This window comes from Sphingomonas sp. ABOLH (genome assembly GCF_003951715.1).
In the GTDB taxonomy this organism is placed as follows: Bacteria; Pseudomonadota; Alphaproteobacteria; order Sphingomonadales; family Sphingomonadaceae; genus Sphingomonas; species Sphingomonas hankookensis_A.
On sequence record NZ_QQWV01000008.1, the window covers coordinates 55,743 to 110,676 of the forward strand.

The window sequence follows — 54,934 nt, forward strand, 5'->3', positions numbered from 1 at the left end:
GGCGCGCGGGTGCTGATCGTCGACCGGCAGCGGCACGACCGGCTGGACGGCGACTATCGCGCGATGCCGGGGTTGGAGGCGGTGCTGGTCGCGCGGGCGCGGGTGCCGCTGAGCGGGATCTGCCGGCGGCTGGAGGATGCGATCGGCGATTGTAGCGGCTATGCGTCGCTGCCTGAGGTTGCGCTGCCGGCGGTCGAGATCCTGCCTGACGATGCGGCGACGATCTTCTATACCAGCGGCACGACCGGGCGGCCCAAGGGGGCGCTGGGCACGCATCGCAACCTGTCGACCAATATCCTGTCGGCGGCCTATGTTGCGGCAAGGTCCTATCTGCGGCGGGGCGAGATGCCACCCGAGCCGGAGCCGAAGGTCGGGTTGCTGGTCATCCCGTTCTTTCATGTGACGGCGTGCAGCGCGTCGCTGATGGGGGCGCTGGCCGGGGGCACGACATTGGTGCTGATGCGCAAATGGGATGCGGGCGAGGCGCTGGCGCTGATCGAGCGGGAGCGGGTGCAGGTGACCGGCGGCGTGCCGACGATCGCGTGGCAGTTGCTGGAGCATCCCGACCGCGAGAAATACGACCTGTCGTCGCTGGAGGTCGTGCAATATGGCGGCGCGCCGTCGGCGCCCGATCTGGTGAAGCGGATCTTCGACGTGTTCGGTGCGCTGCCCGGCAATGGCTGGGGCATGACCGAGACGATGGCGACGGTGACGCAGCATGTCGGCGAGGATTATCTGGCGCGGCCGACCAGTTGCGGTGCGCCGGTGCCGGTCGCCGACCTGAAGATCATGGCCGATGACGGCGTGACCGAACGGCCGGTCGGCGAGGTCGGCGAGCTGTGGGCGCGCGGGCCGATGATCGTGCGTGGGTACTGGAACGCGCCGGAGGAGACGGCCAAGACCTTCGTCGACGGATGGGTGCGCACCGGCGATCTGGCGCGGCTGGACGAGGAGGGCTTTTGCACCATCGTCGACCGCGCCAAGGACATCATCATCCGCGGTGGCGAAAATATCTATTCGATCGAGGTGGAGGACGTGTTGTACGCGCATCCTTCGGTCACCGATGCCGCGTTGGTCGGCGTGCCCGATCCGGCATTGGGCGAGGTGCCGGCGGCGGTCGTCCACCTGTGTCCGGGATGCGAGGCGAGCGAGGCGGAGCTGCAGGCCTTCGTCCGTGCGCGGCTGGCGGCGTTCAAGGTGCCGGTGGCGGTGCGGTTCTCGGACACGGTGCTGCCGCGCAATGCCAATGGGAAAATTTTGAAAAGCGAGCTGCGCCAGATGTTTGCCGCGCCGGGCAAGGCGTAGCGCAGCTACGTCGAGCCGCAGGAGGCGCGGCCGGTGGGCGGCGCGTGAGGCGCCGTCCGACGACGCGGGCTTTGCCCGTGGCGGGCCTCGGTACGGGCCCGGGTGCGACGGCCAAAGTTCACTAAGTTCACACTCGCCGCGCCGGGCCAGGCCTAGCGCAGCTAGGCCGCGTCCCCAAGGCGCGGCCGGCCGGCGGCGCGTGAGGCGCCGTCCGACGACGCGGGCTTTGCCCGTGGCGAGCCTCGGTACGGACCGTGTGAGAAGGTCAAAGTTCACTAAGTTCACACTCGCCGCGCCGGGCGAAGGGGTAGCGCAGCTAGGCCGAGCCTTCAGGCACGGCCGGCCGGCGGCGCGTGAGGCGCCGTCCGACGACGCGGGCTTTGCCCGCGGCGGGCCTCGGTACGGGCCCAGGTGCGACGGTCAAAGTTCACTAAGTTCACACTCGCCGCGCCGGGCGAAGGCGTAGCGCAGCTAGGCCGAGCCTCCAGGCGCGGCCGGCCGGCGGCGCTTGAAGCGCCGTCCGACGACACGGGCTTTGCCCGTGGCGGGCTTTAGGTACGGACCGTGTGAGGCGGTTAAAGTTCACTAAGTTCACACTCGCCACATAGTCAGCGAAACAATGCTATTCAGTTGCAATAACGGTTCATCCAGCATTCGCGGCGATTGTCCCGTGCCGTCACGGGGAGATCCCAGCCTTCGCTGGGATGACGTCTGGGGCGGTTGAATGCGCGCGGCTAGCGAAGCGCGCGCAGGCGATCGGACGTGTCAAAGAGCAGGCGCGTGGGGGCGGCCGGGGCGGATCATGCGCCGGTGATGGCGTGTAGGAAAGGCCGTTCCCGCCACCCTTCGCAAGTGCCGTGAAAACTGCTAACGGCCCGGCCATGCTCAATCTGAACGGTATCACGGTGCGCCTGGGCGGGCGGACGATCCTCGACAACGCCAGTGCGGCGCTGCCGCCGGGCAGCCGCGTCGGGCTGATCGGGCGCAATGGCGCGGGCAAGTCGACGCTGGTGCGGGTGATCGCCGGCCAGTTGGAGCCCGATAATGGCGTGGCGGAGATGCCGCGGGGCAGTCGGCTGGGCTATGTCGCGCAGGAAGCGCCGGCCGGACAGGCGACGCCGTTCGAAACCGTGCTGGAAGCCGATGTCGAGCGTGCGAAGCTGATGCACGATGCCGAGACGGTGACCGATCCCGACCGGCTAGGCGATATTCACGAAAGGCTGCTGGCGATCGACGCCTATGGTGCCCCGGCGCGCGCGGCGCGGATTCTGGTCGGGCTGGGCTTTGACGAGGAGATGCAGAACCGGCCGCTGGAGAGCTATTCGGGCGGCTGGCGGATGCGCGTGGCGCTGGCGGCGTTGCTGTTCAGCCAGCCGGACGTGCTGCTGCTCGACGAACCGTCGAACCACCTCGACCTTGAAGCGGTAATGTGGCTCGAGGATTTCCTGAAAGGGTACAAAGCGACGATCGTCGTCGTCAGCCACGAGCGCGATTTCCTGAACAACGTCGTCGACCATATCCTGCACCTGCATCAGGGCAAGATCACGCTGTATCCGGGTGGATATGACGCGTTCGAGAAGCAGCGCGCCGAGCGGCTGGCGCAGCTGGAGGCGGCGCGCGCCAACCAGGCGGCGCAGCGGGCCAAGCTGCAGGAATATGTCGCCAAGAACTCGGCACGCGCCTCGACCGCCAAGCAGGCACAGTCGCGGCTGAAGATTCTCGCCAAGATGAAGCCGATCGCGGCGATGGCCGAGGACCCCAGCCTGTCGTTCGACTTCCCCGATCCCGATGAGCTGCGTCCGCCGCTCATCACGCTCGACATGGCGAGTGTCGGCTATGGCGAGACGCCGATCCTCAAGCGGCTGAACCTGCGCATCGATCCCGAGGATCGCATCGCGCTGCTGGGCCGCAACGGCAACGGCAAGACGACGCTGGCGCGGCTGCTGGCGGCGCAACTGGCGCCGATGGACGGCGACATGAACGCCGCGGGCAAGATGAAGGTTGGCTACTTCACCCAGTATCAGGTGGAGGAACTGAGCACCGACGACACCCCGCTGGAGCATATGACGCGGCAGATGAAGGGCGCGTCGCCCGCCGCCGTCCGCGCGCAGTTGGGGCGGTTCGGCTTTTCGGGGGACAAGGCGACGACATTGGTCGGGAAGCTGTCGGGCGGCGAGCGGGCGCGCCTCGCGCTGGCGCTGATTACGCGGGATGCGCCGCACATGCTGATCCTCGACGAACCGACCAACCACTTGGACGTCGATGCGCGCGAGGCGCTGGTGCAGGCATTGAACGCCTATACCGGCTGCGTGCTGCTGGTCAGCCACGACCGGCATATGCTGGAGGCGACGGCGGATCGGCTGGTGCTGGTCGATGAGGGGACCGCGAAGGAGTTCGACGGGACCATCGACGACTATATCGCGCTGGTGCTGGGCAATTCGGCGAAGGAAAAGGCAGCCAAGGCCAACAAGAAGAACGACCGCAAGGCCGCCGCCGAAGCGCGCGAAAAGGCGCAGGTGTTGCGCAAGGGGGCGCAGGCGATCGAGCGCGATCTGGCGCGGCTGACCGAACAGCGCGATGCCCTGGATGCGGCGATGGCGGGGCAGGCGTCGCCTGCGCTGGCCAAGCTGACGATGGCGCAGTTGATGAAGCGCCGCGCGAGCCTCGATACCGAAATCGAGGTGGCGGAGACGAAGTGGATGGAGGCGAACGAGGCGTTGGAGGCGCTGGCGGCGTAGGGGGATTGGCGTCACCGCTATCCCGTCGAATTATGCGTCTTGGTGTATGTGCCGCCGGGCAATGCTAAAATTCGCTTGCGGACATTTGGTATGGCGAGCAAGCTGTAGTGATGGACGCTGATCAACCGTTCTTTCGCTTCAACCCAAATGCGTATGTGGACGAAATATCATTCAAACGTTCCCAAGACGTTTGCGAGCTGTGTCGGCGAGCAAGTGTCTGGGAATATACGGGTAACATCTACACGACTTCCCTACGACCGACCGTTTGTGCACGATGCATTGCCGAGGATCGTCTTTTAGGTTTTCTCCAAGATGATCTTGCTACACTGCATGATGTGGATATCTTTGGCGCAGAGATTTCGCTTGCAAAGGAAGTTCTAACACGAACACCTGGCGTACGTTGCTTTAATCCATTCGAGTGGCCAGTCATCAATGGAATTCCACTTGCATTTATGGGATATGGTGACAACGCCGCATTGATAAACCTCCCTGGAGTCGACGAAGCTATCGAGGAAGGTTTCGCTGGATATAGGCAGGAGTCCAGTCTTGTTCCTTACGCGCTCATCTTCAAGCAACTGGATGGCGACAGGTATCGCGTAGTCGTCGACCTCGATTGAGTGCCAAGACGATGTCCGCGGCACACGGTAGCGGACGACAGGCGACACCGCCGCCGCCAGCCGCTAAGACACCCCCAATGTCCGACTCCTTCCTCGCCCTCGATATCCCCGAACAGCCTGCAGCGGCGCAGCCGTACCGCGTGCTCGCGCGCAAATATCGGCCGCAGACGTTCAGCCAGCTTATCGGCCAGGATGCGATGGTCACGACGCTGGGCAATGCGATCAAGCGTGGGCGGCTGGCGCATGCGTTTTTGCTGACCGGGGTGCGCGGGGTCGGCAAGACGTCGACCGCGCGGCTGATCGCCAAGGCGCTGAACTGTATCGGGCCGGACGGGCAGGGCGGGCCGACGATCGATCCTTGCGGGGTGTGCGAGCCATGCCGGGCGATCGCCGAGGGGCGGCATATCGACGTGGTCGAGATCGACGCCGCGTCGAACAACGGCGTCGACAGCGTGCGCGAGATGACCGAGGCGGTGCGCTATGCCGCGGTGTCGGCGCGCTTCAAGATCTACATCATCGACGAAGTGCACATGATGTCGACGCCGGCGTTCAATGCGCTGCTGAAGACGCTGGAAGAGCCGCCCGCGCACGTCAAGTTCCTGCTGGCGACGACCGAGGTGCACAAGGTGCCGGTGACGGTGCTGTCGCGTTGCCAGCGGTTCGATTTGCGGCGGATTCCTGCCGATCTGCTGGCAGGGCATTTCGCGCATGTGGTCGAGGCGGAGGGCGTCGAGGCCGAACCGGAGGCGCTGCAACTGATCGCGCGGGCGGCGGAAGGATCGGCGCGCGACGGGCTGTCGATCCTCGACCAGGCGATCGCGCATGGCGGGCTGGACGGCGAGGGCGTGCGGGCCGATGCCGTGCGGCAGATGCTGGGCCTGTCGGATCGGGGGGCGATTCGGACGCTGTTCGACCTGCTGTTGAAGGCGGATGGGCCGGGGGCGCTGCGGGCGCTCAGGGCGCAATATGATCTGGGCGTCGATCCGGCGTCGGTGCTGCGGACGCTGCTCGAAACCGTGCATGCGGTGACGATCGTCAAGGTCGGCGGCGATCGCGGACCGGGCCAGTCGGCGGAGGAGCGCGCGGCGTTCGACGGGTGGAGCGCGCTGTCGTTCCCGATGCTGCACCGGCTGTGGCAGTTGCTGCTGAAGGGGCATGAGGAAGTGTCGCGCGCGGCGTTGCCGATCGAGGCGTGCGAGATGGCGTTGCTGCGCATCGTCCATGCATCGTCGCTGCCCGATCCGGGGACGCTGGCGAAGCAGTTGGCGGCGGGGCAGGTTCCGGCGATGGGCGCGCCTCCTGCGCCGGCGCCCGCGCCTGCCGCCGAACCGGTGGCGGTGGCCGATCCGGTGCCGGAGACGGCCGAACAGGTCGCCCAGCTGCTATCGAAGCATGGGCGGCATTCGCTGGAGGCGCAGTTTCGCAATTGCGCGCGGCTGATCCGGCTGGAGCCGCAGCTGATCGAACTGAGCGGCGCGCGGCCCTTGCCTGCCGACTTCACCCGTGATCTGGAAAATGCGCTGAAGGGGATCACCGGCAGCCATTGGCGCGTTCTGATCGGCGAGGGGACGGGCGAACCGACCTTGCGCGAACAGGAAACGGCCAAGGCGGAATCGGAGCGCGATCAGGTCCTCAACTCGCCGCTGGTACAGGCGGCACTGGCGGCGTTTCCGGACGCCACCCTCGATCATTGGCAACGCAGCGACGGGAGTATCGCGCGATGAAGAATCTCGACGACATCATGGCCATGGCGCAGAACGTGCAGAACGAACTGACCAAGGCGCAGGCGAACCTCGACACGATCGAGGTCGACGGACAATCGGGCGGGGGGCTGGTCAAGGTCCGTGCCTCGGCCAAGGGGCGCATCCTGGGCGTCGATATCGACGATTCGCTGCTGCAGCCGTCGGAAAAGCAGATGCTCGAAGACCTGATCGTCGCCGCGTTCAACGATGCGCGGGCAAAGGCGGATGCGGCGAGCTCGACCGAAATGTCGAAGCTGACCAACGGCCTGCCGCTGCCGCCGGGATTCAAGCTGCCGTTCTGAGCGGTTCGGAACGCTGCTGGAACAAGCGGCGGGCGTGACGGTTCTTGGGCTCATCCATCATTGAGGGAGAGAGGCCATGGAACCCGATCGGATCGAAACCAACCCCAATGGCGCGCCGCAGACGGTGATCGTCGAGCGGCGCGGGTCGGGCGGCGGGTTGTTGATCGGGCTGGCGATCCTGCTGGCGGTGATCGTCGGGGCCTATTTCCTGCTGAACAACGCGAACAACGACAACGCCCGGACCGGTGCGGTGACGTCGGCGGCGAAGAGCGTCGGCGATGCGGCGGACAAGGCCGGCGATGCGGTTGAGCGGGCGACGAAGTAACGTCGTTTTCTGACCGGAGACAAGCGTCACCCCAGCGGAGGCTGGGGTGACGTGCTTTGGCAGGTACTTCCTATGCCCTGCCTCGTCATTCCGGCGAAGGCCGGAATCCATGGATACGGGCCGGTTCGATGGAGCCGCTGACGTTTCGTAACCATGGATCCCGGCTTTCGCCGGGATGACGTTTGGGGCGGGGGCAGCTACTTGAGACAGCTGTCCAGCCCCTCGCGGCGGACGATGGCGATGCGGCGTTCGATCGTGCGGGCGTAGCGGCGGGTGAAGCCGGTCGGGGCGATGCCGGCGCGCTTCTTGGGCAATGGCAGGACGGCGGCGATCTGGGCGGCCTCGCGCGCGCCCAGCTTGTCGGCGCCGTGCTTGAAGTAGCGACGCGCGCCGGCTTCGACGCCATAGGTGCCGATGCCGGTTTCGGCGACGTTGAGATAGACTTCCATGATCCGCCGCTTGCCCCACATCGCCTCGATCAGAACGGTGAAATAGGCCTCCAAGCCTTTGCGGAAATAGCCGCCGCCCTGCCACAAGAAGACGTTCTTCGCGGTCTGCTGGCTGATGGTTGATCCGCCGCGGATGCGCCCGCCCTCGGCATTGCGACGGGCGGCGTTGGCGATGGCGATGTAGTCGAAGCCGTTATGGGCGCAGAAGCGGCTGTCCTCCGCCGCGATGACCGCGCGGGGCATGTCGGGGTCGATCTTGGACAGCGGGCGCCAGCTCTTGGTGACGCCGTGGCCGGTGGGCACGTCGCCGAGCATGGTGAGGGTGATCGGTGGCGGCACGAAGCGCAGGATCAGCACCCAGAGGACCGAGAGGATGACGAAGCCGAGGATCGCCTTGATCGCCCAGCCGGTCAGGCGGCGGGGCCAGCGGCGGTTCGCAGCGGGCTTTGGGCGGGATGCGGTGCGGGCGGCCATGAAGGCTCGCTAGCCGGAGCGAGCGGGCGAGGGCAAGGTGGCAACTGACGTTGGTGGAGGAGCCATGGGCGGCATGGGTTATGGATCCCGGCCTTCGCCGGGATGACGGTTGGGGCGGGGGTGGTCCGTCGCCACCCCCGCCCCCGGCCTTACACCGCGGCGAGCATCCGGCGGTCGCCGGCGAGGCGCATCATCGCCTTTTGCAGCTTTTCGAAGGCGCGGACCTCGATTTGGCGGACGCGTTCGCGGCTGACGCCGTAGACTTGGCTCAGCTCTTCCAGCGTCTTGGGGTCGTCCGTCAGGCGGCGTTCGGTCAGGATGTGCTTTTCGCGGTCGTTCAGGTCGTCCATCGCCTCGACCAGCATGCCGTGGCGGACATCGGCTTCCTGTGCCTCGGCCACGACCGAGTCCTGCAACGGGCTGTCATCGGCCAGCCAGTCCTGCCACTGGCTCTCGCCATCCTCGCGCATGGGGACGTTGAGCGACGTGTCGCCGCCCATCGCCATGCGGCGGTTCATCGAGGTGACTTCCTCTTCGGTCACGCCGAGGTCGGTCGCGATCTTCTGGAGGTGTTCGGGGCTGAGGTCGCCGTCCTCGAACGCGTCGAGCTTCGACTTCATCCGGCGCAGGTTGAAGAACAGCTTCTTCTGCGCGGCGGTGGTGCCCATCTTCACGAGGCTCCACGAGCGCAGGATGAATTCCTGGATCGAGGCGCGAATCCACCACATCGCATAGGTGGCGAGGCGGAAGCCGCGGTCGGGTTCGAATTTCTTCACGCCCTGCATCAGCCCGATATTCCCTTCGGAAATCAGTTCGCTGACCGGCAGGCCGTAGCCGCGATAGCCCATCGCGATCTTTGCGACGAGGCGCAGGTGCGAGGTGACGAGCTGCGCCGCCGCCTCCGGATCGCCATGTTCCTGAAACCGCTTGGCGAGCATATATTCCTGCTCGGGCGCGAGGATCGGGAACTTGCGGATTTCGGAGAGATAGCGGTTGAGGCTCGCCTCGCCGCCAAGCGCCGGGATCGTCGCCGGGACGTTGCTGCCAGTTGCCATCGCGTGAAACTCCCTTTGTCCTTGTGGCTACACCGCACCGCGGAATCGCCGAAACCTATACGTGAAGATGGTCCAACAGTTCCTGCATGTCTGCCGGAAGGTCACTATCGAACGACAAAGCGTTTTTTGTGACCGGATGGATGAACCCCAGATGTGCGGCGTGCAATGCCTGTCGCCGGAAATTCAGGGTTTCCAGCTGGGCCTTCAACGCCGGTCGCCGCCCGGCATAGACCGGATCGCCCAGCAGCGGATGGCCGATCGACGCCATGTGCACCCGCACCTGATGGGTGCGCCCCGTCTCCAGCCGACATTCGATCAGCGACGCGTCGCGAAGCTGCCGAAGTTTGCGAAAGTGAGTCACCGCATGTTTTGCGGTGGGGCTGTGGACGATGGCCATCTTCTTGCGATCATTGGGAGAACGCGCCAGCGGGGCGTCCACCGTTCCCGCCGAAGTTGCCACCCGCCCCGCCGCGATCGCCAGATAGCGGCGATCGATGCTGTGATCCTTGAACTGCCGCGCCAGCCCTTCATGCGCCACATCGTCCTTGGCGACGACCAGCAGGCCCGACGTATCCTTGTCGATGCGATGCACGATGCCCGGCCGCGCGACGCCGCCGATGCCCGACAGCTTGCCCGCGCAATGGTGGAGCAACGCGTTGACCAGCGTCCCGTCGAGATTGCCCGCCGCGGGATGCACCACCAGCCCGGCGGGCTTGTCGATGACGATCAGGTGATCGTCCTCATAGGCGATCATCAGCGGAATATCCTGCGCGACATTGTCGAGCGGCACGGCGGCGGGGAGGGTGATGGTGAAGACCTGCCCGGCCGACACCTTGCGCTTGCCGTCCGACACCGGTCCGTCCTCGCCCCGGACATGGCCGGCGGCCATCAGCGCCTTGATCCGTTCGCGCGACAGGTCGGCGACGACCTCGGCCAATGCCTTGTCGATCCGTTGCCCGTGCGCCGCATCGGTGATGCGCGCCTCGATCGTGGAAACCCCCCGGTCCATTGCGTATGGAGATGGGGATGGAACCGGAAATTTCAAGCGAACTGCTGGCCCGACTGTTACGGACGGCCAACGAAAGTGCTGTCGAAATCTGCGGAATCCTGCGGGGAAGCGACGGCCGGATCATTGCTGCCGAGCCGGCGCGCAACGTCGCGGTGGACCCGGCGCGGCACTTCGAGATCGATCCCGCCGCGCTGTTCGTGGCGCTGCGCGATGCGCGGCGGGGCGGGATGCCGGTGTTGGGCTGGTATCATTCGCATCCCTCGGGCAGCGCCGATCCGTCGGCGACCGATGCGGCGCAGGCGGCGGCGGACGGCATGATCTGGCTGATCCTGGGCGGCGGCACCGCGCGGCTGTGGCGGGCGATCGCGGACGGGGCACGCCATGGCCGGTTCGACCCGGTCGCCTTCACGGTAAAGGACGGCGGCCACGTTGAAAAAAACTGCGAAGCGGTGCACATGGACCGGGCCGGGCGGACGATGACGTTCGCCAAAGCACAAGGGTCGTCGCATTGAACATCAGCCCAGCCGATTTCGCCAGCCTGCTGTGTTCGCGACTGTGCCACGACCTGCTGAGCCCGGTCGGGGCGCTCAACAACGGCCTCGAACTGCTGGCCGACGAACATGATCCGGACATGCGCGCCCGCTGCCTCGAACTCCTCGCCGACAGCGCGCGGGCGTCGGCGAACAAGCTGAAATTCTTCCGTCTGGCGTTCGGCGCGTCGGGCGGGCTGGGCGATTCGATCGACACGCGCGAGGCGCGGGCGGCGCTCGAAGGGCTGTTCGGCGACAATCACCGGGTGAAGCTGGGCTGGATGGTCGATGCGCCTTCGCTGCCGAAGCCGGCGGTCAAGGTGCTGTTGAACCTGGCGCTGATCGCGGGCGACGCGCTGGTGCGCGGCGGGCAGCTGGATATCGGGGCGGAGCCGACCGCGAACGGCATCGACATCGCGGTGCGTGCCGACGGGTTGCGGATCGTGCTCGACGCCGAGCTGCGCGGTGCATTGCTGGGCGACGCGGCGATGATGACCCCGCGTGCGGCAGCGGCGTGCCTGGTGCGCGAACTGGTCGAACAGGGCGGCGGGACGCTGCAGGTTTCGCCGGTCGATTCGCCGGTGCTGTTGTTCGGGGCGTCGCTGGTTACGGGGTGATCGCTCCCCATCGCGTCATCCGGGCGAAGACCGGGATTTCCCGGTTATCGCGCGGGACAAGAGCCGCCCAAGACCCCGGCCTGCGCCGGGGTGACGTTTGCATGCAGAAGGTCAAGAGGAAGCGGGACGCCGGATCAAGTCCGGGGTAACGGAAGTGGAAGCGGTCGTGCGCGACATTGGCGCCTGCACTAACCCCGCCTTAACCTGATCCCGCCCATGGTCGCGCCACAACCGGGCGGGGCCGCATGGACGATCTGTTACAGGAATTCATTGCCGAGACCCGCGAGACGCTGGAAGCGTTGTCGACGGAGGTCGTCGCGTGGGAGGCGGCGCCCGAGGATCGGGCGCGGCTGGATGCGATCTTCCGCTTCGTCCACACGGTCAAGGGCAGCTGCGGATTCCTCGACCTGCCGCGCCTGTTGCGGCTGAGCCATGCCGCCGAGGATACGCTGTGCGAGGTCCGCGACGGGACGCGGCGGCCCGACCGCGCGCTGGTCGACGGGGTGCTGGCGATCGTCGACCGGATCGGCGAACTGGTCGAGGCGATCGACGCCGGCCTGCCGCTGACCGACGAGGGTGAGGACGAGCTGATCGCCGCGCTGGCACCGGGGGCGAGCATCGCGCAGGCGACGACGCCGGTCGCGGCGGCGGCGATCGCGCAGGGGCGCACGCCGCTGCGCAGCGTCCGGCTGAACGTCGACCTGCTCGACCGCATGATGAGCGGCATGTCGGACATGGTGCTGGTCCGCAACGAACTGTTCCGACGCCTGCGCGACCTCGACCTCGATCCGGCGGTCGAAGGGGCGCTGGAGCGGCTGTCGGCGTCGGTGGCCGATATGCGTGACGCGGTGACGCGGACGCGGATGCAGAAGATCGAGACGCTGTTCTCTCCGCTGCCGCGGATCGTGCGCGACACGGCGGCGGCGGTGGGCAAGGCGGTGACGCTGAGCGTCGACGGCAGCGATGTCGAGTTGGACCGCGAGATGATCGAGGTGATGCGCGATCCGCTGGTCCATGTCGTGCGCAACGCGATCGACCATGGCATCGAGTCGCCCGCCGAACGCCGCGCCGCCGGCAAGCGCGAGAGCGGGCGGCTGCACGTCGCGGCGCGCCAGTCGGGCAACCAGATCGTGATCGAGGTGATCGACGACGGGCGCGGCATCGATACCGAGCGGCTGATCGCCAAGATGGCGGGTTCGGGACAGCGCAGCGAGGCCGAGCTGCGGCGGATGACCCAGCGCCAGCAATGCGAACTGGTCTTTGCACCGGGCCTGTCGTCGCGCGACGTCGCGACCGAGATTTCGGGACGCGGTGTCGGCATGGACGTGGTGCGATCGGCGATCGACCAGATCGGCGGGCGGATCACGCTGGACAACAAGCCCGGCCGGGGGCTGCGGATTGCGGTGCAGGTGCCGCTGACGCTGTCGATCGTGTCGACCATCGTCGTGCGTGCGGGCGAGCATCGCTTCGCCATTTCGCGCCAGACCATCGGCGAGATCGTGCGCGAACGCGGCGCGCATATCCGGATCGACCGGCTGGGCGATATCCGCATCGCGCAGATCCGCGACCGGCGGATACCGATGGTCGACCTGTGCGAGGTGCTGGGCGTCGAATCGCGGCCCGAGGCGTGCGGCAAGATGCTGGTCGTGGTCGGCATCGCCGGCGGCGACCTGGCCGTGTCGGTCGACGAGGTGCTGGATACCGAGGAACTGGTGGTCAAGCCGGCCGCTCCGGCGGTGATGGCGACCGGGCTGTTCGCCGGGCAGACCCTGCCCGACACCGGGCAGCCGATGCTGATGCTCGACTGTGCTGGCGTCGCGAGTGCCGCCGGCCTGACCTTTGCCGACGCGATGGACCGCGAGCTGGCGACCGAGGCGGAGGAGGTGGCGGACCCGGGGATCGCCGCGCTGCTGTTCGACGATCTTGACGGGCGGCGGCGGGTCATCCCGCTGGCGGTGATCGACCGGATCGAACGGATTCGCGCGGGCAGCCTGCAACGCAGCGGCGGGCGTATCTGGCTGTCGATCGACGGACGGGTGCTGCCGGTGGCGGCGTGCGCAGTCGAAGGGATCGACCGCGTGACGACGGTCCTGCGCCTGACCGACGGCATGGTCGAGCTGGCCTATGCCATCGACGACGCGGTCGACATCGTGATGCTGCCCGAGCTGGCGGCGCCGGCGGGTGAGTTCGGGCCGAGCGGCGGGATCGTGCTGCTGAAGGGCGAGCAGGTCGAGCAGGTCGATCCGCTCTGGCTGTTCGAACGCCATGCGCGTGACGTGGCGCCGGGGGTGGGGGCCAGGGGTTCCGACGCGCGGCCGACCTGCCTGCTGGCCGATGGCGGCAGCGGATGGATGCGGACCTTCCTGCGGCCGATGCTGGAACAGGCCGGGTATCGCGCGGTCGAACGGTTGAAGGACGACGAACGCCCCGCGCTGGTGCTGGCGCAGGCGGAGGGCCCTGTGGCGGCGGCGGGAGCGACTCCGGTCGTGCGGCTGCGCGCGTCGGTGGCCGATACCGGCGACGGCAGCGTCTATCGCTATGACCGGGAGGGCGTGTTGCAGGCGGTGCGACAGGCGGTGGGGAGGTAACGATGCCGAAGCTGTTCCTTCTCGCCCAGGTCGCCGGGCAGGACGTCGCGATCCTGTCGGACCATGTCGAATCGGTGGTGGATATCGCCGCGATCGCGCCGGTGCCGCGCACCGCGCCTGCGGTATGCGGCCTGGCGGCGCTGCGCAGCCGGGTGGTGACGGTGATCGACACCGCGCTGGCGATCGACCCGGATGGCGAGCCGTCCCGGCGGAAGCGGGCGGTGGTGACGCAGGTCGACGGGCATCACTATGCGTTGCTGGTCGACATGCTCGACGATGCCTATCGCTGCGAGGTGCGGCCGCTGGCATCGGGGCTGATGCCGGGTGCGGCATGGGGGCCGGTGGTGTCCGGTGTCATCGATCATCTGGGCCGTGCGGTACTGGTGCTCGACCTGTCCGCCGTCGTCGCGCGGGCGGCGGGCACAGAACGTGCCGCTGCCTGAAGGCTTTAACGGGCTGCTTACGAAGTCGCGCTAGGCTGGATGCGTGCAGAGTTAGGATGTCGTGATGAAGAATTGCCTGGTCGTCGATGATTCGAAGGTGATCCGCAAGGTTGCGCGACACATTCTGGAAACGCTGCAGTTCGAGGTCCGCGAGGCGGGCGACGGACGCGAGGCGCTGGACCGCTGTGCCGAACGGCAGCCCGACGTGATCCTGCTCGACTGGAACATGCCGGTGATGAGCGGCATGGATTTCCTGCGCGCGCTGCGCCAGAGCGAAGGCGGCATGCACCCCAAGGTCGTGTTCTGCACGACCGAGAACGGCATGGCCTATATCCGTGCCGCGATCGAGGCCGGGGCCGACGAATATGTGATGAAGCCGTTCGATCGCGAGACGCTGGAAAGCAAGCTCCAGATCGTCGGCGTTTCGTAAAAGCACCCAGGGTGGCGGCGGCCTGTCCACGACCGGCGGCGTCGCCCTCGGGCACGCTGCGCGTGCTGATCGTCGATGATTCGGCGGTCACGCGCTGCGTCATCGCCCGGATCGTCGATGCGATCCCGCAGTATGAGGTGATCGCGGCGGTCGGCAGCATCGCCCAGGCCGAAGCGGTGCTGGGCAAGGGGGCGGCGGACCTGATCCTGCTCGACATCAACCTGCCCGGCCGGGACGGGTTGTCGGGATTGCCCGCCCTGTTCGCGGTCGCCCCCGACGCACGGGTCATCGTCCTGTCGGGCAGTTGCGCCGCCGGGTCGCCGACCGCGCTGCACGCGCTGTCGCTTGGCGCCGCGGCGACGCTGGCCAAGCCCGAATCCTCGCCGCTGGCCGGGGGTTTCGCCGCGCGGCTGACCGCGCTGGTCGGCGAGGTGATGGCCGCATCGCCCCATTCGATCGCCGCGACGATGGCGGCAGCGGGCGGCAGTCCGTTCGACGTGATCGCCATCGGGGCGTCGACCGGCGGCATCCACGCCATCGCCCCGCTGCTGCGCGCGCTGCCCGACGATCTCGATGTGCCGATCCTGATCACCCAGCATCTGCCGGCGTCGTTCACCGACTATTTCGCGCAGCAGCTGGCGGCGCTCGCCAGGCGCCCGGTCGATGTCGCGGCCGACAGCCTGCGCATCCAGCGCGGGCGGATGATCCTGGCGCCCGGCGACGCGCATATCCGCGTCGTCCCGACGATCGAAGGGGCGGCGACCCGGCTGGATCGCACCCCGGCGGTCAGCGGCTGCATGCCATCGGTGGACCCGATGTTCGAATCGGTCGCCGAAGTGTTCGGTGCGCGCGCGCTGGCGGTCGTGCTGTCGGGCATGGGGCGCGACGGATGCCGCGGCGCCGAACGCATCCGCGCGACCGGTGGCGTCGTCGCGGTACAGGACCAGGGCAGCTCGGTCGTGTGGGGCATGCCCGGCGCGATCGCGGTCAGCGGCCTTGCGTCCACCATAGGTACTCCCGAAGAACTGGGCGCGTTCATCGCCCGGAGAAAGCGTTCCGCATGACGCCGCCGCAGGTCCACCCGCCGCTCAGCAGCGCCGCGAACAAGATCGTCACCCTGCTGGAGCAGCGGACCGGGCAACAGCTCGACGCCGGGCGCGCATGGCGGATCGACAGCCAGTTGCAGCCGATGCTGCGCGAGCGCGGGCTGACCTCGCTCGACGAACTGGTGGCGCGCATCGCCGCGGGCGGGCGGTGCGAACAGGGGCTGGCCGACCTGGTCGTCGACGCGCTGCTCAATCAGGAAACCTCGTTTTTCCGCGATTCGTCGGTCCTCGATCAGGTCGTGGCGGCCGCCGCTGACATGGCGCAGTCGGTGCAGCGCCGGCTGCGCGTCTGGTCGGCAGCCTGCTCGACCGGGCAGGAGCCGCTGTCGCTGGCGATGCTGTTCGCCGAGGCGCAGGAGCGCGACGGGCTGACCATGCCCGAATTCCGCGCGACCGATATTTCGGCGCGGGCGCTGCAGCGTGCGCGGGCGGGGCGCTATACCCAGTTCGAAATCCAGCGCGGGCTGTCGATCCGGCGGATGATGCGCTGGTTCGATGTGCACGAGGAAGCGTGGGAGGCGAAGCCCGAGCTGCGTTTCCGCCTGTTGTACGGCCAGCAGAATTTGATGTCCGACCCGATGCCGGCGGGCAAGTTCGACATCGTGCTGTGCCGCAACGTGCTGATGTATCTGGCGCCGGCCACACGGCGGCAGGTGCTGGATCGGATCGCCGGCGTGTTGCGGCCCGGCGGGCTGCTGGTGCTGGGCGCGGGCGAGACGGTGATCGGGCATACCGAGGCGCTGGTGCCGTCGGAACGCTATCGCGGCATGTACCGGCCCGCCGCGCACTAGGCTTGCCTTTCGGTCCGTCCCGCCGCAATCGGGGAGGGTCGTGGACGAGGGGAGCGCCAGGGTGGACATGATCGAGACGCCGTCGCCGAACTTCGGCGAACGCATGCTGCCGATCACGATGATCGTCCTGCACTATACCGGCATGACCGATTCCGCGTCGGCGATCGCCCGGCTGACCGACCCCGCGGCGCAGGTGTCGGCGCATTATCTGGTCGACGAGGACGGCACGATCCACCGCATGGTGGCCGAGGACAAGCGCGCCTGGCATGCCGGGCGGTCGCATTGGCGCGGGATCACCGACGTCAACAGCGCTTCGATCGGCATCGAGCTGGTCAATCCCGGCCATGAATGGGGCTATCGCGCGTTTCCGGATGCGCAGATCGACGCGCTGATCCCGCTGGTCCATGCGATCAAGGACCGCCACCAGATCACGCGCGGCAATGTCGTCGGCCATTCGGACATCGCACCGGTGCGCAAGCAGGATCCGGGCGAACTGTTCCCGTGGAACCGGCTGGCGCGGCTGCGGCTGGCCTTGCCGCGCCCGACCCGCAACCTGATGGACCCGGGATGGAGCGATGCCGGTTTCCTGCTGGCGCTGGAGCGCTTCGGATACGATGTGGCGGATGCGACGGCGGCGGTGACGGCGTTCCAGCGGCGGTTTCGGCCGGAGATGGTCGATGGCGTGATCGACGGCGAATGCCGGATGCTGCTGCTCGCGCTGCTGTTGCCCAAGCCGCAAGGCGACGATTGAACCGGCGCGCGCGCTCGGCTAGGGGCGGGTGCGTCAGAGGGTCGGGCGGCCGCGTCACGTGTCGAACGTGCCGAGGAAAGTCCGGGCTCCACGGAAACGACGGTGCCGGGTAACGCCCGGCGGGCTTCGCAGGCTTCGGCATGCGGGGTTCAGGGACAGTGCCACAGAGAGCAGACGGCCTTTGGCTTCGGCCGGGTTACGGTGAAAGGGTGCGGTAAGAGCGCACCGCGCGGCCGGTAACGGCAGCGGCATGGCAAACCCCACCGGGAGCAAGACCGAATAGGGGCGGCATGGAGTGCGCAAGTGCTTCGGGGCATGTTCCGGCCCGCTGCCCGGGTTGGTTGCTGGAGACGGCGTGCAAGCGTCGTCCGAGAGGAATGGTCGCCTATCCCGCTTTCGGCGGGTGGACAGAACCCGGCTTACAGACCCTCTGACATTCGTACGCGACAATGGGTTGCGTGCAGGCTGCGGCGGCTTATTTCGGACCCAATGGCACGACAAACGCGATCGAACGACTGGGGCTTTCCCCGCTGGCGCGGCTATAGCGAGGGCCGCGAGGCGCAGACGGTCAAGCTGTGCGATCGCCACGGCTGCACCGAACCCGGCAAATGCCCCGCGCCCAAATCGCCCAACAACCCCGATCGCTGGTATTTCTGCGAAACCCATGCCGCCGAATACAATAAGGGCTGGAATTACTTCGAAGGGTTGAACGAGGAAGAGGCCCGCGCGAGGGAAGCCGAGGAACGCCGCACCGCCAATGGCTACGCGGCATCGGCGTCGAACGCCTGGGCCGGATCGGGCGACGGCACCCGGTCGCGCGACGAGATGCGCGCGCTCGAAGTGCTGGAATGCGACCCCGATGCCGATTTCGACACGATCCGGCTGGCATGGCGCAAGCTGGCCAAGGTGTTCCACCCCGACGTCCGGCCGGGTGATGCCGAGGCGGCGAAGAAATTCCACGCGATCCAGGCGGCCTATGATGTCCTTCGCGTGGCCGAGGAACGGCGGAGCTGGAAGCCGGCGTGAGGAGCGCCCAGTGAGAACCGGCGTCCGATCGCGCTGGGACAAGGCCGTGCTGGTCTGTGCCAAATGTTCGAAGAAGCTGGACGACGGGTTCGGCGACGGCGGCAAGCCGCTGGCCAAGGCGCTGCGCAAGCATCTGAAGCTGAAGAACGGACCGAAATCCGCCGCCGGCGTGGTCGAGGTGAAGTGCCTCGACGTATGTCCCAAGGGCGCGGTGGTCGTCGTGGACAGCGCGCGGCCGAACGACTGGCTGCTGGTGCGGCCGGGCGACGATCTGGACGCGGTGGCCGAACGGCTGGGGCTGGCGGGAAAATAGGGTGCGGCGACCGGCTATCCGGTCGGCTCGATCCTGGCCAGAAGCGCGGCGGCGGCGGGGAAGAGCCATTGGTCTTCGCGGTCGATCAGGTCGGCCAGCTGGCCGGTAATGTCGCGCATCGATCGGGCATAGCCGACCCAGTCCTGTCGGATCGCAGGCAGTGTCCACCGGGCGATATGGGTGGAAAAGAGCCCGCGCAATTCGTTCGAACAGGCTTCGATCGCGCCATATTCGGGAATGTGATGCGTCAGCCGATGGGCTTTCAGCGGGGCATGGATTTGGGCGATTTCCGTTGCGACATTGTCGGCGACCGCCTTTGCCAGCCGCAGCCGGGCCTTGACGACCATCGGTAACCCGCGATCGGCCGGCATGTCGGTCAGCGCATGCAGTTCCTCGATCGCCGCGCGGATGGTGGCGTGCTGCTGCTCCAGCAGTCTGATATCTACCCGCATCCCCGTTCCCTGCCGTCCGCCGATGCGGCCCATTGGTATACGGTTCTTGGTTAATTTTTCGGGAACGACGTGCGGATGCCCGCCGGGCGAACCGGTCGCGCCGACGAGGGGCGTCGGGCTATTGGCCGGAGGGGGCTCCGGCCAGCCGCGCGGCCGTTTCCCGGATCAGCGCGATCATGTTGGGAATGCCCTGCGTCCGGTTCGAACTCAGCTGGTTGCGCAGGTCGAACGGGGCGAGGGCGGCTTCGATATCGGTGTCGAGGATCGCCTGTGCCCGCCGGTCCTGTACGGTCGCCAGCACCAGCGCGATGATCCCCTTGGTGATCGCAGCGTTGCTGTCGGCGAGGAAATGGAGCGTGCCGTCCCCCTGCGGCTGGGGATAGACCCAGACCGATGCCGAACAGCCGCGGACGAGGGTCGCATCGGTCTTGAGGGGATCGGGCATCGGCTCCAGCTGGCGGCCCAGATCGATCAGGAGCCGGTAACGGTCGTCGCCGTCGAGAAAGTCATATTCTTCGCGGATGTCGTCGATGCTCTGCATGACGCCGCTATAGGCATTTGGTCCTACAGTTCCACCCCGGCGGCGATCGCTTCGAGCTTGCGGATGCGCTCCTTCAGGTCGGCGATCTCGATCCGGGTGCCGGCGTTCGGCGTCGGCTGGGCCATCGGCTTGTCGCCCAGGCGCTGTTGCTGAAGCGCCAGCCAGCCGCGCCAGCCGGCGAGCGTCGTGACCGCCACGATCGCGACGGCGGCGAGGGTGGTGATGGCGAGTGCGAGGGTAAGGGTGAGGTTCATCGGACTGCCCTGTTCATTCGGGTTTGTCAGTTGAGCGGTTTGTCGCGGAGCCGTTCGATCTCGTCGGAGAGGTCGACGCCGCGGTCGGTGATGATGCGTTCGAGGACGCGGACCCGCTGTTCCAGCCGTTCGGTCTGTGCGGCGTATTGCGCGGCCTTTTCGGCGGTTTCGGTGCCGCGAACCTGCAGTTCGCGTTCCTTCAGTTCCAGCCAGGGTTGGAACACTAGCTTGCTGAGGATCGCGACGATCGGGATCATCAGGGCGAGCATGGGGATGATGAAGGGGCTCATGGCCGGTCCTTTCAGTTCGCGCGGCTGCGCAGCTCTTCGATTTCGCGGTCGAGGCTGTGGGCGCCGTCGGTCACGATCCGCTCGACATTGGCGAGCCGGTCCTTGATCGATCCCAGCTCGGCCTTGAGCTGGGCGTTTTCCTGGCTGAGCAGCTTCACGCGTTCGACGGTCTCGTCGTCGCGCTTGGGATAGACGCTCTGGCCCCAGCCGCCCTGCAATGGATAGCCGTGCTTGATCCGCAGCCATGTGGTGACGACCCATCCGGCGACGGAGATGGCGACGATCGTTCCGATGAAGGGAAAGATCATCTGCATCATCGCGACCTTTTCCGGCGTGGCATTGTCGACATAGCTCATCATGACTGGAACTCCGTACGGTTCAGCGCAGCGCGTCGATTTCGCGGGCGGTGCGGGTGGCAGGATCGGTGGCGATGCGTTCGAGGACGGCGATGCGCTCCTCCAGCCGGCCGACCTTTGCTGCGAGACGTTCGTTCTCCTCGGCCATCAGCCGGGCCTGCCGGCTGGGTTCCACCTCGTCGCGGCGGGCGGCGGGGCCGCCCCAATCGTCGTTCAGCGGATAGCCGTGCTTGGCGCGAATGGCGGTCGTCACGACCCAGCCGATCATGCTCATCGCGATCAGGGCCAGCACGAACCCCGGTCCACCCCAACTCATCGTCTCTCTCCCTTTCGTCCGCTCAGGCGGGGACCCGATCAGCGCAGGCTGTCGATCTCGTCCGCCAGACGGGTGTTGCGGCTGGTATAGTACATTTCGATGTCGGCAAGGCGACGGTCGATATCGCGGAAGGTCGAGCGCATTTCCGATGCCGAGCGGGTCGGGTTCGACCGGACGCCCTGCCAGAATTTCTCGTCCTCATAGCTTTCGTACAGGCCGACCGGCTTCTTCTGCGCCATCCAGGCGATCATGAAGTAGGCGATCACCGTCCAGGGAAAGCCACCGGCCAGCGTCAGCAACACCGTGCCGATGCGGATCCACATGACCTCGACACCGGTATAGTCGGCGATGCCGGCGCACACGCCCGACATCTTGCCATTCGCCTTGTCGACATAGAATTTGGTGCGTGCGCCGGACATCAGTCCCTCCGTGCGTAATCGTTGTTGCGGAAATCGCTTTCCGGATATTCCCGGCGCGGCATCGAAGGGCGGAAGTCCGGATTGTCGGCGGCGATGATCCGCTCGATCGTCTGGAGCCGCTCTTCGAGCCGGCGGGCAGTGACGTGCATGTCGTCGAGCAGTCGCTCGTCCTCGTTGGTCAGCGTCGGCGACTGTTTCCACTTGGTGATATAGTGAAGGATCAGCCACGGCAGACCGATGAAGAGGACGCTGATCGCGACCGCCGCCGTCAGGAAATCGCCCATGCGATCAGCCCTCCCGGTTGAGGCGGGCCTTCAGCGCGGCCAGTTCGGCGTCGATCTTGTCGGACTGGCGCAGCTCGGCGATCTCGTCCTCCAGGCTCTTGCCACCCTGGCCCATGCCGGCCGCTTCGGCGCGACCTTCGGCAAGGTCGGCACGGCGTTCCAGCACGTCGAAGCGGCTGAAGGCTTCGGCGGTCTTGGACCCTGCATACATCTCCCGCAGCTTGGTGCGGTTGTTGGCGCTTTCCATCCGGGTCTGGATGGCGTTCTGCCGCGTCCGCGCCTCGCGCAGCTTGTTCTGCAGCTTGGCGATGTCGGCTTCCGACGCGCGCAGCGCATCGTCGAGCACGACGATCTCGGCATTGAGCTGTTCGATCATGTCGACCGCCTTCTGCCGTTCGACCAGCGCGGCCTTCGCCAAGTCTTCGCGGTCCTTGCTCAGCGCCAGCTCCGCCTTTTCGGTCCAGCTGTCCTGCAGCTTTTCCAGCTTGGTGATGTGGCGACGCATTTCCTTCTGGTCGGCGATGGTGCGCGCGGCGGAGGCGCGGACCTCGACCAGGGTTTCCTCCATTTCGAGGATGATCATGCGGATCATCTTCGCGGGGTCTTCCGCCTTGTCGAGCAGGTCGGTGACGTTGGCGGCGATGATGTCGCGGGTGCGGGAGAAAATGCCCATCGGTTACTCCTGACAGATACTGGGTGGCCGGGGTGGAACGGGGCGGAACCGCCCCGGCCCGCCGCCTTACGCCATCGGCGCGGCGGCAACGGTTGCGGCGGTCGGACCGGTTGCGGTCGTGACGCCAAAGGCAAAGAAGCAGACCGCGACCGCGCCCATCAGGCTGAGGATCGACTGGCGGGCGGTCACGTTCTTGTTGATGCGGATCATGGTGGAACTCCCTGAAGCTGTTTTGTGCGCCCTGTGCCGGGCTTGCACAATACATTGCAGGAGGCGTGCCAATTTCGAAAATGACGGTTTTGCGTCACTTTTCGCGTGGCCGCCCGGTCGATGAATTTGACGCTTGCGAATGTTTGGGAAAATACGCCACACATCGGCGATGGAACGCGCAAGCCAGGTCGTCGGCCAATCCGGCCCCTTTCTCGATGCCCTCGAACGGGCCAGCCGGGCCGCCGCGCTCGACCGTCCGGTGCTGGTGATCGGGGAGCGGGGGACCGGCAAGGAACTGGTCGCCGAACGGCTCCACCGCCTGTCGGGGCGTTGGGATCAGCCTTTGGTGGTGATGAACTGCGCCGCGCTGCCCGAGACGCTGATCGAGGCGGAACTGTTCGGCCATGAATCGGGCGCGTTCACCGGCGCGACCAAGGCGCGCGCCGGGCGGTTCGAGGAGGCCGACGGCGGCACGCTGTTCCTCGACGAACTCGGCACGCTGTCGATGGGTGCGCAGGAACGGCTGCTGCGCGCGGTCGAATATGGCGAGGTGACGCGCATCGGGTCGTCGCGCCCGATCCGGGTCGATGTCCGCATCGTCGCCGCGACCAACGAGCACCTACCCGACCGGGTGGAGCGCGGCACGTTCCGCGCCGATTTGCTCGACCGGTTGAGCTTCGAGGTGGTGACGCTGCCCCCCTTACGCGCGCGGCCGGGCGACATCATGGTGCTGGCCGACTTTTTCGGGCGGCGCATGGCGGCGGAGATCGGGCGCGACGAATGGCCGGGCTTCGGCCCCAACGCGGTCGATCAGCTGATGGAGCATCGCTGGCCGGGCAATGTCCGCGAACTGCGCAACGCGGTCGAACGCTCGGTCTATCGCTGGGAACGGCCGGGGCCGATCGATCTGGTGGAGATCGATCCGTTCGCCTCACCCTTCCGGCCACGTACCGCCGGTGCCGCGCCTATACCGGCGGCGGCGCCCATTACGGGTGACGCACCCGAGCCTGCCGCGCCGGACGATCCGTGCGACGATTTCAAGACGCGGGTGAACCGGTTCGAACGCCAGCTGCTGACCCGGGCGATGGCCGAGGCGCGCTATAATCAGCGGACCTGTGCCGATGCGCTGGGGCTGACCTACGACCAGCTGCGCCACGCGCTGAAACGGCATGGTTTATTGGGGCAGGGGGGCTGAGCGGCCTTGCACCGGCTCCCCCAACGCCTAGATGTTCCTCGAACGTAACGACCGGAGCCAAGCGCGCCGACCTTCGTTCGGTCGACCAGAGCTTACATGCCCAAGGAGGAACCCCCATGGCTTTCGAACTTCCGCCGCTGCCCTATGCCTATGACGCGCTGGAGCCGACGATCGACAAGGAAACGATGACGCTGCACCATGACAAGCATCATCAGGCCTATACCGACAAGCTCAACGAAGCGGTGTCGGAGGATCCGAGCCTCGAGGGCAAGTCGATCGAGGAGCTGATGGCGAACATGTCGGGCGCGCCGGCCAAGCTGCGCAACAATGGCGGTGGCTATTGGAACCACACCTTCTTCTGGGAAACGATGAAGGGCGGCGGGTCGCAGCCGTCGGGCGCGCTGAAGGACGCGATCGACCAGCAGTTCGGTGGTCTCGATCAGCTGAAGGAGCAGTTCAACACGGCGGGCGCGAACCAGTTCGGCTCGGGCTGGGCGTGGTTGATCGTCGGGCAGGACGGCAAGCTCGCCATCACCTCTACGCCGAACCAGGACAATCCGCTGATGGACGTAGCGCCGGTGAAGGGCACGCCGATCCTGGGCAACGACGTGTGGGAGCACGCGTACTATATCACGTACCGCAATGCGCGTCCGGCCTATCTGAAGGCGTGGTGGGATGTGGTCGACTGGGACAAGGTCGGTGAGCGTTATGATGCTGCGGTGAAGTAACTTGTAGCCCTCTACCGGAAGGGGAGAGGGTTGGGAGAGGGGGCTGTCCGCGAGGACGGCCCCTTTTTTCGTTCGCGGACCTCAACCACCCGTCATTCCGGCGAAGGCCGGAATCCACGGACATCGACCGGTTCGAAAGAGCCGCGAACACCCGACACAATGGATCCCGGCCTTCGCCGGGATGACGAAGGCGTCGAACGGGGACCCTGCTATCCTGTCAGTCCGCCGGGGGCAGCGGGGCGTCCTTTTCCATCTGCAACCCGTTGCGCAACAGCATCGGGATATTCGCCGCGGCGAAGATCAGCGTCAGCGGCACCGCGCCCCACAGCTTGAACCCGACCCAGAAATCCCAGCTCGAATGGCGCCAGACGACCTCGTTCAGCACCGCCATGAACGCGAAGAAGATCGCCCAGTTGAGCGTCAGCTTGCGCCAGCCCGCCGCACTCAACCCCGGATAGGCGGTTTCCAGCAGCTGTTGGAGGAGGGGCCGCCCGGTGACGAGCCCGAAGGTCAGGATCGCGGAGAACATCGCATAGACGATGGTCGGCTTCATCTTGATGAAGGTATCGTCGCGGAAATAGAGGGTGAGCGCACCGAACACGACGACGAGGCCGGCCGACAGCCACAGCATCGGCGAGACATGGCCGGTCTTCCATTTCGATACGATGATCGCCGCGACGCTCGCGATCATGAAGGCGGTGCTGGCGATGATGACCTGCGCCAGCGAATCGACCATGTCGGGCAGGCCGATCTTGCCCGCCAGCAGGTTCGCGACGAAGAAGACCAGCAACGGGCCATAATCGAGCGCCATGCGGAACAGCGGCGATACCGGCGCCTTGGGTTCGGTCGTCATTTGCGCACCCGCTCCACACCCGCGATGATGCGCGAGACTTCATGGGCATCGAACCCACGCAGATCGTCGGCGGTTTCGCCGACGCCGATCGCATGGATCGGCAGCCCGAACTTCTCCGCCGCCGCGACGAGAACGCCGCCGCGCGCGGTGCCGTCGAGCTTGGTCATGACGAGCCCGGTGACACCGGCGGTTTCCTTGAACACCTCGATCTGGTTGAGCGCGTTCTGCCCCGTCGTCGCGTCGAGGACGAGGACGACGTCATGCGGTGCCGCCGGGTTCAGGCGGCCGAGGACGCGGCGGACCTTGGCCAGTTCGTCCATCAGCTCGCGCTTGTTTTGCAACCGCCCGGCGGTGTCGACGATCAGCACGTCGATGCCGGTGGCGGTGGCCTGCTTGACCGCTTCATAGACGATTCCGGCCGCGTCGCCACCTTCGGCCCCGCTGACGATCGGCACGCCAATGCGTTCGGCCCAGGTCTTGAGCTGGCCGATGGCGGCGGCGCGGAAGGTGTCGCCCGCCGCCAGCATCACGCCATAATCCTGTTCGACCAAGGTCTTGGCGAGCTTGGCGATGGTAGTCGTCTTGCCCGAGCCGTTGACGCCGATGACCAGGATCACCTGCGGCCGCGGAAACGCCTCGATCTCCAGCGGTTTGGCGACCGGGGTCAGGACCTTTTCGATCTCTTCCGCCACGACCAGCCGGATGCCGAGTTCCTCCATGTTGCGCTCATACTGCCCCTCGGAGAGGCGGGTGCGGACACGGGCGGCGGTGGCGGGGCCGAGGTCGGAGGCGATCAGCGCCTCCTCGATCTCGTCGAGCGTCGATTCGTCCAGGCGCGCGGCGGACAGGCCGACCAGATTGCCGGTCAGGCGGTCGGAGGTCTTTTTCAGGCCGCCGAGCAGGCGTTCGTGCCACGAAAGGCTCATAGGGGCATGCCGATCAACTGATCGCCTTCGAGTTGAGTGAGCCGCGCGGTGACGATGCGACCGGGCGGGCAGGGGGGAAGCCGTACGTCGGCAAAGCCGGGGCTGTGCCCGCGCGTGCCGGGTCGTTCGACCAGAATGTCGGTGATGGTGCCGATCTGTGCGGACAGCCAGTCATGGTGCCGGCGGGCGGCGGCATCGCGCAACGCCTGCGCACGCGCCTTGGCGATGGGCGGCGGCACCTGCGGCATCCGTGCGGCGGGCGTGCGCGCGCGTGGGCTGTAGGGAAAGACATGGGCGTGGACGATGGCGCAATCGTCGATCAGCGCCAGCGTATTCGCCGCCATCGCGTCGTCCTCGGTCGGAAACCCGGCGATCAGGTCGGCGCCGATGGCGATTTCCGGGCGTGCGCCTTTCAGGCGCTCGACCAGCCGGACGGCGTCGGCGCGGCTGTGGCGGCGGCGCATTCGCTTCAGCACCATGTCGTCGCCCGCCTGAAACGACAGATGCACGTGCGGCATCACGCGCGGTTCCGACGTCAGCAATTCCAGCAGCTTGTCGTCAATTGCTGCGGGATCGAGCGAGGACAGGCGCAACCGCCGCAGCGAGGTGCGCGCAATGATCGCTTCTACGAGATCGCCGAGCTTGGGCGTGTCGGGCAGGTCGTGGCCATAGCTCGACAGGTCGACGCCGGTCAGCACGATTTCGGCATGGCCTGCTGCGACCATTCCTTCGACCTGCGCCACGATGCCGTCGATCGTCGCCGACCGTGATGGGCCGCGCCCGGCGGGAATCGCGCAGAAGGTGCAGGCATGGTCGCAGCCATTCTGCACCTCGACAAAGGCACGCGTCTGCCCTTCGAACCCGCCGGCGAGCTGCGGTGCGGTGTCGAGCACGCGGTCGATGGTGCGGACGATGACCGGTTCGCTCGACCCCCATGCGACGGGGTTCAGCTTGTCCGAATTGCCGATCACGCGCGTGACTTCGGGCATCGCCGCGAAGCTCGCCGGGTCGATCTGTGCCGCGCAGCCGGTGACAACCAGTTCGCTGTTCGGTCGGTCGCGTCGGGCCTTGCGGATCGCCCTGCGGGTCGCGGCGACCGCGTCGTTGGTCACGGCGCAGCTGTTGATCACCACCACGTCGCGCGCGCCGACCAGCCCGCGGATCGCATCGCTTTCCGCGATGTTCAGCCGGCAGCCGAGCGTTATGATGGCGGGACCACAGGAGGATGGCATGGGCGACGATCTAGGGACAGCGGCAGGGGAAGTCCACGGACAGGCGCGCGAAGTGCTCGACTTCTGGTTCAGAGAAGTTGGTCCGGAGCGGCACTTCGCGAAGGACGATGCGCTCGACGCCATGATCGCGGACCGTTTCGGCGCGTTGCAACGGCGCTTGCTGACGACCGAGGCGGCGGGATGGCGCGACGACCGCGACAGCCTGTTCGCGGCGGTGATCGTGCTCGACCAGTTTTCGCGCAACCTGTTCCGGGGACAGGCGGCGGCATTCGCGGCCGATCCGCTGGCGCTGGAGCTTGCGCTGATCGGGATCGCGCGGGGTTATGACCGGGAACTGCCCCCGGAGCGCCGGGCGTTCCTCTATATGCCGCTCATGCATAGCGAGGATGCGGGGGTGGCGCGCTTCTCGCTCCATTGTTTCGAAGCGCTGGGCAATCCGGTGAACCTGAAATTCGCGCGCGACCATGCCGAGGTGCTGGCACGCTATGGCCGTTACCCCTCGCGCAACGCGGCGCTCGGCCGGGTGTCGACCGAGGCCGAGGCGGCCTATCTCAGCCGACCTGACGCCGGGTGGTGAGATCGGGCAGATCGGGTTCGGTCGTGCCGGCATGGAGCAGCCCGCGCGCGGCAAGCATTCGCCGCGTATCGGCGATCGACAGCGGCTTGCCATAATTCCAGCCCTGCGCCTTCGCACATCCCAGCGCCGCCAGTCGTTCGGCGATGGTGTCGGTTTCAACCCCTTCTGCGGTGACCGGCAGGTTGAGATTGGCGCCAAGGCCGATGATCGCATTCACGATCGCCGCCGAATCGGCATTGTCGAGCATCGACAGGACGAAGCTCTTGTCGATCTTGATCCGGTCGAACGGCAGCGCGCGGAGGTGCGCCAGCGATGAATAGCCGGTGCCGAAATCGTCCAGCGCGAGGCGGACGCCCTGATTCTTCAACGAACCGACGATCGACTGGGCCAAGGCCAGATTGTCGAACAGCGCGCTTTCGGTGACCTCGATTTCCAGCCGGTTGGCGGCAAAGCCGCCCTCGACCGTCGCCTTGATGATCTTCTGCGCCAGCCACGCATCGCGCAGCTGATATGGCGAGATGTTGACGGACAACGACAAGGTCGGGTCCCAGTCGCGCGCGGCGGCGAACGCCTGTCGCATGATCGCCAGCGACAATTCGGCGATCAGGCCCGAATCCTCGGCGACCGGGATGAAACGGTCGGGCGGGATAATCCCCTGCGTCGGATGGACCCAGCGCGCCAATACCTCGAACCCGCACAGCCGGCCGGTGGCAAGGTCGATCTGCGGTTCGAAATAGGGAACGATCTGCCCGGCGGGGATGGCCTGGCGCAGGCCGTTCTCGATATCGTTGCGGTCGATCAGCGCGTGTTCCATCGCGCGATTGAACCAGGTGACGCCGCCGCGTCCGGACTTCTTGGCGCAATACATCGCGATGTCGGCCGACCGCAGCAGCGTGTCGATGCCCGCCCCGTCGAAGTCGGACCGCGCGACGCCGATCGAGCTGGTCAGGTGGATGCGCCGATCGTCGACCTCGATCGGCTGCGACAGCGCGGCGATCACGCGCGATGCGACATGATCGACCGTCGACGGGTCGCGGGCGTCGAACACAAAGGCACAGGCAAAGGCGTCGCCGCCGAATCGCGCGGTGAGTGCGGCGGACGGCATGACATCGGCGATGGCGTGGGCGGCGGCACGCAGGACGGCGTCGCCCGCTTCATGGCCGTGCATGTCGTTGACCATCTTGAAATGGTCGAGGTCGACGATCATCAGCGCTACCGCCTGATCCCGCCGGGTCGCCGCGCGCAGCAGCGCCGCGCCGGCTTCGCTGAGCGAACGGCGGTTGAGGAATCCGGTGAGCGGATCGCGCGACGCCAGCATCCGGGCGCGTTCCTCCGCCGCCGAACGGCCATGCATCTCGATCGCGGCGGCGCGATGGCGCAACCAGCAGAAGAAGACGAGGACGGCGTTGGCGATCAGCGCCAGGAACAGGTGCCGCTCGACCGGGGCGCCACCGAAATAGCGGTGATCGAGGAAGCCGCTGATGACCGCGATGGCCAGCCCGGCGAACAGCACGATGCCCGCGATATAGATCGGCAGCGTCCAGCGGTTCCCCCGCTGCGGCGCTTCCGCTGGGGCCGTGCCCTCTGTTCCGCGTTGCCGATCCCATTCCATACGCGGCCGTTATCGGCGCACATCGGTATAGAAGGTGTTAAAGGCCGTGTTCGTCCTGTCGTCACCCGGGCTCCGGTCGTCGCGACTTGCGCGGGACGGCGCGATGCGCTAGAGGCGCCGCATCGTTTCCGTTGGGAATCGTTCAGCAATGCCGCCCAAGGGCGACGCCGGCCGACGAGGTTTCGTCCGCCGGCGTGTTTTGCTTGAGTGTTTTTCATAGGGTTTCGCAACTGGAGTGCGCGCGTGTTCGAAAGTCTGAGTGACCGGCTGGGAGGGGTGTTCGATCGTCTGCGCGGTCGCGGCGCGCTGACCGAGGCCGATGTCCGGACGGCGATGCGCGAAGTCCGCGTGGCGCTGCTGGAAGCCGACGTCGCGCTGCCCGTCGCGCGCGAATTCGTCGAAAAGGCGACCGAGGCCGCCGTTGGCCAGAATGTCCTGCGTTCGATCACGCCGGGACAGCAGGTCGTCAAGATCGTCCATGACGCGCTGGTCGACATGCTGGGACCGGATACGGCCGAGCTGGACGTCGCGGTCACGCCGCCCGCCGTCATCATGCTGGTCGGGCTTCAGGGCTCGGGCAAGACCACGACCACCGCCAAGCTCGCCAAGCTGCTCGCCAAGCGCGAGGGCAAGAAGGTGATGATGGCGTCGCTGGACGTCAATCGCCCGGCGGCGCAGGAACAGCTCGCGGTGCTCGGCACGCAGGTCGAGGTCGCGACCCTGCCGATCGTGGCGGGGCAGCAGCCGGTCGACATCGCCCGGCGCGCGCTGCAATCGGCGAAGCTGCAGGGCTATGACGTGGTCATGCTCGACACCGCCGGTCGTCTGCACGTCGATCAGGCGCTGATGGACGAGATGAAGGCCGTCTCGGACATCGCCAAGCCGAACGAGACGCTGCTGGTCGTCGACTCGCTGACCGGGCAGGACGCGGTCAACGTTGCGCAGAACTTCTCCGAACAGGTGCCGCTGACCGGTGTCATCCTGACCCGCATGGACGGCGATGCGCGCGGCGGTGCCGCATTGTCGATGCGCGCCGTCACCGGCAAGCCGATCAAGTTCGCGGGCACCGGCGAAAAGCTGGACGCGATCGAGCCGTTCCACCCGAAGCGCGTTGCCGGCCGTATCCTCGGCATGGGCGACGTCGTGTCGCTGGTCGAAAAGGCCGCACAGTCGATCGAGGCCGAAGACGCGGAGCGCATGGCGGGTCGCCTGGCCAAGGGTCAGTTCGACATGAACGACCTGCGCGGGCAGCTGGCGCAGATGCGGCGCATGGGCGGCCTGGGTGCGCTGGCCGGCATGATCCCGGGCATGAAGAAGGCGCAGGCGGCGATGGCGTCGGGCGCGGTCGATGAGAAGATCCTGCTGCGCATGGACGCGATGATCACGTCGATGACCGCCAAGGAACGCGCCAAGCCCGAACTGATCAACGCCAAGCGCAAGATCCGCATTGCCAAGGGATCGGGCACGACGGTGCAGGACATCAACAAGCTGTTGAAGATGCATCAGGAAATGCAGACCGCGATGAAGAAGCTCAAGAAGATGGGCGGCATCAAGGGCATGATGGCGATGCTGGGCAAGGGCGGCATGGGCGGCCTCGGCAATGCGCTCGGCGGCCCCGGTCTTGGCGACCTGATGAGCAAGGCGGGGGGCGAAATGCCCGGCCTGCCCGGTCTCACCGGTGGCAAGGGGATGCCGCAGCTACCCCCCGGCTTCGAAAACCTGATCAAGAAGAAGTAACCGCCGGCAAGGCTCCGGCTTACACAGACCAACGAAGGAAGAAGAATAATGGCACTCAGCATCCGTCTGTCGCGTGGTGGCTCGAAGAAGCGTCCCTACTACCGCATCGTCGTCGCCGATGCGCGCAGCCCGCGCGATGGCCGCTTCATTGAGAAGATCGGCACCTACAACCCGCTGCTGGGCAAGGAAGACGAGAAGCGCGTCGTGCTCGACGCCGAGCGTGCGACCCACTGGCTGGGCGTCGGCGCGCAGCCGACCGACCGTGTCGCCCGCTTCCTCGACAAGGCCGGTGTGAAGGAACGCGCTGCCCGCAACAACCCGAACAAGGGCAAGCCGGGCGAAAAGGCCGTCGAACGCGCCGAGGAGCGTGCGGAAAAGGCGAAGGCCGCTGAGGAAGCCGCCAACGCCCCGGCCGAAACCGCCGAAGCGTAAGGGGTTGTGCAGGCGCGTCTTTTTGGGCGCGCCGGCATCCTTTGATCTGCGTCATGCGTTGCGGGTCATCCCGACCAGGAGCATGACGCATGATCGACCCGCAAGAACAGCGCCCCCATGACGAAGACGCCACCAATGTCGGCCAATCGGCGGAAGAACCCGCCGAAGGCCGCGACGACACCCCCGACGGCGGCGAAGGCTCGCCCGACGCCTGACGTCGCGGTCGACCGCAGTCGCGTCGTGCTGGCGGCGATCGCCGGGGCGCATGGGCTGCATGGCGAGGTGCGGCTGAAGCTGTTCACCGACGACCTGTCGGCCTATGCGACGCTGAACGGTGGCGCGCTGACCCTGGTCTCGGTGCGCCCCGCGACCAACGGCGTGATCGGCAGGTTCCGCGAAATCGCCGACCGCAACAAGGCGGAGGCGATGCGCGGGACCGAATTGTGGATCGGCCGTGACCAGCTGCCGCCGCTGGGCGAAGGTGAATATTATCACGCCGATCTGCTCGGCCTGGCCGTCGTGTCCAGTACGGGCGAGACGCTGGGGCAGGTGGTCGCCATCGACGATTTCGGCGCGGGCGACGTGATCGAGATCGAACGGCCCGGCGGCAAGCGGTTCATGGTGCCGATGCAGCCTCATGCCGTACCCGAATGGAATGACGAACGTCTGGTGGTCGACGCGCTGTTCGCCGTCGATTGATGGCTAGCGCGTTACGGCGGCGGTAAAGGCGGCGCGCAACGGTTCGGGTGCGCCCGCCAATCGCCGCTCGATCCGCGCCAGTACCGCCTCGCCATCGTGGAGCGAGCGCGTCGCGCGCTCCATGCTCCAGTAACCGAATTCCCGCGTGCCGAGCGAACGGTCCGACAGGATCGTCAGTTCGCTGTGGCGCGGATCGTTCGCGATCCGGGCATAGGTTGCGGCGACGCTGGATTCGGGGCCTTCGATCACCTGCAGGAAATGGCTGCCGTCATGCCATAGCAGGCCGGTAATACCGTCCACCGCGTTGTTATGGCGGGATTGTTGCAGGATGCAGTCGACATCGACCCCGGGCGCGCTGCGGCTGGTATAGAAAAGCTGGCGGAACTGCGTCTCGGTCACGCTCGATCGGATACGATGACCCCGGCGATCGAACAAGCCTGCTGCGTAACGATTAGTGTCTGGCGGGTGGTATGGTCGCGGGCGGACCGATTTCCGCGTCGGGATCGACCAATATGGTTACGAGCCGGCCGACCAGCGTCACCGGGTCGCGACCGCGACGATAGCCATGGCCCTCCGCCTCCCGCTTCGAACATCGGCGCTGTCCGCGAAACATGCCGCAGCCCGACAGGAACGGGTCCTGTACCGATGTCGGCGGGACCTCGCCGATGACCGCTCCTTGTTCACCGACTTCGCGAACCGTCGGCAGCGGCAGGCGATAACGGTCGCCGCGATCAGGGTCGCCGCACACGACAATCTCGCCGGCGCCTGCCGCCAAACAGTTCCGTGCCGCTTCCCGCTCGGCGGCAGCGGCGAGGATGCGGTCGAAAGATTGCGCGTCCGCCGGTGCAGTCGGCAGCAGGAAAGCGATCAAAAGAAGGCAGGGCCGCATCGGCAACAAGGCTACCCGGTGCCATCGCGATCGACAAGCCGCTACCGCCGGATCGGACGGCGCTCCGCCAACAGGTTGCGGATCGTGGTCGCTGCCACGCCCGCCTCGCCCATGGCGTGGCTGATCTGGTCCAGCCCCTTCACCACATCTCCCGCGGCGAACAGGCCGGGGACGGAGGTACGCTGGTGATCGTCCACCTCCAGGCAGCCATCCTCGCTGGCCCGTGCCCCGGCGGCGATCGCCAATTCGGACCGGATGTGCGACCCGAGCGCCGGATAGACGCTGTGGAATGCCAGGTCTCCCTCGGCGGTACGAACGACGAAGCGGTCGCCGTCGATCCGATAGTCGCCGCACGGTCCGTCGACCCGGCGGATGCCCGCATCGTCGAGCGCGGCGCGGCACGCATCGTCCAGTTCGTGATCGGTATCGGGCGCGATCAGGGTCACGTCGCTGCTATAGCCGCGGAGGAACAGCGCCTCGCGCATGCCATGGTCGCCCGTGCCGATCACGCCTACCCGCCGGTCGGTCACTTCATAGCCGTCGCAGATCGGACAGTAGCGCAACAGTCCGCGGGCCAGCGCCGTGTCGTGCAGCGCGTCGTCCAGTCCGGCGGGGCGGTGGTTGACCACGCCGGTCGCCAGCAGGACGGTACGGGTGCGCAGCGTGCTGCGATCGGTGCGGACGATAAAATCGTCGCCATCGCGCTCGATCGCGGTGACCGTCGCCGCCTCGCAGGTCGCACCATAGTCGCGCGCCTGCCGGTGCATCCTTGCCAGCAGGTCGGGACCCGTGATCCCGCCGGGAAAGCCGGCATGGTTGTGGGTACGCGGGATCATCGCCGCCCGGCTCGATCCGCAGTCGAACATGCGAATTTCGAGATGGAAACGCGCAAGATAGATGGCCGCGGTCAGTCCGGCCGGACCGGCGCCGATGATGGCGCAATCGATCGCGTCGGCGTCGGGCGTGCAGGGGGCGGGGGGCATAGCGACGCAAATGACGCGGCAGGTCTTTCGTTCCCCCGAACAAGCGGGCAGAGGCTGTCGCCATGACCTTTGCCGCGACCGTCCTGACGCTCTACCCCGAAATGTTCCCCGGACCGCTCGGGGTGTCGCTCGCCGGACGGGCGCTGCGCGAGGAACGCTGGTCGCTCGATACGGTGCAGATTCGCGACTTCGCGACCGACAAGCATCGTTCGGTCGACGATACGCCGGCCGGGGGCGGCGCTGGCATGGTGTTGCGTGCGGACGTGCTGGCGGCGGCGCTGGACAGCGTGACGGACGGCCGCCCGGTGCTGGCGATGACTCCGCGGGGGAAGGCGCTGACGCAGGAGCGGGTACGGCAACTGGCCGACGGGCCGGGCGCGATCATCCTGTGCGGCCGGTTCGAAGGGTTCGACGAACGGCTGTTCGAGGCGCGCGATATCGAGCCGGTGGCGATCGGCGACTATGTACTGTCGGGCGGCGAAATGGGAGCGCTGGTGCTGCTGGATGCTTGCGTTCGGCTGCTTCCCGGCGTAATGGGCGCGGCTTCGAGTGGTATCGAGGAGAGCTTCGAAAGCGGCCTTCTGGAATACCCTCAATATACCCGACCCTATGAATGGGAAGGGCGTGTGATCCCCGAGGTGTTGCGATCGGGGGATCATGCGCGGATCGCGGCGTGGCGCAAGGCACGGTCCGAATCCGATACACGGCTATGGCGGCCGGACCTGTGGGAGCGTCATGTCGACGCTCGGGTCCAGTCGCCCTCTGGCGCGCACAAGCAAGACGAAGGTCAGAAGAAATGAACCTCCTCCAGACGATCGAAGCCGAACAGATCGCCAAGTTCAACGAATCGAAGAAGATCCCGGAATTCCGCGCCGGTGACACCCTCAAGGTCGGCGTGAAGGTCGTCGAAGGCGAGCGTACCCGCGTGCAGAACTACGAAGGCGTCTGCATCGCCCGTTCGAACAAGGGCATGGGTTCGTCGTTCACCGTCCGCAAGATGAGCTTTGGTGAAGGCGTCGAGCGCGTTTTCCCGCTCTATTCGCCGAACATCGATTCGATCGAAGTCGTGCGTCGCGGTGTCGTGCGTCGCGCGAAGCTCTATTATCTGCGTGGTCGCACCGGCAAGTCGGCGCGTATCGCCGAACGTCGCGATCCGCGTCCGGCCAAGGCGACCGCTGCCGAGTAATCGGCGGCGCGCAATTGCGCCAGGCAAAGGGCGCGGTAGCCGATGGCTGCCGCGCCCTTTTTGCGTCTAGACTTGGAGTGATATTCCCAGGGTCGTATTACCCTCCGACGCGGACCCGCGTTAAACGTCCTCGGGCGTCGCAATCGGCGCGGACACGGTAAAGCGCAGGCCCGGAGCATTGTCGCTTTCCTCGATCGTACCGTCGAGCCGCTTGACCATCGCGCCGAGCATCCGCGTGCCGAAGCCGGTGCGGTTACCCGTCCGCCCCTGACCCCGGTCGGCGACGGTCAGCCGGAAGCGGTTGCGTACCTTTTCCAACGTGATCGCGATCGGCCCCGGCTTTCCGCCATAGGCATATTTCTGGGCGTTGATGACCAGTTCGACCAGTACCAGTCCGACCTGCACCGCGGCGTCGGCGGAGATCAACAGCGGGGCGAGGTCCATGGTCAGTCGCCCGGTCCATTCGTCGCCCATCGACGACTGCATCTCGGCCAGCAGATCCTCGATATAGCGGCCGAGATCGATGACCGTGACCGTATCCTCGGAATAGAGCCGGCGATGGACCAGCGCGACGGCCGACAACCGCCGCTGCGCCTCGCCCAGATGGCGGGTCAGCGTCTCGTCATTCTCGGCATTGGCCTGCATCGCCAGGAACGCGACGACCAACTGCAGGCTGTTCTGCACCCGGTGGTTCACTTCCTTGATCAGCGTTTCCTGCTGCGCGAGCAGCGCATCCTTGTCGGTGACCGCGCGGGTCAGTTCGCGGTTCAATTCGCTGATGCGGCGCCGCTGGCGCGCGTCGAACAGCAGCCGCGACAGGCGGTGGGCCGCCTCGATCTCCGCCGGGCTCCAGGGGAGGGCGCGGCCGCGGATTTCCTCGCTCCACGCCGCGAAGGAGGCGCGCGGGGTCAGCGGACGGTCGGGCTCCTGCTCGACCGCCTTGTGCGGGTTGCCGGCCCATTGGATCGTCTGCAACGTCTCCGCTCGGAACCACAGCAGAACGACCGGTTCGTCGGCTGACAGCGTGATCGCCAGCAATCCGCTCGCCATGTCGCGATAGGCATGGGCGGCGGGCAGTCGATGTTCCAGCGCCGCGGTGTGCAGCAGGATGTTCCCCTGCGCGCGTACCCATTGCAGGATGTCGCTGATCGCTTCGGGCGGCGGGACATGGCCGCTGGAATAGCGCATCGGCCCGCGTTGCAGTACGAAGCCGTCGGCGCGAAGCAGCCGCTGCAGGTCGCTGCCGATCAGCGCGGACAGCTGGTCGGGGTCATATTCCTGCGCGAACCGCTGCGCGAGCGCGTCCTCCGCGGTGCGCAGCCGCAGCCGTTCGCGATATTCGGCCGCTTCTTCCTTGGCACCGATCTGCTGCGCCAGCGACGCCGCGATCAACTCACAGGTCTTGCGTTGCAGGTAGGACAGATTGCGGGGGGAACGATGGTGGCACGCGACGAGCCCCCACAGCATGCCGTCCTTGATGATCGACACCGAAGCCGACGCCGCAACTGCCATATTGCGGAGATACTGGACGTGGATCGGCGACACCGCACGGACGCCGACATTGCTCAGATCGACGGCGGAAAGCGTCGGATCGAGGCCGATGATCGGGGCCGGGGTGTAGGAGGCGTCGGGAATCACGCGGACCCGGTTGCGGATATACAACGCGCGCGCCTGTCGGGGGATGTCCGATGCGGGGAAGTGGTGGTTAAGGAAGCCGTGAATGTCGGGCGCGTGACGTTCCGCCACGACCTTTCCGGAATCGTCGTCGAGGAAGCGGTAGATCATCACCCGGTCGAACCCGGTCAGCCGCGCGAAGATCGACGCAGCCCGCGCCGTCAGGTCGTCGAGATCGACCGCACGCGAAAATTCCTCGCCCCCCTGTTCGATCCAGGTGAGCGCGTCGTCGGTGCCCGGTTCGCCAGGCGCGGTCGGCTCCAGCTCGATCAGCCAGAAACGCCCTTCGCGACTGGCGACGACCGAGAGCGTCGTCTGCCCGGTCGTGCCGAGCACCACCGGCCCGGCGACGGTCGAGCGCAGGATCGCCAACCCCGCCTCGCCGATCAGGTCGAGGATCGTCCCGCCCAGCCAGTCGGTGCCGAGCAGCGACGCGACGTCGCCCGCGCCGCCGACGATCACCCCCTCGGCAGGATCGACGATCAGGAGCATGCCATGCGGCTGGATCGCGCCGGGGATATGGATCGGTTCGCGGTCGCAGATCGTCAGGTCGTGCCCGAGGTCGGAAGGCGAGGTCGCCAGCCCGTCGTCCTGGGCAGTTGCATTGGTCGCCAAGCGTAGCCCCTTCGTCATCCTGTGGCTGCCCGGCGATCGGGATCGGTACGGGAAGATACTGCACTATAACTGAAAACGGACTGTTTCAACCGCTGCCGGTGTGGCCGTCAAGTACCTGCCGGATCCGCGTTGCCAGATCGACACGCTTGTACGGCTTGCCGATCAGGTCGAATTCGGTCCCGCGCGCATCGACCCGTTCGATCGACGCCTCCGCATAGCCGGTGGTCAGCAACACCTTCAGCCGGGAGCGCAGCCGCCGCCCTTCGCGGGCGACCATGACGCCGTTCATCCCGCCCGGCATGATCAGGTCGGTGAACAGCAGGTCGATCGGCGCATCGCTTTCCAGCACGGCGATCGCCTCCGCCCCGTTGCCGGCGCGCAGCACGGCGTAGCCGAAATCCTTCAGGATCGCCTCGGCCAGGTCGCCGACATCCTGCTGGTCCTCGACGACGAGGATGGTTTCGGTCCCGCGCAGGTCGCTGTCGCTGCGGGGGCGCCGCGCGCGGATCGGTTCGGCCACCGAACCCGCCGCCGGGAACAGCAGGCGGATCGTGGTGCCGCTGCCCTTCTGCGATTCGATGTGTAACGCGCCGTCGGACTGCTTCATGAATCCATAGACCATCGACAGGCCGAGGCCGGTGCCCTTGCCCTGATCCTTGGTCGTGAAGAACGGCTCGGTTACCCGCGCGCGGACCTCCTCCGACATGCCGGTGCCGGTGTCCGTGATCGACAGAGCGACGAACTTGCCCTGAAGCTTGTCGCCATAGCGCGGATCGCTGCCGTCCAGCGTGACAGGTTGGGCCGAGATCGTGATCGTGCCGCCATCGGGCATGGCGTCGCGGGCGTTCATCACGATGCCGATGATCGCCGCCTCGGCCTGCACCGGGTCGATCCGCGCGTTGCAATGGTCGCCACAGGGTTCGACGTCGATCGTGATCCCCGCATCGCCGATGGTGCGCTTGAGCATTGGCAGCAGCGCGCGAACCAGATCGTCGATATTGGTGACCCGGCCCGACAGCTTCTGCCGGCGCGAAAAGGCGAGCAGCTGCTGCGTCAGTTCGGCCCCGCGATCCGCCGCCTCCATCACCGCCCGGAGCGAGCGGCGCGCGCGATCGGGGTTGAGGGCGTCGCTGCGATCCAGCTGGTTGAGCAGGACGTCGGTGAACCCCTGGATCACCGTCAGCAGATTGTTGAAATCATGTGCGATGCCGCCGGTCAGCTGACCGACCGCCTCCATCTTCTGCGCCTGCCGCAGCGCTTCCTCCGCATCGCGGCGGCGGGTGACGTCCAGCTGCGACGCGAAATAATAGCGGAGCTTCTGCTCGCCATCGAGCACCGGCGAAATGAACAGCGCGTTCCAGAAGGCGCTGCCATTCTTCTTGTAATTGATCAATTCGACCGAGGCCTGCCGCTGTTCGCGGATCGCGAGGCCGATTTCGGCCACGGTGTCCGGATCGGTCTCCGCGCCCTGCAGGAAGCGGCAGTTGCGACCCAGCACCTCGTCCGCGTCATAGCCGGTCATGCTGAGAAAGGCCGGGTTGGCGAAGATGATCGGATTGTCCGGCAGATTGGGGTCGGTCACGATCATCGGCATCCGCGTGGTCTTCACCGCCGCGAAGAAGATGCCGTTGCCCGGATCGTGCATCTCGCGGCCCGCCATGGCAGCGTCCCGCTGCACCGGGTCGAGCGGCTTTTCCGGGCTGGACGGTGAGGACATGAACGGGCCTGTCGGTTCGAGGATGTGGCGACAAAGGTCGCGAGAGAGCGATTTGGTTCCGTAACGATCGGACCCGCAGGTCCGCTCCGCTCGTTCACTACCCATGAACCCGCTTCGCCAGACAATTGCACGCCAGATCCGCGGCTTGACCGGTGCCGGCGACGGCGCGATCGACCTGCGGCGACCGCCCGGCGATGACGGGCTGTTCGGGCCGGGATCGGTCAGCTGGCGGGTGCATGGCGATTTTTCGTCGATGATGATCGGCGGTACGGCCGCGTTGCTGATGCAGATGCTGCATCCCGGTGCGCTGGCGGGAGTGTGGGACCATAGCAATTTCCAGCGCGACATGCTGGGGCGGCTGAAGCGGACCGCGCAGTTCATCGCCGGCACCACCTATGGCAGCACGGCGGAGGCGGAGCGGCTGATCGGCCATGTCCGCCATATCCATGACCGGGTGCACGGCGTCCTGCCCGACGGCCTGCCCTATGATGCGAACGACCCGCATCTGCTGACCTGGGTCCATGTCGCGGAGACGGATTCGTTCCTGCGCGCCTATCTGCGCTACCGCGATCCAGAACTGTCGCGCGCCGATCAGGACCGGTACTTCGCCGAAAATGTCGTGGTGGCCGAGCGGCTGGGCGCGCGCGATGTTCCCGACAGCCGGGCTACGGTCGATGCATGGCTGTCGGCGGTGCGCGGCGAACTGCGCTGCGACGCCCGCACCCGCGCGGTGCGCGACGCGCTGCTGCACCAGCCGTTGCCGAACCCGTTCCTGAAAGGGTTCGGGGCGCTGAACACCGCCGCCGCGATCGACCTGCTGCCGCATTGGGTACGGGCGATGCTGGAGTTGCGCAGTCCCGCGCCGATGGGCGTGCGGGCAGGGGCGCAGGGTATGGCGAGGATGCTGCGCTGGGCGCTGGGTGGGTCGGCGTCGGAAAAGACGGCACGGGCACAGGGGTAGCGGCCGAGTTTCGATGGCGATCCATCGCGTGCCTCACCCGTCACCCTGGGCTTGACCCGGGGTCCTGCTTTCTTTCAACGCTTTCCGAAAAAGCGGGACCCCGGGTAAACCCCGGGGTGACGAAAACGGAAAGGTACGTTTCGGGGCAGGCCGCTCTAAAGTGGCGGCAATCCCGCCCGCAGTTCCTCGACCCAGGGCGTCGCCACCCCGTCGGACGGCGCGCGCCAGTCGCCGCGCGGGGACAGCGCGCCGCCGGCCGAGACCTTGGGCCCGTTGGGCAGTGCCGACCGCTTGAACTGGCTGGTCTGGAAGAAGCGCCACAGGAATTTTTCCAGCCACCGCGCGATGGTCGGTAGGTCGTAACTGCCCTTGGCTTCGTCCGGAAAGTCGATCGGCCAGCGGCCGGCGGCGGCATCGCGCCACGCGTGCCAGCACAGGAAGGCGACCTTCGACGGGCGCTGCCCATAGCGGACGATGTGGTGGAGGAAGAAGTCGTTCAGCGCATAGGGACCGACGCGGTCCTCGGTGCTCTGCATCCGGCCCTCGGCATCGGCGGGCACCAGTTCGGGCGAAATCTCGGTGTTCAGGATCGCATCAAGCACGGCGTCGGTGTCGCGGTCGAACTGGTCGGTGCGGATCGTCCAGCGGATCAGATACTGGATCAGCGTCTTGGGCACGCCGGCATTGACGCCGTAATGGCTCATGTGATCGCCGACGCCATAGGTGCACCACCCGAGCGCCAGCTCCGACAGGTCGCCGGTGCCCAGGACCAGCGCTTCCCGCTGATTGGCCAGCCGGAAGAGGTAATCGGTGCGCAGCCCGGCCTGCACATTTTCGAACGTCACGTCATAGACAGGCTCGCCGCTGGCGAAGGGGTGGCCCATGTCGCTTAGCATCTGGCGCGCGGCGGGACGGATGTCGATTTCGTTGCCGGTGATTCCCAGCGCCGTCATCAGCTTCCACGCATTGCCCTTGGTCGCATCGCCGGTGCCGAAGCCGGGCATGGTGAAGCCCAATATGTCGGTGCGCGGACGACCGAGCCGGTCGAACGCCTTCGCCGCGACGATCAGTGCGTGGGTCGAATCCAGCCCGCCTGACACGCCGATCACCAGCCCCTTCGTCCCCGACGCGACCAGCCGCTTGCGCAATCCCTCGACCTGGATGTTGAACGCTTCGTAGCAATCGTCGTCCAGCCGCTCGGGCGTATTGGGGACGAACGGGTAGCGCCGGACCGGGCGCAGCAGCCCGATATCGTCCTGCGTCGGTGCATGGTCGAACGCGATCCGGCGGAAGCGGGTTTCGGGATGGCCGCTGGCCGCCGCGCAGTCATTGAACGTGCCGGTCCGCATCCGCTCCAGCCGCAGCCGTTCGAGGTCGACATCGGCATAGGCGATGCCCGACGACTGGTCGAACCGGTCCGACTGGGCCAGCAATTCGCCCAATTCATGCACGGAACCCTGGCCGTCCCATGACAGGTCGGTCGTGCTCTCGCCGATCCCGGCCGCGGCATAGATATACGCCGAGACGGTCCGCGCCGATTGCGACGCGCACAGCATCTCGCGGTCGCGTGCCTTGCCGATGACGATGTTCGACGCCGACAGGTTGCACAGCACCAAGGCTCCGGCCATCGCTCCGGCGGTCGAGGGGGGCAGGGGGGACCAGAAATCCTCGCAGATTTCGGCATGGACCACGAAATCGGGCAGGTCGCGGGCGGCGAAGATCAGGTCGGTGCCGAACGGCACGTCCTGTCCGGCGAGCGTCATCGTCAGCCCGGTCAAGCCGACGCCGGGCGCGAACCAGCGCTTCTCATAATATTCGCGGTAATTGGGCAGGTACGTCTTGGGCACGACGCCGAGGATGCGCCCGCGCGATACCGCCACCGCGCAATTATACAGCCGTCCGTTGCGCCGCAGCGCCGCGCCGACCAGCAGGACGGGGCGCAGCTCCGCGCTGGCCGCGACCACTTCGGCCAGCGCCGCTTCGGTCGCGTCGCACAGCGCGTCCTGCAGATGCAGGTCGTCGATCGCGTAGGAGGTGAGGTTGAGTTCGGGGAAGACCAGCAGGTCGGCGCCGGCTTCATGCCCCTGCCGTGCCAGATCGATCGCGGCCCGGCCGTTGGCGGCAACATCGCCGACGCTGGCGGGCGGAGTGCAGGCGCCGACGCGGATCAGGCCGTGGGTGTGGATCGAATGGAACGGGTGGGTCATGGCGTCACCCTATAGGGAGATACGATGATGCGGAACCGGTAGCTCCCGGATCTTTCACCCTATCTCCAATTCATCCGTTTGGTTCGAGTAGCGATCGAGCCTGTCGAGAGCGCGTATCGAGAACGCGGTTCCGCTGGGCAGGTGTTGTCGACAAACGCTTCCCGACAAGCTCGAAGCTGCTCGAACCGAACGGAGTGTGATAACGGAGCTAGAGCCCCCGGCCTCAAACCTTCGCGGCGTAGATCATCCGGCCTTCGCCCAACAGGTCGAACACCCGCGCCAGATCGCCTTCGGCAACCGCGAAGCAGCCCTGGCTGCGGCCGAGCTTCCCGTGCTGTGCGATCATTTCCGGGTTGGCGTACCAGGCCCCGTGCACGACGATCGCGCGCATCAGCGCATTGTCGTTGGTGGGATCGAGGCCGACCAGCCGCTGCGACCGGCCGTGCTTGCCGACATAATAATTGTCGGTGATGAACGCGCCTTCCGAGGTGGCGTTCGAATCGGGGACGTTGCTGAAGCGAGTCAGCAATCCGCAATGCGCCGGGTCCGACCCGCTGCCATGCGCGACGCGCATCGCCGAGACGACGCCGCTGTGCATGTCGATGAACTGGAACCGGGGATGGGCGGAATCGACCGCGAAGTCGGCGATGGCGATGCGATCGGTGCGGCGGATGCGGCCCGAATGGCGGTCCATCGATGCCACCGCGCGTTCGAACAGGCGCGGATTGACCGTGGCGGGCGCCCGCATCTGCTTGACGGGGGCGGCAGGAACCGGCGCCGATGCCAGCCGCTGCGGCGGCGGCACGAAGGACGCGTTCTGCGCAACCGGGATGATCGCGTTCGTCGTGCAACCTTGTGCCAGTACGGCACCGGCCAGGCCGCCTGCCGCTTTCAGCACCGCTCGCCGCGATCGAACTGCTTCGTCCCGCATCCAATTCCTCGCCAGATCGTTGAGGGTTAGAGATACGGGCGACACGCCTTCCATTCAATTAACGTGGGTGCGGTCGTTCCGCCGCTTGTCGTGCTGGGGGCACGGGCGGTCGACTCCGACAAATATGGTTACCGCCGGATTTGCCATCCGGCGCGTCCTGCGGAATAACGGTGGGATGACGCTCGCGCTCCGTCTCGGCCTGATGGCTGCCGTTCTGCCGATGCCCGCCGTCGCGCAGGAACCGGCGGCGCTGGCGGTCGAGCGGGCGGCGGTGGCGATGCGGCCAGGCGACCATCGCTGGGCGGACGACCCGACGCTGTCGGGTCCGGTCAGCATCGTCGTCAGCGTGCCGATGCAGATGGCGTTCGTCTATCGCGGCGACCGGCTGATCGGGGCCACCACGGTATCGACGGGCAAGCCGGGCAAGATGACGCCGATCGGCGAATATACCATCCTGCAGAAGCGCCCGTTCCACCGTTCCAACTTGTACAACAACGCCCCAATGCCCTTCATGCAACGCCTGACCTGGGACGGGGTGGCGCTGCATGCCGGCAACCTGCCCGGCTTTCCGGCGTCACATGGTTGTATTCGCATTCCGACGGCGTTTGCGCAAAAGCTGTTCAACGTGACGCAGCTGGGCGGGCAGGTGGCGGTGGTCAACGACGTGATCGCCTTTCCGGCCTATCGCCCGGCGGATGCCGCGCCGCGCCTGTCGGACGAGGGCGTCGCGCTGCTCGCCAGCCGCGACGATCGGGTCAGTATCGGTGAGGGCGGGCATGCGCCGCGGTGATGTGGCTGCGTTGGCGTTGCTGGCGCTGGCCGGCTGCGGCGGTAGCGAGGATGCGCCAGCCGCGAATGTCGCGTCGCCGGCTTCCGTCCCGACCGCTACCCCCTCCGTCGTGGCCAGCCGCGTGCCGGAGCGGTTGACGGTCACGACCAACGAGCCGTTCTATTCGGTCGCGATCGATCGCGATGTGCTGACGCTGACCGGTGTCGATATGCCCCGACGCACGATGCGGGTGGTTGACCGCCACGTCGCGGTCGATGCGCGCGAATGGGAGGCGCGCGATGATCGCGGGACGATCGGCGTCCGGGTCGTGCGTGCACCGTGCGAGGACGACATGTCCGGCGCGCCGCGCGACTTCACGGCGACCCTTACCATCGACGGGGGAGCGACGGTGCGAGGCTGCGGCTTTGTCGGTACGCCCGCTCGGCCGCCCGGCGAGGCGTCGCCGGTGGCCGCCACCATTCCGGCGCGGTTCATCGGCCGGTGGAACCGCGATGCCACAGCCTGCGCCACCCCCGCCGCGTCGATCGAGGGAGTCCGGGTGACGCCGAGCGAATTGTGGTTCCACGAAAGCGTCGGCGTCGTGAAGCGGGTCGAACCGATCGGACCCGATCAGATCCGCCTCACCGCCGCCTATGAAGGCGAGGGCGAACGCTGGACCGCGACCCAGACGCTGCGGGTCAAGGGCGAGCGGTTGACGATCGTGACGGACGGGCGTCCGTTCAGCCGGATACGCTGTCCGCAGTAGCCGCCGAGGCGTTTGCGATCGCGGTCAGCAACTGATCGCCGGTAAAGGGCTTGGTCAGGACGGGGACGCCGATCTGCGTATCCCCGATCTCGGCAAAGCCGGTGATCAGCAGGACCGGCGTATCGGGGCAGCAGGCCCGCACGCGCGCAGCGACCTCGATTCCCGACAGGTCGGGCATCGCATAGTCGGTCAGCACCATGTCGAACCGGTCGCCCGCTTCGAGCATGGCGACAGCCTGCACCGCGGAATCATGGACGACGATGCTGTGCCCGGCGGCCTCCAACTGCGCGGCGACCACCGCGCGCACTTCCGAATCATCCTCGACCAGCATCAGCCGAAGCGGACCGGTCGGCCCGGTCGACTCCTGCGCGGCAGGGATAGGGCGTGCCTCGATCCGGGGCAGCCAGAGGTGTATATGGGTGCCGCGACCGACCTCGCTATCGATCGTCACGTCGCCGCCGGCGGCGCGTGCCATTGCCCGCACCATCGGCAGGCCGAGGCCGGTGCCGGCCCCCTGCGCCTTGGTGGTGAAGAAGGGTTCGAACACCCGCTCGCGCACCGCGCTGTCCATGCCGCTGCCGGTATCGCTGACGGTGATGCGGACGAACCCGCCCGACAAATTCGGCAGGAAGACGCCGGCATCGTCGATATTGGCGGTGCCGATCCGTACCGTGCCGCTGCCATCCATCGCATCGCGCGCATTGATCGCGAGATTGAGGATAGCGAGTTCGAACTGCCCGACATCGGTCTTCACCGACCAGCCGGGCTCGGCAAAGTCATAGGCGACGCGGATCCGCCCGGCGGCGGTGCGCACGATCAGTTCCTCGATCGACCGGATCACGTCATCGGGACGGAAGATTTCGGCGGCCAGATCGCGCTGACGGCTGAAGCTGAGCAACCGGCGGGTGATCGCGCTGCCACGACCGGCCGCCTCGCTCGCCGCGTCGAGATAGCGGCGGAGCCGGTCGCGGTCGTCGATCCGCCGCTCGGCGAGTTCGAGATTGCCGACGATCGCCGCCAGCAGATTGTTGAAATCATGCGCGATGCCGCCCGACAGCGTGCCCAGCGCCTCCAGCTTTTCCGACTGGTGGTGGCGTCGTTCGGCAAGGCGACGACCCGTGTCGTCGCGCTCGATCTTCAGCAGGTAGCGGTTCGTCCCGATGGTGAAGGGGATGCGCCGGATATGCGTCCAGCTGTCGCCCCAGGGCTGGACCAGATGGCGATCCTCGTCATCGCTGCCGCCCTGGCCGAGAATGGCGAGGTCGCGGGGATCGATACCGTTCGGGCGCGTGGCGCCGCGTACGACGTGGCCGTGCTGATCGAGGATGGTAACGACATCGCCCGACCCGTCGGCCAGCCCGCGAAAGGCGGCGCGTTCGAACGCCAGCGCCTGCCGCAGGGCATAACGGTCGGCGGCGGCGGCGACCATCGCGATCAGCGCCTCGGCATCCCAAGGCTTGTTCGCATAGCCACTGATCGCGCCGTCGTTGAGCGCCGCGACGACCGCCGACAGATCGGCATAGCCGGTCAGCAGGATCGCCTCCGCATCGGTCATTTGGCGGGCGCGGGCGAGGAACTGGCTGCCGGTCAGCTCCGGCATGCGCTGATCGGAGACGATGACGGCGATGTCGGTATGGGCGCGGACCAGTTCCAGCGCCTCGACCGGCGATGCGGTCGACAGGATGCGGTAGCGGTCCTCCAGCAGATCGCCGAGCGCGACCAGGATTTCCGGCTCGTCATCGACCAGCAGCAGCAGGGGCGGGGAACCGGGCATATCCATTACGGCCGTTCTGGTATCCTGATGATGAAGGAAGCGCCACCCTGTACCGCGCGCTCGATCGCGATCGTCCCGCCGTGCGAGCGGACGACGCCATAGGCGATGGCAAGACCCAGGCCGGTGCCGGAGCCGACATCCTTGGTCGTGAAAAAGGGTTCGAACACCCGCTCGCGACGGTCCTCGGGAACGCCCGGGCCATTGTCGTCGACCTGGATGCAGAACATGCCGTCGGCGGCACCGGTGGTGATGGCGATGCGGCCCGCGACCGGATCGACCGCATCGGCGGCGTTGGCGACGATGTTCATCACGACCTGATTGACCAGCGCCCCCGAACATTCGAGCATCCGTGCCGGCCCGTAGGTCCGGACTACCTCGACGCTGCCCAGACGAGGGGCGAGCAGGGTCAGGACCGCGTCGATGGCATCGGGAATGTCGATCCGCGACACCTCGCCATCGTCCAGCCGCGAAAAGCGCCGCAGCTTCACCACCAGTTCCTGAATACGGGTCAGGCCGGACCGGATCGACTGGAGCCGGTCCGCCGCCTTGGTCAGCAGTGCGCCGCGCGCATCGTCATCGGCATTCGCCGCGCCGGCGACCGCCCGTTCGACAGTGGCCTGATGGGCCAGGATGAAGGCGAGCGGATTGTTGATCTCATGCGCGATGCCCGCGACCAGTTCGCCCAACGACGCCATCTTGGCCGATTGGACCAGTTGCGCCTGGGTTTCGCGCAGCAGGGCGTTGGCGCCGGCCAGTTCGGCATTGGCCTGCGCCAGCCGTTCCGCCGCGTCGGCCTCTGCGCGGGCCTGTGCCAGTGCGATCGCCTGCGCCTGTTCGCGCGCGATACCCGCGGCCTCCTCGTCGCGCGCCAGCTTGCGCCGGACGATGGCCCGGATACGGACGAGCAGCATGTCGCCGTCGCGCCCGCGCGACACCACGTCGTCCGCTCCGGCGGCGAGGCCAGCCAGTACCGTCGCCGGCTCGGCATCGTCGGTCAGCGCAACCAGCGCAACGCCGCTTGCCCGCGCGGTGCGGCGCGCGTCCAGTTTTGCCGACAGGCCGAAGGACGGATCACCCGGCTGTTCGACGACGAGGATGCCGTCGGCCGCTTCCTCGTCGATCGCCTTCAGGGTATCGGCGATCCCGGCGACATGGCCGACGTGATAGCCCTCGGCGGCAAGGTCGGACACCAGCTGATCCGACGCCGTGTCCTGCGGGGCGAGCAGCAGCAGGCGCGCCTGGCGCAAGGCCGCTGCCGGGCCGTCGCCCAGCGGCCGTGCGCGTGCCTGCCGCAACAGGGCGCGGACCCGCGACAGGATCAGCTCGGCCCCGCCGCGCTTGGGCACATAGGCGTTGGCACCGCTGTCCAGCCCCTGTCGTTCGACATCCGATGCATCGTCGCCGGTCAGCATCAGGATCGGCAGCGTGCGGGTGGCGCCGGTCTGTCGCACGATGCGCACCAGTTCGTCGCCGTTCATGCCCGGCAGGCGATAATCGACGACCAGCAGGTCCGGCCGGCTGTGGTTCAGCGTTTCCAGCGCGGTTTCGGCATCGCGCGTCCGGTCGATCCGAAAGCCGGCACGTTCGAACATCCGCCGCAATTGCAGCGCCTGGGTATCGGAATCCTCGATCAGCAGGATCGCTGCGTCGTCGTTCACCGCGCGCGCTCCACGATGCGGCGGACATGCGGGGCGATCAGGTCGAGCGGCAGCGAGAGCGCACCGGCGCGATGCGCAGCCGCGGGCATGCCATAGACGATCGAGGTGCTGGCGTCCTCCGCCACCGCCTGTCCGCCAGCCGCGAGCAGCGCCCGCACGCCGGCCGCGCCGTCCTCACCCATTCCGGTCAGGACGACGGCCAGCGCCGCACCGTCCAGTGCCACGGCGGCGCTCTCGATCAGGCGGGTCGCGGAGGGGCGCTGGCCGCCGACCGGTCCGTCGGTGGCCAGACGGATCGTGCCTCCGCGTGCGAGCGTCAGATGGGCGTCGCCGGGCGCGACATGGACCGTTCCCGGCGTCGGCATCTCGCCGTTGCGGGCAAGCTCGACCCGCTGTGGGACAACGCTGTCGAGCCAGCTGGCAAAGCCGGCCATGAAGCTGGCCCCCATATGCTGCACCAGCAGCACCGGCAGCGGCAGATCGGCCGGGAGCGCGCCCAGCAACCGGGCGAGTGCCGGAGGGCCACCGGTCGATGCCGCGAACAGGAGGGCCGAGGGGGCGCGCTGTCGGACGGGCTGAACCGGAATTTTGGGCGCGGCCGGCATCCGTCGCCGCACCACCGCCACCTCGCTCATGATTGCAAGCTGCGTCCGTATCTCGTGCGCGACCTGGGCATAGGCGGCATCGCCCAGCCCGACCGGCTTTTCGACGACCGACAGCGCCCCGGCGCGCAGCGCGTCCATGCTGTCGCCCATCGCGCCGCCGTCCATGCTGGCGGAGATCACCACGATCGGCGTCGGATGGCTGGCCATGATCTGCCGCGTTGCCTCCAGCCCGTCGATGCCGGGCAGGCGAATATCCATCGAGATGACATCGGGGCGGAGGACCGGCAGCGCCTCGATCGCTTCTTCGGCGGTGGCGAAGCTGGCGGCGACGGTCAGGCGCGGGTCGCTGCCGACGATATGCGTCAGCAGCGTGCGGACCACGGTCGAATCCTCGACGATCATCACGCGGGCAGGGGCGGTGCGGGCCGTCATTGCGTCAGATCAGCTGCTGGACGGTGCCGATCAACATGCCCTGATCGAAATCCTGTTTGGTGACATAGGCGTCGGCGCCGAGGCTGAGGCCGCGTTCGATATCGTCGGGGCTGTTGCGCGATGTCATCATGATGACCGGTAAAGTTTTGAGTGCCGGATCGTTCCGTATCGCCGCCAGCAAAGCGAAGCCATCCATGCGCGGCATCTCGACATCTGCGACGACCAGATCGATGGCATCGAGGCCGGAGCGCAGCCGTTCCAGCCCGGCCAGTCCGTCGACCTCGACCAGTACGCGATAGCCCTGCGCTTCGAGGATGCTGCGCTCCAGCGTACGGGTCGTGATGGAATCGTCGACGACCAGGATGGTGCGGCTTTGCGCTTCGGCCTGGGGCGCGACGTAGGGGCTTGCCGCCCGGCCGCTGGCCCGGTCGCGTACCAGCTGGGCCGGATCGAGCACCAGCACGACCTCGCCATTCGTCAGCACCGTGCCCAGCACCAGCGGCAGATCGGCGGCGATCGCCGCGGCATCGCCGACCAGCAGCGCCCGGACATCGCGCAGCGCATCGACGATCAGGACGCGGCGGACGCCCTCCGCCTCCAGCACCACCGCCCGCAGCGGACCGGCGGCATCGGCCTGTGCCGTGCCCAATATGTCGCCGAGCCGCGTAACGGGCAGCGGCTGGCCATTGACCGGCAGCATCACCTCCGCTCCGCTGGGGGAAAGGTCGGCGGGATCGATCCGCAGTACCTGTCGCACCGCATCGGCGGGTAGGGCGCAGACCGTGTCGCCGACCTCGACCATCAGCAATGTGCGGCGGGTCAGTGCGACCGGCACGGCGATGGTCACGACGGTCCCGCCGCCCGAGCCGGGCGCGATGCTGGCCGACCCGTGCAGGCGGCGGGCGACCTCCGCCACGACCGACAGGCCGATGCCGCGCCCGGCGACCTCGTCCAGCCGGTCGGCGGTGGACAGTCCCTGTTCGAACAGCAGCGCATGCAACGCCTGTCCTCTGGGCGGGGGGGCATCGGCGGGGATCAGGTCGGCAGCGCGGGCACGGGCGACGATCGCCGCATCGTCCAGCCCGGCACCGTCGTCACGGACGGTGATGATCAGCCGCCCGCGATCGATCCGCGTGTCGATGCTGATCGTGCCTGTGTCCTCCTTGCCCGCTCGATGGCGACGGTCGGGCGTTTCGATGCCATGGCGCACGGCATTGCGCAGGACGTGCAGCAGCGGATCGCGCAGCGCATTCAGGACGCGGCGATCGGCCTCGCCATCCGTTTCGGTCGTTCGTAGCCGTGCGACCTTGCCCTCGGCGGTCGCCAGGTCGCGGACGGCGCGTTCATAGCCGTCGAAGAGCGTCGCCACCGGTTGCAGCAACAGCCGCTCGCCATCGCGTTCCAGTTCGGCGCTCGACCGGTCCAGCGCGTCGCGCAGCCGCCCGTGCAGGCGGCGGATGCGGTCCAGCTCGCCCGTCGCCTGTCGCAGCCGTCGTGCGGCTTCGCTGTCGCCGGCGGTGGCGAGCAGAGGCGACAGTGCGGCAAGATCCTCGGCCAGCGCGTTCAAACGGTCGGCGACCATGCCCTGTTCGGCGATCTGCGTCGCCATGACGTGCAGCGAACGGCCGAGCCGCTCGACCCGGTGGCCCGACACCGCGACACGCCGTTCGGGCTCGATGTCGGTCGCGCTGTCGTTCGTATCCGGGGCGGCGCCGTCCTCGATCGCATCGGCGAGGCGGCGGAGCTCGGCGATCGCCGCGCCGTCCATCGCCCGTTCGCCGCGTTCGATGGCGAGGATCAGCGCCTCCGCCTCATGCGCGGCGGCTTCGCTCTCCGGCAGTTCAACCGCGCGCGCCGCGCCTTTCAGGCTGTGCGCCCGGCGGCTGAATTCGCGCAGGTCGACCGGGCGGCCGGCATCAGCATCGGCCAGCGCCGCGCGGATGCCGGCCATGTGTTCGGCCAGTTCCGACGCGAATGCCGCCAGCAATTCGGCCTGAAGCTCGTCCACGCGCGCGTCCTGCCGTTACAGGCGGTAGCGTTCGGTCAGGCCGACCAGCGTGCGCGACAATTCGCCCAGGTCGCTTGCCGCCTGATCGAGCTGACGGGTGGAGGCAGCGGTCTGTTGCGACGCTTCGCGGATATTCTGCAGGGCGATGGTGACCTGTTCGATGCCGATCTGCTGCTGGTTGGTCGATGCGACGATCTGCTGGAAGGTCTGGACATTTTCCTGCACGCGGGTCGCCAGTTCCTCGATCGCGGCATGGCCGGCATCGGTGCGTTCCTTGCCCGACGCGACGCGCTTCACCGCCTCCTCGGTCAGCATCACCGACGAATTGATCCCGCGCTGGATATCGCCCAGGATCGAGCGGACGTTGCGTGTCGCGCCCTTGGCCTGATCGGCCAGCTGCTTCATCTCCGATGCGACGATGGCGAAACTGCGCCCCTGTTCACCCGCCGCCGCCGCCTCGATCGAGGCGTTGAGCGCGAGCAGGTGCGAGCGTTCCGACACGTCGTTGACCGTCGCGATGATGTCGCCGATCGCCTGGGTCTTTTCCGACAGGGCGACGATGTTGGTCGCCACCGCTTCGGCCTGTTCGCGGATCGCATCCATCGCGCGCGCGGTATCGGCGACGGCAGTCAGGCCGGCGTTGCTGACTTGGGCGGTCGCCTGCGCCTGCGCGATCACCTCCTGCGCGCGGCGAGTGATCTGCGCGCCGCTATGAGTGATCTCGTCGACGGTGGCGGCGGTTTCCTGCACCGCGGCCAACTGCTCCTCGACCGACGCCGCCTGTTCCTGCGTCGACGCACGGATTTCGGTGGTCGCCGCGTTCAGGTCGTTGGTCGCTGCGCGGTTCTGCGTTGCGATGGTGCGCAGCCCGCCGACCATGTCGTTGAGCGTGCGGCCAAGGCGCCCGAGTTCGTCGGCACCGGTCACGTCGGTGGTCGTCGACAGATTGCCTTCGCCGATGCGCCCGACAAAGCCCATGAACGCATCGAGCGGCCGCACGATCGAACGGCGGGTCGTCACCGCGACGGCAATGGCGACGACGATCGCGACCATCAGCCCCAGAATGATGGAAATCCGGCTGGCGTTATAGACGTCGCGGGTCGCATCCCGCCCACGTTCGATGGCGACGTTAAGCGTTTCGCGCGCTTGGCCGATCCGGCCGACCGTCGCGGCATGGTCGCGCACGATATCGGCCTCGGTCGCCAGCACCGCCGCCCGGTCGCCTGCAGCGATTGCGGCCAGCTGGGTCTCGACATCCGCCCGAGTCTGTTTGAGCGCGCGGTCGCCCTCGGCCAGTTGGCGGGCCATCCGTGCCCAGAGTTCGGACCGCGCGCCCGTCACCGAATTGTCGCGATAGGTTTCGGCGGCGCGTTCCTGTTCGGCGATGCCGCGCTGCGCTTCCTCGACGGCGTTGCGCCATCCGGTCGTTGCCTCCCGGACGCGACTGTTGTCGCCGGTCAGGAAGGCCTGGACGAGGCTGGCGCGCTGTTCGACCTTGCGCGACAGGGCGTGGTCGATGCGATTGAGCGCCTCCATCGACGCGAGGTCGCGTTCGACGATCATGTCGACGGTGTGGCGGACGTCGCCGATCTGGACCAGCGCATAGACGCCAAGCGCGAGGAGGATCGCGGTCAGGGCGGCGAAGCCGGCGGCGATCCGGGTAGAGACGGACAAACCTTATCCTTCCTGAAGACGGGCAGGGAGCAATCGTTCGATCAGCATGACGGAGTCGATGCGTGTCAACCTTTGGTCGCCATCGACGACCAGCGTGGCAAGCGCCGAGGCGGCCGGCTGGCGGGCAATCGTCGTGACGCCGGACACGGCATCGACGGCAAGGGCGATACGGGGCGCGTCGTGGCGCAGCACGATCATCGCCGTCGCGCCCGCCGCATCACGGTCGAGCAGCTCCGCCAGCGCGAACAGGTTCACGACCGTGCCGCGCCATGCGACCAGCCCCGTCAGCGCGGCCGGGGGATGGGGCAGGCGCGTCACCTTGGGCAGCGGCGCGACCGCACGTACGCAGTCGATCGGCAGGCCATGCGCGACGCCGCCCAGGTCGAAGACGAGCAGCGTTTCGGTCGGTCGATCGTCCAGGGAGCGCGTGCTGCCGACGGCCCGCTGCCGTGCGGCCAGGATCGCGGCGATGGCATCGGCATCGAGGCCGTCGGCAAGGATCAGCGGTGCGCTCAACGATGGGGTCCGATGGTGTGGCGGATGGCGGTGGCCATCGCGCCGGCGGTCATGCCTTCGCCTTCGGCCAGTTCGGTATCGGGCGCAAGCGCGCTGGCGACCCGCAGCGCGTTGGTCAGGCTGCGGCGACCATCGGGCGCGCGGCCCTGTGCCAGCAGGTAGTGGCCGAACTGGTAATGCGCCATCGCAAAGGATCGATCGAGGTATAGCGCGTCGCGAAACGCCCGTTCGGCGCGCTCCTTGTCGTCGGCAGCCAGCGCATCGAGGGCCGCGAAATAATGGGCAACGGCATCGGGCGTGCGCACCACCAGCGGCGCTTCCGTCTTTGGCGTCGGCGGGGGTGGCGCTGGGGGCCTTGGGAGCGGCGCCGAGCGTGATTTATCGACGTGTGGCGCGGGGACGGTTTCGATCACGGGCGGGGTGGGCGGCACCGGCTTCGGCCGGGTGCCGAGCGTCCGATAGGTCAGGATTCCAGCGATCAGTTCGCTATCGGCGACCGCATCGAAGCCGGGATTGGGTTCGGCATGCCCCAGCAGCAGGACGCCGTCCGTCGCCAGCCGCCTGGCCAGCGCGCCGACGATCGCGGTCGCATCCTCCTGCCGGAAATAGATCAGCACGTTGCGGCACAGGATCAGGTCGTAATCGCTGAACCCCAGCGGCGCTGCCGCGTCGATCATCGACAACAGGTTGTGGCGTTCGAACCGCGCGATCCCGCGGTAGCGGTCCTTCAGGCGGTAGCGATCGCCGGTGCGGTCGAACAACCGCGCCCGCTCCGTCTCGCCCATGGTGCGAAGCGCCCAGGACGAATATTCCGCGCGCCGCGCGGCGTCCAGTGCCGCTTCGTCGATATCGGTTCCGGTGAGCGCGATGCGCCAGTCCGCGATCGCCTCGCCCAGCAGATCGTCCAGCACCACCGCGACCGAGTGGGCCTCCGCTCCGGTCGAACAGCCGACACTCCAGATGCGCAGCCTTTTGTCGTCCCGGTGGCGATCGATCATCGCCGGCAGGATGGTCGTGCGCAGCGCCGCGAACTGTTCGGCGAAGCGGAAGAAGAAGGTTTCGTTGATCGTGACCGCGCTTTCCAGCCGCCGCCATTCGGGATCGGTGGGGTCACGCAGGCGGGCGCCATAGTCGGCCAGCGTCGCATCGCCGGTGGCCGCCATCCGCTGCGC

At 67.2% G+C, this 54,934-nt stretch carries 59 protein-coding genes and 1 other RNA gene (2 of these 60 only partly in view); 29 read left to right on the forward strand and 31 right to left on the reverse strand.

Annotated elements, in window-relative coordinates; all coding sequences use genetic code 11:
- The 6 genes from CA237_RS05850 to CA237_RS05875 form a co-directional block, all read left to right on the forward strand.
- Nucleotides 1-1,305, forward strand: the 3' portion of a protein-coding gene (locus CA237_RS05850; RefSeq protein ID WP_066689106.1) for a class I adenylate-forming enzyme family protein. Its footprint begins 423 nt before the window's first position; only the last 1,305 of its 1,728 coding nucleotides appear in the window; the start codon falls outside the window, past its left edge; its stop codon occupies nt 1,303-1,305.
- 881 nt (nt 1,306-2,186) lie between these two features.
- Nucleotides 2,187-4,043, forward strand: a complete 1,857-nt coding sequence (locus CA237_RS05855) for an ABC-F family ATP-binding cassette domain-containing protein (protein WP_066689104.1) — start codon at nt 2,187-2,189, stop codon at nt 4,041-4,043.
- A 110-nt stretch (nt 4,044-4,153) separates the two neighbouring features.
- Nucleotides 4,154-4,660 (forward strand): CbrC family protein, encoded by a 507-nt coding sequence (locus tag CA237_RS05860; RefSeq protein WP_084401378.1) that lies wholly within the window; start codon nt 4,154-4,156, stop codon nt 4,658-4,660.
- A gap of 77 nt (nt 4,661-4,737) precedes the next feature.
- The gene (locus tag CA237_RS05865) at nt 4,738-6,384 is read left to right on the forward strand and encodes a DNA polymerase III subunit gamma/tau (RefSeq protein WP_066689102.1); all 1,647 of its coding nucleotides are present in this window, start codon (nt 4,738-4,740) and stop codon (nt 6,382-6,384) included.
- A complete protein-coding gene (locus CA237_RS05870) occupies nt 6,381-6,704 on the forward strand; it encodes a YbaB/EbfC family nucleoid-associated protein (RefSeq protein ID WP_066689100.1) in 324 nt (107 codons plus the stop codon). The genes CA237_RS05865 and CA237_RS05870 overlap by 4 nt, the downstream gene beginning before the upstream one ends.
- Before the next feature lie 76 nt (nt 6,705-6,780).
- Nucleotides 6,781-7,029: a hypothetical protein gene (locus tag CA237_RS05875; protein WP_066689098.1), complete on the forward strand. Its 249-nt coding sequence runs from the start codon at nt 6,781-6,783 to the stop codon at nt 7,027-7,029.
- A 197-nt stretch (nt 7,030-7,226) separates the two neighbouring features.
- Here the strand turns inward: CA237_RS05875 and mtgA are convergent, their stop codons facing one another.
- The 3 genes from mtgA to CA237_RS05890 all read right to left on the reverse strand — a co-directional run bounded on the left by mtgA (nt 7,227) and on the right by CA237_RS05890 (nt 10,016).
- The gene (gene mtgA / locus CA237_RS05880) at nt 7,227-7,952 is read right to left on the reverse strand and encodes a monofunctional biosynthetic peptidoglycan transglycosylase (RefSeq protein ID WP_066689096.1); all 726 of its coding nucleotides are present in this window, start codon (nt 7,950-7,952) and stop codon (nt 7,227-7,229) included.
- Nucleotides 7,953-8,101: 149 nt separating this feature from the next.
- Nucleotides 8,102-9,007: an RNA polymerase sigma factor RpoH gene (rpoH, locus tag CA237_RS05885; protein WP_055792879.1), complete on the reverse strand. Its 906-nt coding sequence runs from the start codon at nt 9,005-9,007 to the stop codon at nt 8,102-8,104.
- A 55-nt stretch (nt 9,008-9,062) separates the two neighbouring features.
- Entirely contained in the window at nt 9,063-10,016 is a 954-nt protein-coding gene (locus CA237_RS05890; protein WP_066689094.1) for an RluA family pseudouridine synthase, read from the reverse strand.
- Nucleotides 10,017-10,033: 17 nt separating this feature from the next.
- Here CA237_RS05890 and CA237_RS05895 point away from each other — a divergent pair, with 17 nt between their 5' ends.
- The 11 genes from CA237_RS05895 (at nt 10,034) to CA237_RS05945 (ending at nt 18,611) form a co-directional block, all read left to right on the forward strand.
- Nucleotides 10,034-10,528, forward strand: a complete 495-nt coding sequence (locus CA237_RS05895; RefSeq protein WP_084401383.1) for a M67 family metallopeptidase — start codon at nt 10,034-10,036, stop codon at nt 10,526-10,528.
- Nucleotides 10,525-11,163 carry a histidine phosphotransferase family protein gene (locus CA237_RS05900; protein ID WP_066689092.1) on the forward strand — a complete coding sequence of 213 codons (639 nt, stop codon included), beginning with the start codon at nt 10,525-10,527 and terminating at the stop codon, nt 11,161-11,163. Before CA237_RS05895 ends, CA237_RS05900 begins: the two co-directional genes overlap by 4 nt.
- A 245-nt stretch (nt 11,164-11,408) precedes the next feature.
- Nucleotides 11,409-13,751 (forward strand): ATP-binding protein, encoded by a 2,343-nt coding sequence (locus CA237_RS05905; RefSeq protein ID WP_126013344.1) that lies wholly within the window; start codon nt 11,409-11,411, stop codon nt 13,749-13,751.
- 2 nt (nt 13,752-13,753) lie between these two features.
- Nucleotides 13,754-14,194, forward strand: coding sequence for a chemotaxis protein CheW (locus CA237_RS05910; protein WP_066689082.1), 441 nt, complete (start codon nt 13,754-13,756; stop codon nt 14,192-14,194).
- A 64-nt stretch (nt 14,195-14,258) separates the two neighbouring features.
- The gene (locus CA237_RS05915) at nt 14,259-14,624 is read left to right on the forward strand and encodes a response regulator (RefSeq protein ID WP_066689080.1); all 366 of its coding nucleotides are present in this window, start codon (nt 14,259-14,261) and stop codon (nt 14,622-14,624) included.
- An 11-nt stretch (nt 14,625-14,635) separates the two neighbouring features.
- A complete protein-coding gene (locus CA237_RS05920) occupies nt 14,636-15,688 on the forward strand; it encodes a chemotaxis protein CheB (protein WP_241215443.1) in 1,053 nt (350 codons plus the stop codon).
- Nucleotides 15,685-16,521 (forward strand): protein-glutamate O-methyltransferase CheR, encoded by an 837-nt coding sequence (locus CA237_RS05925; RefSeq protein ID WP_066689078.1) that lies wholly within the window; start codon nt 15,685-15,687, stop codon nt 16,519-16,521. Before CA237_RS05920 ends, CA237_RS05925 begins: the two co-directional genes overlap by 4 nt.
- 67 nt (nt 16,522-16,588) lie before the next feature.
- A complete protein-coding gene (locus tag CA237_RS05930) occupies nt 16,589-17,272 on the forward strand; it encodes an N-acetylmuramoyl-L-alanine amidase (protein WP_066689170.1) in 684 nt (227 codons plus the stop codon).
- Nucleotides 17,273-17,305: 33 nt separating this feature from the next.
- Nucleotides 17,306-17,710, forward strand: an RNA gene (rnpB, locus tag CA237_RS05935) — RNase P RNA component class A.
- Between the two features lie 51 nt (nt 17,711-17,761).
- On the forward strand, nt 17,762-18,298 hold the full coding sequence (locus CA237_RS05940; RefSeq protein WP_066689076.1) for a J domain-containing protein: 537 nt from the start codon (nt 17,762-17,764) through the stop codon (nt 18,296-18,298).
- A 10-nt stretch (nt 18,299-18,308) separates the two neighbouring features.
- Nucleotides 18,309-18,611 carry a (2Fe-2S) ferredoxin domain-containing protein gene (locus CA237_RS05945; protein ID WP_066689074.1) on the forward strand — a complete coding sequence of 101 codons (303 nt, stop codon included), beginning with the start codon at nt 18,309-18,311 and terminating at the stop codon, nt 18,609-18,611.
- 14 nt (nt 18,612-18,625) lie between these two features.
- Here CA237_RS05945 and CA237_RS05950 read toward each other — a convergent pair whose 3' ends face one another.
- The 10 genes from CA237_RS05950 to CA237_RS19600 all read right to left on the reverse strand — a co-directional run bounded on the left by CA237_RS05950 (nt 18,626) and on the right by CA237_RS19600 (nt 22,406).
- A complete protein-coding gene (locus CA237_RS05950) occupies nt 18,626-19,063 on the reverse strand; it encodes a hypothetical protein (protein ID WP_126013347.1) in 438 nt (145 codons plus the stop codon).
- 118 nt (nt 19,064-19,181) lie between these two features.
- On the reverse strand, nt 19,182-19,604 hold the full coding sequence (locus tag CA237_RS05955; RefSeq protein WP_066689070.1) for a SufE family protein: 423 nt from the start codon (nt 19,602-19,604) through the stop codon (nt 19,182-19,184).
- Between the two features lie 23 nt (nt 19,605-19,627).
- The gene (locus CA237_RS05960) at nt 19,628-19,858 is read right to left on the reverse strand and encodes a hypothetical protein (RefSeq protein WP_066689064.1); all 231 of its coding nucleotides are present in this window, start codon (nt 19,856-19,858) and stop codon (nt 19,628-19,630) included.
- Between the two features lie 26 nt (nt 19,859-19,884).
- Nucleotides 19,885-20,148 carry a hypothetical protein gene (locus CA237_RS05965; protein WP_066689062.1) on the reverse strand — a complete coding sequence of 88 codons (264 nt, stop codon included), beginning with the start codon at nt 20,146-20,148 and terminating at the stop codon, nt 19,885-19,887.
- Nucleotides 20,149-20,159: 11 nt separating this feature from the next.
- Nucleotides 20,160-20,465 carry a hypothetical protein gene (locus tag CA237_RS05970; protein WP_066689169.1) on the reverse strand — a complete coding sequence of 102 codons (306 nt, stop codon included), beginning with the start codon at nt 20,463-20,465 and terminating at the stop codon, nt 20,160-20,162.
- Nucleotides 20,466-20,526: 61 nt separating this feature from the next.
- The gene (locus tag CA237_RS05975; RefSeq protein WP_066689060.1) at nt 20,527-20,820 is read right to left on the reverse strand and encodes a hypothetical protein; all 294 of its coding nucleotides are present in this window, start codon (nt 20,818-20,820) and stop codon (nt 20,527-20,529) included.
- A gap of 38 nt (nt 20,821-20,858) precedes the next feature.
- On the reverse strand, nt 20,859-21,239 hold the full coding sequence (gene pspC / locus CA237_RS05980; protein WP_066689058.1) for an envelope stress response membrane protein PspC: 381 nt from the start codon (nt 21,237-21,239) through the stop codon (nt 20,859-20,861).
- A complete protein-coding gene (gene pspB, locus CA237_RS05985) occupies nt 21,239-21,523 on the reverse strand; it encodes an envelope stress response membrane protein PspB (protein WP_066689054.1) in 285 nt (94 codons plus the stop codon). Before pspB ends, pspC begins: the two co-directional genes overlap by 1 nt.
- 4 nt (nt 21,524-21,527) lie before the next feature.
- Nucleotides 21,528-22,196: a phage shock protein PspA gene (gene pspA, locus CA237_RS05990; protein ID WP_066689049.1), complete on the reverse strand. Its 669-nt coding sequence runs from the start codon at nt 22,194-22,196 to the stop codon at nt 21,528-21,530.
- A gap of 66 nt (nt 22,197-22,262) precedes the next feature.
- Nucleotides 22,263-22,406: a hypothetical protein gene (locus CA237_RS19600; protein WP_157092689.1), complete on the reverse strand. Its 144-nt coding sequence runs from the start codon at nt 22,404-22,406 to the stop codon at nt 22,263-22,265.
- A 169-nt stretch (nt 22,407-22,575) separates the two neighbouring features.
- On the opposite strand from CA237_RS19600, the gene pspF reads away from it, so the two are divergent.
- Nucleotides 22,576-23,601 (forward strand): phage shock protein operon transcriptional activator, encoded by a 1,026-nt coding sequence (pspF, locus tag CA237_RS05995; protein ID WP_066689047.1) that lies wholly within the window; start codon nt 22,576-22,578, stop codon nt 23,599-23,601.
- 116 nt (nt 23,602-23,717) lie between these two features.
- The gene (locus tag CA237_RS06000; RefSeq protein WP_066689042.1) at nt 23,718-24,329 is read left to right on the forward strand and encodes a superoxide dismutase; all 612 of its coding nucleotides are present in this window, start codon (nt 23,718-23,720) and stop codon (nt 24,327-24,329) included.
- A gap of 217 nt (nt 24,330-24,546) precedes the next feature.
- Here the strand turns inward: CA237_RS06000 and CA237_RS06005 are convergent, their stop codons facing one another.
- The 3 genes from CA237_RS06005 to mtaB are packed head-to-tail and all read right to left on the reverse strand — an operon-like array spanning nt 24,547 to nt 27,340.
- Nucleotides 24,547-25,182, reverse strand: coding sequence for a septation protein A (locus tag CA237_RS06005; protein ID WP_066689760.1), 636 nt, complete (start codon nt 25,180-25,182; stop codon nt 24,547-24,549).
- Nucleotides 25,179-26,108, reverse strand: coding sequence for a signal recognition particle-docking protein FtsY (ftsY, locus tag CA237_RS06010; protein ID WP_066689761.1), 930 nt, complete (start codon nt 26,106-26,108; stop codon nt 25,179-25,181). Before ftsY ends, CA237_RS06005 begins: the two co-directional genes overlap by 4 nt.
- A complete protein-coding gene (gene mtaB, locus CA237_RS06015) occupies nt 26,105-27,340 on the reverse strand; it encodes a tRNA (N(6)-L-threonylcarbamoyladenosine(37)-C(2))-methylthiotransferase MtaB (RefSeq protein WP_066689762.1) in 1,236 nt (411 codons plus the stop codon). Before mtaB ends, ftsY begins: the two co-directional genes overlap by 4 nt.
- On the opposite strand from mtaB, the gene CA237_RS06020 reads away from it, so the two are divergent.
- On the forward strand, nt 27,339-27,917 hold the full coding sequence (locus CA237_RS06020; protein ID WP_126013350.1) for a DUF924 family protein: 579 nt from the start codon (nt 27,339-27,341) through the stop codon (nt 27,915-27,917). The two genes, mtaB and CA237_RS06020, sit on opposite strands and share 2 nt — an antisense overlap.
- Here CA237_RS06020 and CA237_RS06025 read toward each other — a convergent pair.
- Nucleotides 27,892-29,529: an EAL domain-containing protein gene (locus tag CA237_RS06025; RefSeq protein ID WP_066689764.1), complete on the reverse strand. Its 1,638-nt coding sequence runs from the start codon at nt 29,527-29,529 to the stop codon at nt 27,892-27,894. The genes CA237_RS06020 and CA237_RS06025 overlap by 26 nt on opposite strands.
- A 243-nt stretch (nt 29,530-29,772) precedes the next feature.
- Here CA237_RS06025 and ffh point away from each other — a divergent pair, with 243 nt between their 5' ends.
- The 4 genes from ffh to rimM all read left to right on the forward strand — a co-directional run bounded on the left by ffh (nt 29,773) and on the right by rimM (nt 32,397).
- On the forward strand, nt 29,773-31,266 hold the full coding sequence (ffh, locus tag CA237_RS06030; RefSeq protein WP_066689765.1) for a signal recognition particle protein: 1,494 nt from the start codon (nt 29,773-29,775) through the stop codon (nt 31,264-31,266).
- Nucleotides 31,267-31,314: 48 nt separating this feature from the next.
- Nucleotides 31,315-31,698 carry a 30S ribosomal protein S16 gene (gene rpsP, locus CA237_RS06035; RefSeq protein WP_066689766.1) on the forward strand — a complete coding sequence of 128 codons (384 nt, stop codon included), beginning with the start codon at nt 31,315-31,317 and terminating at the stop codon, nt 31,696-31,698.
- A gap of 89 nt (nt 31,699-31,787) precedes the next feature.
- Nucleotides 31,788-31,913, forward strand: a complete 126-nt coding sequence (locus tag CA237_RS20125; RefSeq protein WP_269746903.1) for a hypothetical protein — start codon at nt 31,788-31,790, stop codon at nt 31,911-31,913.
- Nucleotides 31,914-31,938: 25 nt separating this feature from the next.
- The gene (rimM, locus tag CA237_RS06040; protein ID WP_066689879.1) at nt 31,939-32,397 is read left to right on the forward strand and encodes a ribosome maturation factor RimM; all 459 of its coding nucleotides are present in this window, start codon (nt 31,939-31,941) and stop codon (nt 32,395-32,397) included.
- A gap of 3 nt (nt 32,398-32,400) precedes the next feature.
- On the opposite strand, the gene CA237_RS06045 is transcribed toward rimM, so the two are convergent.
- Genes CA237_RS06045 through CA237_RS06055 form a run of 3 tightly spaced genes read right to left on the reverse strand, consistent with a single transcriptional unit; the run spans nt 32,401 to nt 34,269 of the window.
- Complete coding sequence (locus tag CA237_RS06045) at nt 32,401-32,796, reverse strand: BLUF domain-containing protein (protein WP_066689767.1); 396 nt, start codon at nt 32,794-32,796, stop codon at nt 32,401-32,403.
- A 52-nt stretch (nt 32,797-32,848) separates the two neighbouring features.
- Nucleotides 32,849-33,268, reverse strand: coding sequence for a hypothetical protein (locus CA237_RS06050; RefSeq protein WP_066689768.1), 420 nt, complete (start codon nt 33,266-33,268; stop codon nt 32,849-32,851).
- A gap of 59 nt (nt 33,269-33,327) precedes the next feature.
- A complete protein-coding gene (locus CA237_RS06055; RefSeq protein ID WP_126013353.1) occupies nt 33,328-34,269 on the reverse strand; it encodes an NAD(P)/FAD-dependent oxidoreductase in 942 nt (313 codons plus the stop codon).
- 62 nt (nt 34,270-34,331) lie between these two features.
- On the opposite strand from CA237_RS06055, the gene trmD reads away from it, so the two are divergent.
- Both trmD and rplS read left to right on the forward strand, forming a co-directional pair.
- Complete coding sequence (gene trmD, locus CA237_RS06060) at nt 34,332-35,069, forward strand: tRNA (guanosine(37)-N1)-methyltransferase TrmD (protein ID WP_066689770.1); 738 nt, start codon at nt 34,332-34,334, stop codon at nt 35,067-35,069.
- Nucleotides 35,066-35,455, forward strand: coding sequence for a 50S ribosomal protein L19 (rplS, locus tag CA237_RS06065; protein WP_066689771.1), 390 nt, complete (start codon nt 35,066-35,068; stop codon nt 35,453-35,455). The genes trmD and rplS overlap by 4 nt, the downstream gene beginning before the upstream one ends.
- A 120-nt stretch (nt 35,456-35,575) precedes the next feature.
- On the opposite strand, the gene CA237_RS06070 is transcribed toward rplS, so the two are convergent.
- Both CA237_RS06070 and CA237_RS06075 read right to left on the reverse strand, forming a co-directional pair.
- Nucleotides 35,576-37,744 (reverse strand): histidine kinase dimerization/phosphoacceptor domain -containing protein, encoded by a 2,169-nt coding sequence (locus tag CA237_RS06070; protein WP_241215444.1) that lies wholly within the window; start codon nt 37,742-37,744, stop codon nt 35,576-35,578.
- A gap of 85 nt (nt 37,745-37,829) precedes the next feature.
- A complete protein-coding gene (locus CA237_RS06075; protein WP_126013359.1) occupies nt 37,830-39,461 on the reverse strand; it encodes a histidine kinase famiy protein in 1,632 nt (543 codons plus the stop codon).
- A gap of 145 nt (nt 39,462-39,606) precedes the next feature.
- Between CA237_RS06075 and CA237_RS06080 the strand changes: the two genes are divergently transcribed.
- Nucleotides 39,607-40,422, forward strand: coding sequence for an oxygenase MpaB family protein (locus CA237_RS06080; RefSeq protein WP_346773494.1), 816 nt, complete (start codon nt 39,607-39,609; stop codon nt 40,420-40,422).
- Nucleotides 40,423-40,577: 155 nt separating this feature from the next.
- On the opposite strand, the gene CA237_RS06085 is transcribed toward CA237_RS06080, so the two are convergent.
- Both CA237_RS06085 and CA237_RS06090 read right to left on the reverse strand, forming a co-directional pair.
- Nucleotides 40,578-42,629 carry an NAD(+) synthase gene (locus CA237_RS06085; RefSeq protein ID WP_126013365.1) on the reverse strand — a complete coding sequence of 684 codons (2,052 nt, stop codon included), beginning with the start codon at nt 42,627-42,629 and terminating at the stop codon, nt 40,578-40,580.
- 223 nt (nt 42,630-42,852) lie between these two features.
- On the reverse strand, nt 42,853-43,560 hold the full coding sequence (locus tag CA237_RS06090; RefSeq protein WP_066689775.1) for a murein L,D-transpeptidase catalytic domain family protein: 708 nt from the start codon (nt 43,558-43,560) through the stop codon (nt 42,853-42,855).
- Nucleotides 43,561-43,735: 175 nt separating this feature from the next.
- Between CA237_RS06090 and CA237_RS06095 the strand changes: the two genes are divergently transcribed.
- On the forward strand, nt 43,736-44,350 hold the full coding sequence (locus tag CA237_RS06095; RefSeq protein WP_126013368.1) for a L,D-transpeptidase family protein: 615 nt from the start codon (nt 43,736-43,738) through the stop codon (nt 44,348-44,350).
- The gene (locus CA237_RS06100) at nt 44,337-45,095 is read left to right on the forward strand and encodes a hypothetical protein (RefSeq protein ID WP_126013371.1); all 759 of its coding nucleotides are present in this window, start codon (nt 44,337-44,339) and stop codon (nt 45,093-45,095) included. The genes CA237_RS06095 and CA237_RS06100 overlap by 14 nt, the downstream gene beginning before the upstream one ends.
- Here CA237_RS06100 and CA237_RS06105 read toward each other — a convergent pair.
- The 7 genes in view from CA237_RS06105 to CA237_RS06135 are tightly spaced (at most 15 nt apart) and all read right to left on the reverse strand, a layout consistent with a single transcriptional unit that may run on beyond the window.
- Complete coding sequence (locus CA237_RS06105; RefSeq protein ID WP_206432950.1) at nt 45,070-46,869, reverse strand: response regulator; 1,800 nt, start codon at nt 46,867-46,869, stop codon at nt 45,070-45,072. The genes CA237_RS06100 and CA237_RS06105 overlap by 26 nt on opposite strands.
- A gap of 5 nt (nt 46,870-46,874) precedes the next feature.
- Complete coding sequence (locus tag CA237_RS06110) at nt 46,875-48,527, reverse strand: response regulator (protein ID WP_126013377.1); 1,653 nt, start codon at nt 48,525-48,527, stop codon at nt 46,875-46,877.
- Nucleotides 48,524-49,564: a chemotaxis protein CheB gene (locus CA237_RS06115; protein ID WP_198158531.1), complete on the reverse strand. Its 1,041-nt coding sequence runs from the start codon at nt 49,562-49,564 to the stop codon at nt 48,524-48,526. Before CA237_RS06115 ends, CA237_RS06110 begins: the two co-directional genes overlap by 4 nt.
- A gap of 4 nt (nt 49,565-49,568) precedes the next feature.
- On the reverse strand, nt 49,569-51,572 hold the full coding sequence (locus tag CA237_RS06120) for a response regulator (protein ID WP_066689780.1): 2,004 nt from the start codon (nt 51,570-51,572) through the stop codon (nt 49,569-49,571).
- Between the two features lie 15 nt (nt 51,573-51,587).
- Nucleotides 51,588-53,246: a methyl-accepting chemotaxis protein gene (locus CA237_RS06125; protein WP_066689781.1), complete on the reverse strand. Its 1,659-nt coding sequence runs from the start codon at nt 53,244-53,246 to the stop codon at nt 51,588-51,590.
- 3 nt (nt 53,247-53,249) lie between these two features.
- A complete protein-coding gene (locus CA237_RS06130) occupies nt 53,250-53,762 on the reverse strand; it encodes a chemotaxis protein CheW (RefSeq protein ID WP_126013380.1) in 513 nt (170 codons plus the stop codon).
- Nucleotides 53,759-54,934: the 3' portion of a protein-glutamate O-methyltransferase CheR gene (locus CA237_RS06135; protein ID WP_198158532.1), read on the reverse strand. Its footprint extends 102 nt past the window's final position; only the last 1,176 of its 1,278 coding nucleotides appear in the window; the start codon falls outside the window, past its right edge — the gene reads right to left on this strand; its stop codon occupies nt 53,759-53,761. Before CA237_RS06135 ends, CA237_RS06130 begins: the two co-directional genes overlap by 4 nt.

Excerpts from the sequence above, each read along its gene's own strand:
- CA237_RS05955 (WP_066689070.1), bottom strand. The coding sequence starts at position 19,604 with ATGCAGAGCATCGACGACATCCGCGAAGAATATGACTTTCTCGACGGC.
- CA237_RS06020 (WP_126013350.1), top strand. The coding sequence starts at position 27,339 with ATGGGCGACGATCTAGGGACAGCGGCAGGGGAAGTCCACGGACAGGCG.
- CA237_RS05975 (WP_066689060.1), bottom strand. The coding sequence starts at position 20,820 with ATGAGTTGGGGTGGACCGGGGTTCGTGCTGGCCCTGATCGCGATGAGC.
- CA237_RS05970 (WP_066689169.1), bottom strand. The coding sequence starts at position 20,465 with ATGATGCAGATGATCTTTCCCTTCATCGGAACGATCGTCGCCATCTCC.
- CA237_RS05960 (WP_066689064.1), bottom strand. The coding sequence starts at position 19,858 with ATGAACCTCACCCTTACCCTCGCACTCGCCATCACCACCCTCGCCGCC.
- CA237_RS06095 (WP_126013368.1), top strand. The coding sequence starts at position 43,736 with ATGACGCTCGCGCTCCGTCTCGGCCTGATGGCTGCCGTTCTGCCGATG.
- CA237_RS05865 (WP_066689102.1), top strand. The coding sequence starts at position 4,738 with ATGTCCGACTCCTTCCTCGCCCTCGATATCCCCGAACAGCCTGCAGCG.
- pspC (WP_066689058.1), bottom strand. The coding sequence starts at position 21,239 with ATGTCCGGCGCACGCACCAAATTCTATGTCGACAAGGCGAATGGCAAG.
- CA237_RS05895 (WP_084401383.1), top strand. The coding sequence starts at position 10,034 with ATGGAACCGGAAATTTCAAGCGAACTGCTGGCCCGACTGTTACGGACG.
- CA237_RS05950 (WP_126013347.1), bottom strand. The coding sequence starts at position 19,063 with ATGCGGGTAGATATCAGACTGCTGGAGCAGCAGCACGCCACCATCCGC.
- CA237_RS05855 (WP_066689104.1), top strand. The coding sequence starts at position 2,187 with ATGCTCAATCTGAACGGTATCACGGTGCGCCTGGGCGGGCGGACGATC.
- CA237_RS05870 (WP_066689100.1), top strand. The coding sequence starts at position 6,381 with ATGAAGAATCTCGACGACATCATGGCCATGGCGCAGAACGTGCAGAAC.
- CA237_RS05930 (WP_066689170.1), top strand. The coding sequence starts at position 16,589 with ATGATCGAGACGCCGTCGCCGAACTTCGGCGAACGCATGCTGCCGATC.
- pspB (WP_066689054.1), bottom strand. The coding sequence starts at position 21,523 with ATGGGCGATTTCCTGACGGCGGCGGTCGCGATCAGCGTCCTCTTCATC.
- rpoH (WP_055792879.1), bottom strand. The coding sequence starts at position 9,007 with ATGGCAACTGGCAGCAACGTCCCGGCGACGATCCCGGCGCTTGGCGGC.
- CA237_RS05940 (WP_066689076.1), top strand. The coding sequence starts at position 17,762 with ATGGCACGACAAACGCGATCGAACGACTGGGGCTTTCCCCGCTGGCGC.
- CA237_RS05875 (WP_066689098.1), top strand. The coding sequence starts at position 6,781 with ATGGAACCCGATCGGATCGAAACCAACCCCAATGGCGCGCCGCAGACG.
- CA237_RS05860 (WP_084401378.1), top strand. The coding sequence starts at position 4,154 with ATGGACGCTGATCAACCGTTCTTTCGCTTCAACCCAAATGCGTATGTG.
- CA237_RS06105 (WP_206432950.1), bottom strand. The coding sequence starts at position 46,869 with ATGCCCGGTTCCCCGCCCCTGCTGCTGCTGGTCGATGACGAGCCGGAA.
- rpsP (WP_066689766.1), top strand. The coding sequence starts at position 31,315 with ATGGCACTCAGCATCCGTCTGTCGCGTGGTGGCTCGAAGAAGCGTCCC.
- CA237_RS05905 (WP_126013344.1), top strand. The coding sequence starts at position 11,409 with ATGGACGATCTGTTACAGGAATTCATTGCCGAGACCCGCGAGACGCTG.
- CA237_RS05925 (WP_066689078.1), top strand. The coding sequence starts at position 15,685 with ATGACGCCGCCGCAGGTCCACCCGCCGCTCAGCAGCGCCGCGAACAAG.
- pspA (WP_066689049.1), bottom strand. The coding sequence starts at position 22,196 with ATGGGCATTTTCTCCCGCACCCGCGACATCATCGCCGCCAACGTCACC.
- CA237_RS05915 (WP_066689080.1), top strand. The coding sequence starts at position 14,259 with ATGAAGAATTGCCTGGTCGTCGATGATTCGAAGGTGATCCGCAAGGTT.
- CA237_RS06090 (WP_066689775.1), bottom strand. The coding sequence starts at position 43,560 with ATGCGGGACGAAGCAGTTCGATCGCGGCGAGCGGTGCTGAAAGCGGCA.
- CA237_RS06100 (WP_126013371.1), top strand. The coding sequence starts at position 44,337 with ATGCGCCGCGGTGATGTGGCTGCGTTGGCGTTGCTGGCGCTGGCCGGC.
- CA237_RS06115 (WP_198158531.1), bottom strand. The coding sequence starts at position 49,564 with ATGACGGCCCGCACCGCCCCTGCCCGCGTGATGATCGTCGAGGATTCG.
- ftsY (WP_066689761.1), bottom strand. The coding sequence starts at position 26,108 with ATGAGCCTTTCGTGGCACGAACGCCTGCTCGGCGGCCTGAAAAAGACC.
- CA237_RS06025 (WP_066689764.1), bottom strand. The coding sequence starts at position 29,529 with ATGGAATGGGATCGGCAACGCGGAACAGAGGGCACGGCCCCAGCGGAA.
- trmD (WP_066689770.1), top strand. The coding sequence starts at position 34,332 with ATGACCTTTGCCGCGACCGTCCTGACGCTCTACCCCGAAATGTTCCCC.
- CA237_RS20125 (WP_269746903.1), top strand. The coding sequence starts at position 31,788 with ATGATCGACCCGCAAGAACAGCGCCCCCATGACGAAGACGCCACCAAT.
- CA237_RS06085 (WP_126013365.1), bottom strand. The coding sequence starts at position 42,629 with ATGACCCACCCGTTCCATTCGATCCACACCCACGGCCTGATCCGCGTC.
- CA237_RS06000 (WP_066689042.1), top strand. The coding sequence starts at position 23,718 with ATGGCTTTCGAACTTCCGCCGCTGCCCTATGCCTATGACGCGCTGGAG.
- rplS (WP_066689771.1), top strand. The coding sequence starts at position 35,066 with ATGAACCTCCTCCAGACGATCGAAGCCGAACAGATCGCCAAGTTCAAC.
- CA237_RS05910 (WP_066689082.1), top strand. The coding sequence starts at position 13,754 with ATGCCGAAGCTGTTCCTTCTCGCCCAGGTCGCCGGGCAGGACGTCGCG.
- CA237_RS06075 (WP_126013359.1), bottom strand. The coding sequence starts at position 39,461 with ATGTCCTCACCGTCCAGCCCGGAAAAGCCGCTCGACCCGGTGCAGCGG.
- mtgA (WP_066689096.1), bottom strand. The coding sequence starts at position 7,952 with ATGGCCGCCCGCACCGCATCCCGCCCAAAGCCCGCTGCGAACCGCCGC.
- CA237_RS05890 (WP_066689094.1), bottom strand. The coding sequence starts at position 10,016 with ATGGACCGGGGGGTTTCCACGATCGAGGCGCGCATCACCGATGCGGCG.
- mtaB (WP_066689762.1), bottom strand. The coding sequence starts at position 27,340 with ATGCCATCCTCCTGTGGTCCCGCCATCATAACGCTCGGCTGCCGGCTG.
- pspF (WP_066689047.1), top strand. The coding sequence starts at position 22,576 with ATGGAACGCGCAAGCCAGGTCGTCGGCCAATCCGGCCCCTTTCTCGAT.
- CA237_RS05965 (WP_066689062.1), bottom strand. The coding sequence starts at position 20,148 with ATGAGCCCCTTCATCATCCCCATGCTCGCCCTGATGATCCCGATCGTC.
- CA237_RS06005 (WP_066689760.1), bottom strand. The coding sequence starts at position 25,182 with ATGACGACCGAACCCAAGGCGCCGGTATCGCCGCTGTTCCGCATGGCG.
- CA237_RS19600 (WP_157092689.1), bottom strand. The coding sequence starts at position 22,406 with ATGATCCGCATCAACAAGAACGTGACCGCCCGCCAGTCGATCCTCAGC.
- CA237_RS06055 (WP_126013353.1), bottom strand. The coding sequence starts at position 34,269 with ATGCCCCCCGCCCCCTGCACGCCCGACGCCGACGCGATCGATTGCGCC.